The sequence below is a fragment of the Nocardioides sp. Arc9.136 genome (assembly GCF_030506255.1).
Lineage (GTDB): Bacteria > Actinomycetota > Actinomycetes > Propionibacteriales > Nocardioidaceae > Nocardioides.
This window is the reverse complement of sequence record NZ_CP113431.1, coordinates 338396-396066: the sequence shown is the minus strand read 5'-3', so window position 1 is coordinate 396066 and position 57671 is coordinate 338396. Positions and strand designations below refer to the sequence as shown.

The following is a 57671-nucleotide window of genomic DNA, read 5'->3' as shown; positions in this document are numbered from 1 at the left end:
AGCCCGGTGTACGTCGCCAGGTTGGACCGCGGGGTCCGCCCGATGGGCCGCTGGTCGACCAGCACCAGCCGGTCGATCGCGTCCAGGCCGGTGGCCTCGCGGACGTCGAGGTGGCCGGTGACCGCCGCCTGCTCGTCGCCGTCCTCCGGCGCGGGCGCGGCGACGCCGAGGTGCCGGCGGACGACCTCGGCGAGGACCTGGACCACCAGCGTGGACTTGCCCGACCCCGAGGGGCCCGTGACCGCGGTGAACGCACCGAGCGGCAGGTCGAGGGCGACGTCGTCGAGGTTGTGCCGCGTGACGCCGCCGAGGTGGATCCGGCCCGACGGCTCGCGGGGCTCGTGCTCGAGCCGCGGCACGCGGCCGAAGAGGTGGGCGCTGGTCAGGGACTCGCCGACGTCCTCGAGCCCGGCGACGGGGCCGGAGTAGAGCACCTGCCCGCCGCCCTCGCCCGCGGCCGGGCCGATGTCGACGACCCAGTCGGCGCGCCGTACGACGTCCATGTCGTGCTCGACGACGAAGAGCGTGTTGCCGGCAGCCTTGAGCCGGTCGAGCACGGTCAGCAGAGGCTCGGCGTCGGCGGGGTGCAGCCCGGCGGAGGGCTCGTCGAGGACGTAGACGACGCCGAACAGGCCCGACCGCAGCTGGGTGGCGATCCGCAGCCGCTGGGCCTCGCCGGGCGAGAGGGTGGTCGAGCCGCGACCCAGGGAGAGGTAGCCGAGCCCGAGGTCCAGCAGCACCTCGATCCGCGCGACCAGGTCCGCGCTGATCCGCACGGCGGCGTCGTCGGGGTCGCCGGTGGCCTGCGGGCGCAGCAGCGCCGCGAGCTCGGTGAACGGCAGCGCGTTCGCCTCCGCGATCGAGACGCCGGCGAAGGTGACCGCGAGGGCCTCCGGCCGCAGGCCGCTGCCGCCGCAGGTGGGGCAGGTGGTGCTGCGGACGAACTGCAGCATCTTCTCGCGCATCTTCTCGCTGGCCGACCCCGCGAGGGTCTGGCGCACGTGCCGCCGGGCGCTGCGGAAGGTCCCCATGTAGTCGCGCCCGCCGCCGCCGTCCTTGTCCTGGGGGCGGATGAGCACCGAGGGCTGCTCGTCGGTGAACAGCAGCCAGTGCCGGTCCTCGGCGGACAGGTCGCGCCAGGGGCGGTCGACGTCGATGCCGAGGTTCTTCACGATCCGGCGCAGGTTGTGCGCCTGCCAGGCGCCCGGCCACGCGGCGATCGCGCCGTCGCGGATGCTCAGCGACGGGTCCGGCACGAGCAGGTCCTCGGCCACGTCGTGGGTGACGCCGACGCCGTGGCACTCCGGGCAGGCGCCGGCGGCGGTGTTCGGGGAGAAGGCCTCCGCCGCGAGGTGCTCCGCGCCGTCGGGGTAGTTGCCGGCGCGCGAGTAGAGGATCCGCAGCAGGTTCGAGAGCGTCGTGATGGTCCCGACGGTCGAGCGCGAACTGGCGGCCCCGCGCCGCTGCTGGAGCGCGACGGCCGGCGGCAGTCCGGTGATCTCCTCGACGTGCGGCACGCCGACCTGCTGCAGCAGCCGGCGGGCGTACGGCGCCACCGACTCGAAGTAGCGGCGCTGCGCCTCGGCGTACAGCGTGCCGAAGGCCAGCGAGGACTTCCCCGACCCCGACACGCCCGTGAACGCCACGATCGCGTCCCGCGGGAGGTCGACGTCGATGTTCTTCAGGTTGTGCTCGCTGGCCCCCCGGACCCGGACGCAGCCGTCCAGCCCGCTCGCGTCGGCGCTCACCCGGCCAGCTCGTCGCGCAGGACCCGCTTGAGGATCTTGCCGCTGGGGTTCTTCGGCAGCGCCGGGCGCAGCTCGATCCGCTTGGGGCACTTGTACGGCGCGAGCCGGCCGCGGCAGTGCTCGACCAGGTCCGCGGCGGTCGCGGTCGCGCCCTCCTTGAGCACGACCGCGGCGACGACCGCCTCGATCCACTTCGGGTCCGCGACGCCGAAGACGGCGACCTCGGAGACGTCGGGGTGGAGATGGAGCGCCTCCTCGACCTCGCGGCTCGCGACGTTCTCCCCGCCGCTCTTGATCATGTCCTTCTTGCGGTCGACCACCGTGAGCCGCCCGTGCTCGTCGAGGACGCCGAGGTCGCCGGAGTGGAACCAGCCGCCGCGGAACGCCGCGGCCGTCCCCTCCGGGTTGCGCCAGTAGCCCAGCGTCGCCTGCGGGGTGCGGTGCACGATCTCGCCGACCTCGCCGGTCGCCACCGGCCGGCCCTCGTCGTCGACCACGCGGGTCTCGACGTTCAGCACCGGGCGCCCCGCCGAGCCGGCCGCCTCCAGCTGCTCGTGCGGGGGCAGGATCGTGGCGACCGGGGCGATCTCGGTCTGGCCGTAGAAGTTCCACAGGTCGACGTCCGGGAGCCGCTCGAGCAGCTCGCGGAGCACCTCGACCGGCATCGGCGAGGCGCCGTAGTAGCCCTTGCGCAGGGTCGAGGTGTCGGTGTCCTCGAAGGCCGGGCTGCGCAGCAGCGAGATCCACACCGTGGGCGGAGCGAAGTACTTGGTGACCGCGTGCTCGGCGATCGCGGCCAGCACCGCGGCCGGGTCGGGGGCGGGCAGGATGATGCTGGTCGCGCCGAGCATCAGGTCCGGGCCGAGGAAGCAGTCCAGCTGCGCGCAGTGGTAGAGCGGCAGCGTGTGCAGGTCGACGTCGTCGGCCGACATGCCGCCGTCGACGATGCAGCTGGTGTACTCCGCGACCAGCGAGCGGCTGGAGAGCATCGCGCCCTTCGGCCGGGACTCGGTGCCGGAGGTGTACATGATCCGCACCGGCGCGTCGTCGTCGACGTACGGCGCCTCCCAGCCGGCCGGTGCGTCCTCGAGCCACTGGTCGAACGTGCGCGAGCCGCCCGTGCCGATCGTCACCAGGGGTGCCGCGGCCAGCCCGGCGGACTCCAGCGCCTCGGTCATCACGCCGGCGAACGCGTCCTGGGCGAAGGCCAGCGAGACCTCGGCGTCGCCGAGCAGGTAGGCGACCTCCGGGGCGGTCAGCATGAAGTTGACCGGGACCAGCACGGCGCCGCGCCGCGCGGCGCCCCAGGCCAGCGCCGCGAACTCCCAGCTGTTGCGGCTCAGCAGCGCCACCCGGTCCCCGGCGCCGATGCCGTCGCGCTCCAGCGACCAGGCCACGGCGTCGACCACGGCGTCGAACCGGCGGTAGGTCAGCGCGGTGGCGCCGTCGACGATCGCCGGCTTGTCGGGGCGGCGGGCGGCGCTGCGCCGGAGCACGTCGCCGAGCCCGTTGCCCCGCGCGACCCGCACGTCGAGGTCCTGGTCGGCGGTCGGGGTGTCGGGCACGGGGCTCTCCTCCTGGTCGGGCTGCTGTCAGCCGGTGTAGCGCTCCGCGCGGCGCGGGACCAGCGTGGCCACGTCGGCGTGGAAGAGCCGGCTGAGCTCCTCCTCCAGCACCGTGCCCATCCGGCGGCAGAACTCAACGGGTTCCTCCGAGGCGTCGGGCAGCTCGGGGACGATCCGGTCGACCACGCCGAGGTCGCGCAGGTCCTGGGCACGCACGTGCTGGGCCCGCGCCATGTCGGCGGCGTGGTCGGTGTCGCGGTGGACGATCGCGCTGGCGCCCTCCGGCGGCAGCGGCGAGAGCCACGCGTGCTGGGCGGCCACGACCCGGTCGGCCGGCAGCAGCGCGAGCGCCGCGCCGCCGTTGCCCTCGCCGAGCATCAGGCACAGCGTCGGCGCCTCGAGGGTCACCAGGTCGGCGAGCGACCGGGCGATCTCGCCGGCCAGCCCGCCCTCCTCGGCGGCCTTGCTGAGCGCGGCGCCCGGGGTGTCGATGACGGTGACGAGCGGCAGGCCGAGCTCGACGGCCAGCCGCATTCCCCGGCGACCGGCGCGCAGCGCGCCCGGTCCGAGCGGGCGGTCGGGGGTCTGGCCGCGGCGGTCCTGGCCGAGCAGCACGCACGGCGCGTCGCCGAACCGCGCGAGCGCGAGCAGCAGCCCGGGGTCGGTCTCCCCCTGGCCGGTGCCGTTGAGGGGGACGACGTCGGTGGCGGCGTACTTCAGGAGCCGGCGGACGCCGGGGCGCTCGGGGCGGCGCGAGCGCACGATCGCGTCCCACGCGTCCTGCTCGGGCAGGTCGGGCTGCTCGGTCGCGGGCACGTCCGCGGCCGGGCGGGCCTGCAGCACCGTCAGCGCGCGGTCGAGGATGTCGGCGATCTCCTCGGGCTCGACGACGGCGTCGACGAGGCCGTGGGCGTGGAGGTTCTCCGAGGTCTGCACGCCCTCGGGGAACTTCTCGCCGTAGAGCGCCTCGTAGACCCGGGGGCCCAGGAAGCCGACGAGCGCGCCCGGCTCGGCCACCGTCACCTGGCCGAGCGACCCCCACGAGGCCATCACGCCGCCGGTCGTGGGGTGGCGGAGGTAGACGAGGTACGGCAGCCCCGCCGCGCGGTGCGCCGCGACGGCCGCGGAGATGCCGGCCATCCGGACGAACGCCGGCGTGCCCTCCTGCATCCGGGTGCCGCCGGAGGCCGGGGCGGCCAGCAGCGGGATGCCCTCGGCGGTCGCCCGCCGGACCGCCGCCACCACCCGGTCGGCGGCGTCGCGGCCGATCGACCCGGCGAGGAAGCGGAACTCCGAGACGATGACCGCCACCCGGCGGCCGCGCATCAGGCCCTCGCCGGTCAGCACGGACTCGTCGACCCCGCTCTTCTCCTCCGCGGCCGCGAGCTCCGCGGCGTACTCCGGTGAGATGCCCTCGCGCACGGGACGGCTGTCCCAGGAGGTCCAGGACCCCTCGTCCAGGACGAGCTCGATCAGCTGACGGGCGGACGGGCGGCGTACGGTCACGACCCCGACGCTATGTGCAACGGCGTGATCACCGCCGTAGCAAGAGTTGCCATTCAGCGGCCCCGGCAGTACCAGTAGCGTCACAGGCATGTCCGCACTGCTCGACGATGTCCTGGTCCTCGACCTCACCCGCGCCCTCGCCGGGCCGCACGCCGCGATGATGCTCGGCGACCTCGGCGCCCGGGTGATCAAGGTGGAGAGCCCCACCGGTGACGACACCCGCAGCTGGGGGCCGCCGTTCATGGACCCCGAGGACCCCGACGCGTCGCGGGAGTCGACGTACTTCCTCTCGGCGAACCGCAACAAGGAGTCGATCACCCTCGACCTCAAGGACCCCGCCGACCAGGACGTCCTCGCCCGGCTCGTCGAGCGCGCGGACGTGCTGATGGAGAACTTCCGCGTCGGCGTGCTCGACCGGCTCGGCTTCCCCGTCTCCCGGCTCCACGAGCTCAACCCGCGGCTGGTCGTCCTGCAGATCACCGGCTTCGGCCACGACGGTCCGGAGGCGACGCGCTCGGGGTTCGACCAGATCGCCCAGGGCGAGGGCGGCCTGATGTCGCTGACCGGCCTCACCGAGCCCACCAAGGTCGGCGTCCCGATCGCCGACCTGCTGGCCGGCATGAACGGCGCGTACGGCGTCGTCGCCGCCCTCTACGAGCGCGAGCGCACCGGCAAGGGCCGCGTCGTGCACACCTCGCTGCTCGCCGGGATGGTCGGCGTGCACGCCTTCCAGGGCACCAAGTGGACCGTCGCCAAGGAGGTCCCGGGCCTCGCCGGCGGGCACCACCCCTCGATCGCGCCGTACGGCATGTTCCGCTCGCGGACCGCGCCCGTGCAGATCGCGTGCGGCTCCGAGAAGCTGTGGCAGGCCTTCGCCCGCGAGTTCGACATCGACCCGGCCGGCGACGGGTTCGCGACCAACCCCGAGCGGGTCGCCAACCGCGACGCGCTCATCGAGGTGATCGAGGGGCTCCTCGCCGACCTCGACGCCGAGACCGTCCTCGCCCGCCTCGACGCCGCCGGCGTCCCCGCGGGCAAGGTGCGCTCGCTCGACGACGTCTACTCGTGGGACCAGACCCTCTCCCAGGGCCTGCTCCTCGACGTCGACCACCCCACCCTCGGCCCGGTCCAGCTGCCCGGCTCGCCGCTCCGCTTCGACGACAACGCCCACTCCGGCGGCCGCGAGACCCACCAGGCCCCGCCCACCCTCGGCCAGCACAACGACGCCGTGCGCGCCTGGCTCGACGAGGCCTGAGGCCCCGGGCCGGCTCGCCGCTGGCGCTGCCTCTGGCGTCGAGCCTCCGTGGCGGGATCGTCACGGACGTTCCTGCCCCTCACGGACCCACCGGAGGGCAGAAACGTCCGTGACTATCCCGATCCGCGCCACTGAGCCCGGCCCACCCGAACCCCGACCCAGACCCACGAGCACGACGAAGGGCCCGACCGGATCGGTCGGGCCCTTCGCGTACGCCGCGTGCGCGGGTCAGCCGGTCAGGAGCCGGCAGCAGCCGTCAGCCGAGGTCGACGATCGCGGCGACCGGGCCGCCGCCGTCGGGGCCCTGGTGGGCGGCGGAGACCGAGACGAACACGGCCGGGTCGCCGGTGACCGCGGCGGTCACGCCGCCGACGCAGGACTTGATCTGGCGGTGCCAGTGCACGTCGGAGTCGTCGAGCATGGCGTTGCGGCGGCCGCGGACCTGGCCGTCGCCGGAGACCTCGCACTTGAGGAAGACGTTGACGAGCTTGCCGTCGAGGTCGGTGTGGTGCGGGCGCTCGGGGAGGTCGAGGCCGGCGTCCTTGATGGCGGCCCAGATGCCGTCCTGGTCGAGGGCGTCGTTCATCACCGAGTGGCCGATGCGGTAGCGGCCGCCGACGCCGGTGGCGTTGCCGACGACGACGATCTGGGCCTGGTCGAGCTCGACGCCGGAGGAGCAGGAGGCGACCGAGGAGTAGAGGTCGCGGTTCTTCATGACGTCCTCGTCGGAGGGCATGTCGATCTCGCCGAGGGCGACCGCGATGCCGAGGCCGGTGACGCCGTTGGAGAGGTCCATGGACTCGTGGGTGTGCTCGGTCCACACCTCCTTGCCGCGGCTGTGGGCGTCGCGGATGGTGTGGATGGTCAGCAGCGGGGTCTTGGTCTGGACGTAGTGGACGTCCTTGGGGTCGCTGATGCCGGCGCGCTCCATGGCGACCTTCACGCCGTCGGCGACCTTCTTGATCATCGCGGTGTAGCCGATCTCCTCCGGGAGGATCGCCTCGCTCATCGCGAAGCCCACCGTGAGGCGCTGCTCCTGGCGGGTCGGGTCGTCCTCGGGGACGTCCACGGTCGCGAAGATGGTGGCGTGGGGGCTGATCACGCCGTCGGTGCCGCCGGACCACACGATCGGGACCTGCTTGACCTGGTCGGCCGGGGCGCCCTTCTCGACGAGCACCTCGCGGAACGCACGGTCGGCGATGATCCGGGTGTAGTCGTTCACACCGCCGTTGCCCTCGGTCTTGCCGATGATCGCGATGACGCGGTCGGCGGCGAAGACGCCCCCGTCGATGAGCTTGGCCAGCTCCGAGGCGTCGGCGACGGAGTGGATCGGGACCTTGCGGACCTCGATGGCAGAAGGCATGGGTCAGGCTTCCTTTCGGTCGGGGACGACGATCGTCCCAGCGGTGCGGTTGGCGGCTGCGACGATGGTGCCGAGGTCGGTGATGACACCGGGCCGGCCGGAGTGCTCGACGAACCGGCAGACGGCGTCGACCTTCGGGCCCATGGAGCCGCCGGCGAAGTGGCCGGCGGCGGCGTGCTCACGCATCTGGGACAGCGTGACCTCGCCGATGTCCTCGGCCTCGGGGGTGCCGAAGGCGAGGACGGCGTGCGCCACGTCGGTGGCGATCACGAGCATGTCGACCTCGATCGCGCGCGCCAGGAGCGCGGCGCCGAGGTCCTTGTCGATGACGGCCTCGACGCCGGCGAGCGAGCCGTCGTCGCGGCGTACCGTCGGGATGCCGCCGCCGCCGTTGGCGACGACGACGAAGCCGGCGTCGGAGAGGGCGACGACCGCGGGGGCGTCGATGACCTCGAGCGGCTCGGGCGAGGCCACGACCCGGCGCCAGCCGCGCTCGCCGCGGTCCTCCCAGGTCTCGCCGTGCTCCATCATCCGGCGCGCCTCGTCCTCGGGCAGGTAGCGCCCGACGGGCTTGCTCGGCTTCTGGAACGCCGGGTCGTCGGCGTCGACGCGGGTGCGGGTCACCAACGCGGCCGAGGGCCGGTCGATCCCCCGGCGGCCGAGGGCGCGGTCGAGGGCGTTGACCAGGATGTCGCCGATGGTGCCCTGCGTCTGCGCGCCGCACCAGTCCAGCGGGACCGGGGGCACCACGTGCGCGGCCACTTCGTTCTTGACGAGGAGGTTGCCCACCTGGGGTCCGTTGCCGTGGGTGACGATGACGTCGACACCTTCGGCGACCAGGTCGGCGACGGCCTCCATCGCCTTCTCGGCGGCGGCGATCTGGTCCTCCGGACGGGCGCTGCCGTCCGGGGAGGTCATCGCGTTGCCGCCCAGCGCGAGGAGAAGTCTCATGCGTCGAACCTAGTGAGTGGGCTCACCCTCGTTCATCGTGCGGATCCGCCGACGCGACCCGCGAGCGCTGTCAACTTGTGCCAGCGAGGTCGCGGGCCAGCGCGGCCCGCAGGGAGGTGGGCGCCCGGCCCTCCCGCCCGAGCAGCGCGGCCAGCGGCAGCGGCCCGGTCGGCAGGCCGTGCCGGTCGTAGTAGGCGAACATCGCCCGCAGCCACTCCTGCTCGCGGGCGTCGAGCCCCTCGCCCCGCCACGCCTCCGGATCGGTGCGGCGCGCCGCCACCGGCCGGCCGAGCACGTCGGCGGCAGCGGCGGCGACGTCGGCGACGCTCACCAGCGCCGGGCCGCCGAGCTCGTACGTCGCACCCGCGTGCCCGTCGGTCGTCAGCACCGCCGCGGTGGCCTCGGCGACGTCGTGCAGGTCGACCAGCCCGAACGGCGTGTCGACGGCGTACGGCACCTCGAGGTCCCCGCCCGACCGCAGCGCAGGCACGAAGTTCTGCACGTAGGCGCAGGGCTGCAGGATCGTCCAGCGCAGCCCGGAGCGCCGCACGAGGTCCTCGGCGACGGCCTTGCGGAGGTGGTGCGGCATGGCGGGGGCGTACGGCGAGGCGACCGAGTGGTGGACCACCCGGTCGACCCCCGCGGCGACCGCGGCGTCGAGCACGGTGGCGACGTACGCCGGCTCGTCGGGGTGGAGGTTCGGCGCGATGACGTGGACGGCGTCGGCCCCGGCGAGCGCCGCCGGGAGGTCGCCGGACGCGGCCCGGCCCAGGGGGTGCGCGGTGGCACCCGCCCGGGCCAGGGCCGCGCCCACGGCGCGACCGGTCTTGCCGTTCCCGCCGAGGACGGCGACGTGCATCGGGTCCTGCCTCAGAGGTGGTCGACCTCGGCCGAGGCGGCGCCACCGGCGAGGGTGCCGTAGCCCGGGCCCCGGTCGAAGAACGCGTCGACCGGCTCCGGCCGGCCCGCGCGCTCCGCGGTGGTCGCCTCGGCGTCGTACGACAGCGTGTCGTCGTCGACCGAGCCGGTCAGCACCACGCCGTAGTCGGCGAGCGCCGCGGCCGGGGAGACCTTGCGCCAGCGCACGTCGCGCACGACGAGCTCGGGGTCGCGGTCCAGCGGGTTGCCCCAGCCGCCACCACCGGTGGTGCGGATGCGGATGGTCTCCCCCGCCTTCACCGGCTCGGAGTCGGCGAGCGCGTCGACCTCGCGCTCGTTCGGGCCGTCGGGGTCGATGGTGACCTGGAACGGCGTGCCCGCCTTGCCGCCCTTGACGCCCCAGCAGGCCAGGATCGAGCGGTCCGCGATGGACATGAAGTGCGCGTCCTTGAGCATGCGGATGTGCTTCTCGTAGCCCAGGCCGCCGCGGAACTGGCCGGCGCCGCCGGAGTCGACGGCGAGGCTGAGCGACTCCACGAGGAACGGGAACCGCGACTCGGTGAACTCCGTCGGGAGGTTCCGGCTGTCGGGGACGACGTGGATGGTGTCCTCGCCGTCGGCGTAGTAGCGACCGCCCGAGCCGCCGCCGAGGACCTCGCGCATGAGGTACGGACGGCCCTCGAGGTCCTCGCCGTACACGCCGGTGTAGCGGATCGTCTCCTGGTCGGCCGGCATCTTGCCGTCGACCGCCTTGGCGATCACGCCGGCGAGCACGCCGAGCAGGCGCAGGATCACGAACGTGCGGGCGTTCGTCGGCGCCGGGAAGACCGGCGTCAGCAGCGTGCCCGGCTCCGGGAAGCGCATCTCGATGAGCGGCACGACGCCCTCGTTGACGTCGAGCTCGGCCATCCGCTCGGGGGTGTCGGCGAGGTTGCGCAGGATCGGCGCGAGCCACTTCTTGAGGAAGACGCCGTCGGAGTAGTCACCGCAGTGGTTGATCGGGCCCTTGGCCTGCGGGCCGGTGCCCGCAAAGTCGAGCACCAGGCGCTCGCCGTCGGGGTCGTCGGCCGCGGTGCGGGTCAGGGTGATCCGCTGGGTGTGCAGCTGCGGGTCGTCGACGCCGTCGTGCTCGGCGTAGTCCTCCCAGGTCCAGGTCCCGACCGGGATCTTGGAGAGGATCTCGCGCCGGTAGGTCTCGGTCGAGCGGTCGATGATCGCGTCGAAGCAGGCCTCGACGGTCTCCACGCCGTACCGGTCGAAGAGCTCGCCGAGCCGGCGGGCGCCCATCAGGCACGCCGAGCACTCGGCGTCGAGGTCGGCGGCCAGCGACTCCGGCATGCGGGAGTTGCGGGTCATGATCGCCAGGGCGGACCGGTTGGGGACGCCGGCGTCCCACAGCTTGATCGGGGGGACCGCGAGGCCCTCCTCGTAGACGCTGGTGGCGTGCGAGGGCATCGAGCCCGGCACCGCGCCGCCGATGTCGTCGTGGTGGCCGAAGGCCTGGACGAAGGCGACCACGCGACGCTCGCCCTCCGGGCCGGCGAAGACCGGCACGGTGACGCAGAGGTCGGGGAGGTGGCCGATCCCGCCCTCGGAGAGGTAGACGTCGTTGTGGAAGAAGACGTCACCCTCCTTCATGTCCTCGATCGGGAAGTCACGCGCGACCGGGTGCACCAGGGCGGAGTACGACCGGCCGGTGAGCTTGCGCAGCTTCCGGTCGTGGATGCCGGCGCGGAAGTCGTGCGCGTCGCGGATCATCGGGCTGCGGCTGGTCCGCGCGATGGCCGTCTCGACCTCGTGCTCGACCGCGGCGAGCGAGCCCTGCACGATCTCGACGAGGACCGGGTCCGCGCCGCGACCGGCGTCGTCGGTCAGCGGGCCGAAGGGGAACTGCGTCGGGGCCCGGCGGCTGCCGAGGTCCGGAGCACCGGCGAAGGTGCCCGGGTGGGTGTCGGTGGTCATGCGTCGCTCCTCGTCACCACGATGTTGGCGTAGTCGTCGACCCGGGCGGTGAAGCCGGGGTGGATGGGCACGGTCGAGCCGAACTCCTCGATGATCACCGGGCCGGCGAGCACCTGGCCGGCGGGCAGGTCGGGGCGCCAGTAGACCGGCGTCTCGACGTACCCGGCGTCGGCGTCGAAGCAGACCTGGCGGGTGCCGGTCTGCTCCGGGGTCGCCTTGTCGGTCGGGGCCTTGGGGATCTCCGGGCGGCGGATCGGGCCGACGCCGGAGACGCGCAGGTTGACGACCTCGACCTGCTGGGTCGGGTCCTGCGCGAAGTCGTAGCCGTAGAGCGTGTGGTGCTCGGCGTGGAACCGCTCGGCCACCGCGGCCAGCGTCTCCGCGGTCACCGGGCCCTCGGGCACCGTGACCCGGACCTCGAAGGCCTGGCCGAAGTAGCGCACGTCGGCGGTGCGCACGAACACGTGCTGCTCGGGGTCGAAGCCCTCCTTGGCGAGCGCCGCGGCGGCGCGCTCGGTGAGCACGTCGTACTCGCGCTGGAGGACGGCCGGGTCGAGGTCGTCCTGGAGCGCGACGTGGGTCTGCACGTAGTCGTTCTTGACGTCCACGGTGAGCAGGCCGAACGCCGAGACGTTGCCCGGGTTCGGCGGGACGAGGACGGTCGGGACGCCGAGGATGTCCATCAGGCGGCACAGCAGCAGCGAGCCGGAGCCGCCGAACGTCGTGAGCGTGAAGTCGCGGACGTCGAGGCCGCGCTTGACGGTGACCTGGCGCAGGGCGTTCGCCTGGTTCCACGCCGAGATCTCCAGGATGCCGGTGGCGCAGGCCTCCGGCGTGATGCCGAGCTTGCCGGCCAGCTCCTGGATCGCCGAGGAGGCGGAGTCGACGTCGAGCGGGATCTCGCCGCCGAGCAGGTGCGGGGGGATCCGGCCGAGGAAGACGTGCGCGTCGGTGATCGTGACCTCGCTGCCGCCCTTGCGGTAGCAGATCGGGCCCGGGTCGGCGCCGGCCGAGTGCGGACCGACCTTGAGGGTGCCCTCGGGGGAGAGCCAGGCGATCGAGCCGCCGCCGGCACCGACGGTGACGACGTCGATCATCGGGATCTTGGAGGGGTAGACGCCGACGCTGCCCTCGGTGGTCAGCGTGGGCTCGCCGTCGATCACGACGGAGACGTCGGTCGAGGTGCCGCCGCCGTCGGAGGTCAGCACGCGGTCGAAGCCGGCGACCTTCGCGATCAGGGCCGCGCCGAGCGCGCCCGCGGCCGGGCCGGAGAGCACGGTGGTGATCGGCTGGTGCACGACCTCGTCGGCCGAGAGCACACCGCCGTTGGACTTCATCACGTAGAACGGGATGGTGCGGCCGCTCTGGCCGGCCAGGCGGTCCTTGATGTTGTTGACGTAGCGGGAGAGCTTCGGCTTCACCGCGGCGTCGACGAGGGTGGTCATCGAGCGCTCGTACTCGCGGTACTCGCGCAGCACCTCGCTGGAGATCGACACGACCGCGTCGGGGTGCTCCTCGGCGAGGATCTCGCGCATCCGCTCCTCGTGCGCCGGGTTGGCGTAGGCGTGCAGGAAGCACACGCCGAGGGTGTCGATGCCCTGGTCCTTGAACCAGCGGGCGACGCGGCGGGCGCCGTCCTCGTCGAAGGGGCGGATCTCCGCGCCGGTGTGGTCGAGGCGACCGCCGACCCCCTTGACCATGTCGCGGGGGACGATCCGGTCGGGCTTGACCCAGAAGTAGGAGTTGCCGTAGCCGTCGGGCACCGACTGGCGGGCGATCTCGAGCATCGCCTCGTAGCCCTCGGTGGTCACGAAGCCGAGCGCGTCGACCTTGCCCTCGAGCAGCTGGTTGGTCGCGACCGTCGTGCCGTGGCTGACCGCGACGACGTCGTCGAAGCTCGCCCCGGCAAGGTCCAGCACCTTGTCGATGCCGGCCAGGAACCCGTCGGCCGGGTTCGCCGGCGTGCTCGGGGTCTTGGTGGTGACCACCGCACCGCTGTCCTCGTCGAAGGCCACGACGTCGGTGAACGTGCCGCCGGTGTCGATGCCGATCCTCATCCGCCTTGCTGTCATGACGGACATTCAACTCACCGGGAGGGACCCCGGACGACGTCATCTTCTGCCGACAGATCGGCGGATCGTCGGCAGACCCTGCCGACGGCGTACCGCTGGTCGAGCAGGCGAGCCCCGGCGAGCCGTCGTCGAGACCCGGCGACCGTCGTCCGGCGTACCGCTGGTCGAGCAGGCGAGCCCTGGCGAGCCGTCGTCGAGACCCCGCGACCGTCCCCAGCACCGTGGGCACCTCACCGGATCTCGACGACGCTCGGCGCTGGCGCGCCTCCCTGCTCGACCAACAGAGCCGCCCGCTGGTCGAGCAGGCGAGCCCTAGCGAGCCGTCGTCGAGACCCGGCGACCGTCTTCCGGCGTACCGCTGGTCGAGCAGGCGAGCGCCAGCGAGCCGTCGTCGAGACCCCGTGAGCGTCCCCAGCGCCGTGGGCACCTCACCGGGTCTCGACGACGCTCGGCGCTGGCGCGCCTCCCTGCTCGACCAACGGAGCCCGCCCGCTGGTCAGGGGGCGACGAGCTCCTCGACGGCGCGGGCGACCTCGAGCAGCCGCAGGTCGGCGCCGTGGGGGGCGACGAGCTGGACGCCGACGGGGAGGCCGTCGCGGGTGGTGCCGGCGGGGACCGAGATGGCCGGGCAGCCGGTGACGGTGATGAAGTACGCCGACCGCATCCAGTCCAGGTAGGTCTCCATCGGCCGGCCGTTGATGTCGGAGGGGAACTCCTGGTCCGCCGGGAACGGCGGCACCTGCGAGACCGGCAGCACCAGCACGTCGTAGGAGCCGAAGAACTCCCGCATCGTCTCCGACAGCGCGGTGCGCTGGGCGTAGGCCCGGGCGACGTCCGCGCCGGTGAGCGACTCCCCCGCCCGGATGTTGTCGGCCAGCGACGGCTTGAACGCCTCCGGGTGCTCGGCGAGCAGCGGGCCGAGCTTGGCCTGGAAGTGCCAGGCACGCAGCGTGCGGAAGGTGTCCTCGGCCAGGCCGAGGTCGGGGTGGGCGCCCGAGACCGCGGCGCCCGCCGAGGCGAGCGAGCGGCCGGCGGCCTCGACGACCGCCGCGACCTCGTGGTCGACCTCGAACGCGCCGCCGAGGTCGGTGCTGAGCGCCACCCGCAGGCCGCCCAGCGACGCCGGCCGGGGGTCGGCGAACGTCGCGCCCGGGTCCCCCAGCGCCTGCGGGGCCCGGGCGTCCGGGCCGGCCAACACCGAGAGCAGCAGCGCCAGGTCCGCGACGTTGCGGGCCATCGGGCCGCCGACCGAGGTGGTCTCCCACTGGTTGTACAGCGGCCACTCCGGCACCCGGCCCAGGCTCGGGCGCATGCCGACGACCCCGCAGAACGACGCCGGGTTGCGCAGCGAGCCGCCCATGTCCGAGCCGTCGGCGAGCGGCACCATGCCCGAGGCCAGCGCGCACGCCGCGCCACCGCTCGACCCGCCGGCGGACCGGCTCGGGTCGACCGGGTTCAGCGTGGTGCCGAAGACCTTGTTGAACGTGTGCGACCCGGCCGCGAACTCCGGCACGTTGGTCTTGCCGATCGTCACCGCACCGGCCCCGCGCACCCGCTCCACGAGCAGCTCGTCGCGGTCGGGCACGTGGTCCGCGCGCAGCGTCGAGCCGTACGTCGTGCGCCACCCGCCCACGGCGTGGGTGTCCTTGAAGGCGAACGGCAGCCCGTGCAGCGGGCCGACCTCCGCGCCGCCGGCCAGCGCCTCGTCGGCCGCGGCGGCGCCCTGGCGGGCCCGTTCCTCGTCGAGCGAGACGATCGCGTTGAGCTCGGGGTTGCGCTCGGCGATCCGGTCCAGGTGCAGGTCGAGCAGCTCGCGCGCGGAGATCTCGCGCCGGCGCACCGCCGCGGCCATCTCCCGGGCGGTCGAGGCGACCGAGGTCATCGGCGACGGCCCAGCAGCCCGCCCACGACCACGCCGGCGAGCACCAGCGCGCCGCCGAGGGCGACCCCGGCGAGGAACGACTGGTCGCCGCCGGCGGCGGGGACCCGGCTCGCCTTCGGCGCGGGCGCGAAGACCGCCTGCTCGGCGGGGGCTCCGCCGGCCGCAGCCACGGCGGGGGCCTCGCCGGCGGCCGCAGGAGCGGCAGCGGCGGGCGCCTCGCTCGGGAGGCCCTCGGCGATGACCTTCTCGACGTTGCCGAAGAACTCCGCGGCCATCCGGCGCGAGACGCTGGTCAGCATCCGCTGGCCGACGCCGCCGATCATGCCGCCGACCACCGCGTCGGCCTCGTAGCTCAGGACGGTCTGGTCGCCCTCGCCGGCGAAGGTCACGCCGACGGTGGCGTCGATCGTGCCCGGCGCACCGGCGCCCTTGAGGCCCATGGTGAGCGACTCGTGCTGCTGCAGGTCCGAGAGCGTGCAGGCACCGTTGTAGGTGCCCTTGATCGCGGCGACGCCCGCGCTGACGGTCATCGCGTACGCGTTCTCACCGGTGGTCTGCAGCTGCTCGCACCCGGGGATGGTGGCGACGAGGACGCGGGGGTCCAGCAGCGCCTCCCACACCTTCTCGACGGGGGCGGCGATGGTGTTCTGGCCGGCGATCTTCATCGGTTCTCCTCAGGAGTCGTGGTGGCCGAGGCGTGCCTCGCCCGGAGCTCGAAGAGCTCCGAGGGCGAGATCGGCATGGCGGTGATGGGGAGCCCCTCGGCGTCCTCGATGGCGGCCGCGATGGCGGCCGACCCGGGGATGACGCCGGCCTCGCCGGCGCCCTTGATGCCCAGGGGGTTGAGCGGGGACGGGGTCTCGAGGTGGTCGATCTCGATCGAGTCCGGGACCTCGGTGACGTAGGGCATCAGGAAGTCCATGAAGGACGCGTTGAGCAGCTGGCCGGACTCGTCGTAGGCCATCTTCTCGTAGAGCGCCCCGCCGACTCCCTGGGCGACGCCGCCGTGGATCTGGCCCTCGACGATCATCGGGTTGATGACCGTGCCGCAGTCGTGGACGACGGCGTACTTGAGGATCGTGATCTCGGCGGTGTCGGGGTCGGTCTCGACGATCACGGCGTGCATGCCGGAGGCGAAGGTCGAGCGGATCGGCGAGTAGAAGTCCTTGCCCTCCAGGCCCGGCTCGTCGTCCTCGGCGACCGGCGGCTTGGTGGCGTCGCCGACCGAGAACTGCGTCGCGGCCTTCGACGCCTCGTCGAAGGCGTAGCGCAGCGGGTTGGACAGCACCGCGACCGTGCCCAGGCTGATCGAGGTGCCCGGGGAGCCCTTGACCGAGACGACGCCGTCGACGATCTGCAGGTCCTCGGGGTCCGCCTCGAGGGCGTCGGAGGCCAGGCGCAGCACCTTCTCCTTGGCGCGCTTGGCGGCGAGGTGGATCGCCGACCCGCTCATCACCGCGGCGCGCGAGGCGAAGGTGCCGACGGCGTACGCCATCCGGCGCGTGTCGCCGGTGGTGATCTCGACGTCCTCGAACGGCACGCCGAGCTCGTCGGCCACGATCTGCGCGAAGGCGGTCTGGTGCCCCTGGCCCTGGCTGGTCAGGCCGGTGGCGACCTTGACCTTGCCCGAGCTCTCGATGTTGACGTGCGCGCCCTCGTAGGGGCCGGCGCCGGTGCCCTCGACGTACGCCGCCAGGCCGATGCCGACGCGGCGGCCCTGCGCGGCCATCTCCGAGCGGTAGGCCTCGAAGTCGTCCCAGCCGACCAGCGTCTTGATCTTCTCCAGCATCGCCGGGAAGTCGCCGGAGTCGTAGATCGTCTCGCGACCGTCCTGGAAGACCAGGCCGTGGTCGTAGGGGAACTCGTCGGGCTGGATCAGGTTGACCTCGCGGACGTCGGCGCGGTCCTTGCCGAGGTACGCCGCGATCGCGTCCATCGTCCGCTCCATGACGAAGCAGCCCTGCGGACGGCCCGCCCCGCGGTACGGCGTGACGATCACGGTGTTGGTGTAGAGCGAGTCGAACGTGACCCGGTAGGGGCCGGTCTTGTAGGGCCCGACCAGCTGGGTCGAGGCGTTGATCGGGACGATCAGGCCGTACGGCGTGTAGGCGCCGTGGTCGTGCCAGAACCGCACGTCGAGCCCGAGCAGGCGGCCCTCGTCGTCGAAGCCGACGTCGACGTGGTGCAGCTGGGCGCGCTCGTGGGCCGAGGAGATGAAGTGCTCGCGGCGGTCCTCGGTGAACTTCACCGGACGGCCGAGGCGCTGCGCGGCCAGGGAGACCAGCAGCTCCTCGGGCCACGGGTGGTTGATCTTGACGCCGAAGCCGCCACCCACGTCCGGGGTGATGACGTCGACCTGGAGCAGGTCGAGGCCGAGCTTGGCGGCGACCGCGGCACGGACGCCGGTCGAGGTCTGCGTGGAGGTCCACACCTGCAGCCGGCCGTTGGCGGTGTCCCAGCGCGCGGTGACGCCGCGGCCCTCCATCGGCATGCAGGCGCTGCGCTCGATGTCGAAGTCCAGCGAGAGCGTGTGCGGGGCGGCCTTGATCCCGGCCTCCGCGTCGCCGTTCTGCTGCACCGAGCGGGCGGCGATGTTGCCGGGGACGTCGTCGTGGACGAGGTTCTCCGCGGCGCGCGCGGCCTCGACGCCGACGACGGCGGGGAGCAGCTCGAAGTCGACGACGACCCGGCCGACGGCGTCCTCGGCGACGTAGCGGTCGTCGGCGACGACGATCGCGATCGCCTCGCCGACGTAGTTGACCTCGTCGCGGGCCAGGGCGTACTGCGTGCGCCCGTGGGTCAGCGTCGGGTGCGGGATGAGCAGCGGCAGCGGCTCGGCCATCGCGCCGTCGAGGTCGTCGTAGGTCCACACGGCGTGGACGCCCTCGATGTCCAGCACGGCGTCGACGTCGACGGAGCGGATGCGGGCGTGCGCGTGGGGGCTGCGGACGACGGCGAGGTGGAGCGCGCCGAGGTCGATGTCGTCGACGTACTGCCCGCCGCCGCGGACCAGCCGGTCGTCCTCGACCCGCTGGACGGCCTCACCCATCAGCTTCGTGGTCATGCGCCCAGTCCCGTCGTCGATGCGTCGTCGTCGCGGGCGACCTCGGTCTCACCGGTCGCCGCCTCGAGGCCGCCGTCGTCGCCCTCCGGCGGGGCGGCCGCGGGCGCGTCGCCGCGCGCGATCTCCGCCGCACGCTCGACCGCCTTGACGATGTTCTGGTAGCCGGTGCAGCGGCAGAGGTTGCCGGCGATCATCTCGCGGGCCTCGTCGTGGGTCGGGCAGGGGTTCTCCTTGATCCCGGCCGTGACCGTGGTCAGGAAGCCCGGGGTGCAGAAGCCGCACTGCAGGCCGTGGCACTCGCGGAAGGCCTGCTGGGCGGGGTTGAGCGACCCGTCCGGCTCGGCCAGCCCCTCGACGGTGGTGATCTCGCTGCCCACCGCGGAGACGGCGAACATCAGGCAGCTGCGCACCGGCCGCCCGTCGACCAGCACGGTGCAGGCGCCGCAGACGCCGTGCTCGCAGCCGACGTGCGTGCCGGTCAGGCCGCACTCCTGGCGCAGGGCGTCGGACAGCAGGCGTCGGGCCGGCACGGCGACCGCGTGGGTCACGCCGTTCACCTCCAGCCGGACTTCGTGGATCTTCTCAGCGGTGTTCTCAGCCACGGTCACTCCTCCCGAGCGTGGTCGTGGGCCGCGGTCAGCACGCGCGCGGTGAGCACCTTGGCCAGGTGCGCGCGGTACGCCGCGGAGGCATGGATGTCGGTCTCCGGCTCGAGCTGCGCCAGGGCGGCCTCGGCGGCCCGGGCCAGCGCGGCGTCGTCGACGGAGCCGGCGAGCGCGTCGGTCAGGTCGACCACGGTCGGCACGTCGGAGACCGAGAGGTAGCCGGCGCGGGCCGAGGTGACGCGGTCGCCCTCGACGGCGACGACGGCGGCCACGCCGCACATCGCGTAGTCGCCGTGGCGGCGGGAGATCTCCTCGAAGGCCACGCCGGAGCCGGCGGGCAGCGCGGGGAAGAACGCCTCGACGGCGACCTCGTCGTGGGCCAGGCTCGACTCGAGCGGCCCGACGTAGAGCTCGTCGGCGGCGATGGTGCGGCGACCGGCGGACCCGACGACGTCGACCGAGCCGCCGAGCAGCTGCAGGACCATCGGCATCTCGGCGGCGGCGTCGGCGTGGACGATCGAGCCGACGGTGGTGCCGCGGTTGCGGATCGTCGGGTGCGCCACGTTGGCCAGCGCGAGCGAGACGAGGGGCTGCACGCGACGTACGTCGGCGGAGGCGAGGACGTCCGCGTGCCGGGCGAGGGCGCCGATGCGGACCCCCGTCTCGTCGGCGGTGACGTGGTCGAGGCCCGGGAGCCCGTTGATGTCGACGAGCAGCGCGGGCGCGGCCAGGCGCATCGACATCAGCGGCACGAGGCTCTGGCCCCCCGCGAGCACCTTGGAGTCGGGGTGGCCGCCCAGTGCCTGGACCGCCTCCTCCAACGTCTCCGGACGGGCGTAGTCGAACGCCGTTGGCTTCACCGTGGAGGACCGGCCTTTCCCATCAGTATTCCGAGAAAATGAATGATGCGGGCCGGCCCGGGCGTGCGCCCGGGCCGGCCCGCCGCCGTGCTAGTGCGCGTGCGTCACGTCAGAGGTGCGCACCTGCTCGCCGCGAGGACGGCCGATGTTCACCAGGTGGTAGAAGACGATGACCATGATCGTGCCGAGCGCGATGCCGCTCAGCTCGAAGTCGTCGCCGATCTTCAGGGTCACGTTGCCGATGCCGGCGATGAGGCCGGCGGCCAGCGGGACCATGTTGAGCGGGTTGCCGAAGTCGATGCGGTTGTCCACCCAGATCTTCGCGCCGATGAGACCGATCATGCCGTACAGCACGACGGTGATGCCGCCCAGGACCCCGCCGGGGATGGCGTTGAGGAGCACGCCGAACTTCGGGCAGAGGCCCAGGATGATCGCGACCAGGGCGGCCACGTAGTAGGCCGCGGTCGAGTAGACCCGGGTGGCCGACATGACGCCGATGTTCTCGGCGTACGTCGTGGTCGGGGACGCACCGAAGGCGCTGGCGAACGCCGTGGCGACACCGTCGGCGCCGAGGGCGCGGCCCATGTAGGGGTCGAGGTCGTCGCCGGTCATCTCGGCGACGGCACGGACGTGGCCGGTGTTCTCCGCGATCAGCGCGATGACGGCCGGGATCACCAGCAGCGCGAAGGTGAGGGAGAAGTCGGGGGCGTGGACCTTGCTGACGCCGTCGGCGAGGTCGCCGGTCGGCAGGCCGAACCACTTCGCGTCGCCGAGGCCGGTCAGGTTGATCCGGTCGCGGGTGACGACCTCGCCGGTGCCGTCGGGCGAGGTGATCTGGCCGAAGACCGTGTCGGCCAGGAACGACAGCACGTAGCCGAAGATCAGCGCGAGGAAGATCGAGATCCGCGACCAGAAGCCGGGGAACCGCACCGTGGCGACCACGACGAACGCGGCGGTCGCCAGGGCGATCCACTGGTCCTGGGGCCAGTAGGTGTTGGCCACGACCGGCGCGAGGTTGAAGCCGATCAGCATGACCACGGCGCCGGTGACGGCCGGCGGCAGGAGGCGCTTCAGGGCACCCGAGCCGAGGAAGTGCACGGCCACGCCGACGAGCGCCAGGATCAGACCGGCGATGAGGATCGCGCCGGTGACGTCGGCGGAGTCGCCGCCCTGCGCCCGGATGGCGAAGACACCGGAGACGAACGAGCCGCTGGTGCCCAGGTAGCTGGGGACCTTGTTGTTGACGACCAGCAGGAACAGGATCGTGCAGATGCCGGAGAACAGGATCGCGAGGTTCGCGTCCAGTCCCATGATCAGCGGGAACACGAACGTGGCACCGAACATCGCCACGACGTGCTGGGCGCCCAGACCGATCGTCTTGCCCCAGCTCAGCCGCTGGAGCGGTCCTACAGCTTCACCGGGCGCAGGATCGACCTGCGTCCACTTGAACATCGACATGCGAGCGTTCCCTTCGCCAACGGTGGAACCGAGAGGACAGCGAGCCTATTGAGGCCCACGTCACGCTCTGTATGGCCACTTCCGCCGAAAGGACCCCAGGAACGTCGACACATGTCGCCCACCGTCCGCGGACGAGCCTCTGCTGCGGGTCAGCCGCCGACGACCTCGAGCACCTTCAGGGCCACCGCGACGTCGAGGCGCAGGTTGTGGTCGGAGGTGATCGGGCCGAGCAGCCGCTCGAGCTTGGTGACGCGGTAGCGGATGGTGTTGTAGTGGAAGAACTGCACGCGCGCGGCCTCCGCGACGTTGAAGTTCGTGGAGAGCAGCACCTGCAGCGTCTCGCGCAGCGCGGCCGCCTCCTCGGTCTGCCCGGCCAGCTCGCCGAGCACGTCGCTGGCGAAGGCCCGCAGCTCGGCGTCGTCGGGCACCATCGCGATCAGCCGGTGCAGGCCGAGCTCGTCGAACCAGGTCGTCGTGCCGCCCCCGCGCACGCGCCGGCCGACGGCCACGGCGCGGTAGGCCTGGGCGTAGCTCTCGGGCAGCCCGCGCACGTCGGATGTCACCCGGCCGACCCCGACCGAGAACGGACGCCGGCCGCCGCCCTTGTCGCCGGCGACCGCGCGCACCAGGCGCATGACCAGGTCCGAGCCCGGCTCGTTGCCCGCCTGGGCGCCCGCCTGGATCCCCGGGGACCGGAGCACCGTCACCACCTCGGAGCCGAAGTCGGCGACCGGGACGGACTTGGAGACCGCGCCGACCACCTGGCGCCAGGCGTCGGCGAAGCGCTCCTGCCACTGGCGCTGCTCCTCCACGGTGCCCGCGGGCTCGCCGGCCGGCTGCGGGTCCAGCTGGGCGACCAGCACGATCGAGGGCCCGCCGAGCTCCCACCCGAAGCCCACGACGTGCTCGCGGACGAACTCCTCCGAGCCCGCCCGGCCGAGCAGCACGTCGCGCAGGAAGTCGCCGCGGTACTTGTTCTCCACCGCCGAGACCGCCTGCTCCCGGCTGATCGAGAGGGCGACGGCGGTGGCGGCCCGCCGCAGGGCGACCGTCTCGGAGTCGTCCAGCTCGCGGCCGGCGACGACCACCAGGTGGCCGAGCGGCTGGGACGGGGTCGCCACGGGGAGCCGGTGCACCCGCGAGCCGTCGAGCAGCACGGTATCCTCCGCGCCGATCCGCTCCACGCGCAGGCGCCCCGTCGGGTCGACGAGGTCGCCCTTGACGAGGCTGGCCTGGGTCATCTCCGAGAGCCGGGTGACCCGCTCGCGGCCGTCGGTCGTGGTGACGGCGACGTCCGCGCGGAGCGCGGCGCGGATGGCGTCGACGACCGCGCCGAGGTCGGCGTTGGCGAGCACCTGCTGGGCCAGCGCCTCGGCCAGGTCGTCCACGTCGAGGGGCTCGTCGCGGGGCACGTCGCCGGGCAGGTCGCCGGGCACGTCGGACGCAGCCTCGCCCGCCGTCGTTATCAACTCTTGCGTCGGCTCGGGGCCGGAGTTGGCAATGCTCACCATTCGGCGCACCCTAGTTGATCCGTTAGCGTCCGATGGGTGCCACTGCCCGCCTCGTCCCCCACCCGCGTCGCGGGCGCCGGGACCGCCGCGCTGCGGCGTCGGCTGCAGGACTCGCCGGGCCGGGGCCAGGTGGTGCACGCCGGGGCGCAGGCGGTCTACGTGCTCCTCGGCGACCGGGTCGTCGGCGTCGCCGCGCGCGGCGCCGTGCACGTCCCGGCCACCATCGCCACCGCGCTGACCCACCTGCCCGCCGTCGAGGTGGGCGCCCCCGCCGAGGTGGCCGAGGGCGTGCTGCACGTGGCGGGACTGGCGGTCTCGGTCGACCGGCTGGTCGCCGGCGACGTGCCCCACCTGCCGGCCGACGCCGGTGCCCGGCTGGCCGCGACCCTCCCCGACCTCTCGCCCGCTCGCGACCAGCTGCCCGCCGCGGCGCTGGCCGCGCTCGCCGCCGGTGACGGCGCGGCGGTCCTGGACCTGCTCGGTCGCGGCGACGGGCTCACCCCCGTCGGGGACGACGTGGTCGCGGGCTGGCTGGTGGCCGCACGCGGCCTGGAGCGCGACCGCGACGCGGTCGCCGACGCCGTACGCCGGCACGCCCACCGCACCACCGCTCTGTCGGCCACGCTGCTGGTCGACGCGATCGAGGGCGGGTGCATCCCGGAGTTCCGGGCGCTGCTGCTCGCGCTCGCCGCCCGCGGCGACGCGGCCTCCCCGTCGGGGGTGGCCGCCGCAGCCTCGCGGCTGGCCGCCGTCGGTCACACCTCCGGCGCCGGGATGCTCCTGGGCGCCACCCTCGCGCTCGGCACCTGAGCCACCCCGGCCCTGCGCCCCCCACTCCCGTCCCGCCCGTCCCCGACCCCGAAGGAACCACTCGATGACAGTCGAGCACGTCGAGATCCGCCCCGGCGCGTACGCCGACAGCGTGGCCCTGCTGCAGGTCAGCCGCGACGTCGCCGCCACGCCCGGGGTCGCCGCGGCCCAGGTCGCGATGGCGACCGACCTCAACCTGGAGGTGCTCGCCGGCATGGGCTTCACGCTCCCGCCGGCCTCCCTTAACGACATGGTCGTCGCGCTCCGGCTCGACGACGAGGCCGCGCTGCCCGCGGCGCTGGCCGCGGTCGACGCCGCGCTGGCCGCCGCCCGGAAGGGCTCGACCTCGGGCGACACCACCGTCGCGGCGCCGCGCACCACCGGCTCGGCGCTGCGCCGCGCCGGCGGCGGCCTCGCGCTGGTCTCGGTGCCCGGCGCCTCCGCGCTGGTCGAGGCGATGGACGCCCTGGACGCCGGCTCCGACGTCATGGTCTTCAGCGACAACGTCCCGGTCGAGCAGGAGCTCGCCATGAAGCAGATCGCGCGCAGCCGCGGCCTGCTCGTGATGGGTCCCGACTGCGGCACGGCCGTCGTTGGCGGCGTCGGCCTCGGCTTCGCCAACACCACCGAGCCCGGTCGCGTCGGCATCGTGGCCGCCTCCGGCACCGGCTGCCAGCAGGTCCTCGCGCTCCTCGACCGCGCGGGGGTCGGCGTCTCCGCCGCGCTCGGCGTCGGCGGCCGCGACCTGTCCACCGCGATCGGCGGCATCTCCACGATGACCGCGCTCGACCGTCTCGACGCCGATCCCTCGATCGAGCAGGTCATCGTCGTCTCCAAGCCGCCGGCCCCCGAGGTCGCCGCCGCGGTGGAGGAGTACGCCGCGGGGCTGGGCACGCCGGTCCGGTTCGCGCTGCTCGGCGGCGACCAGCCCGACATCACCACCCAGGTCGAGGGCCTGCTCGCCGACCTCGGCGTGGCCGTCCCCGAGTGGCCGACCTGGGGCACGCCCGCCACCGCCACCGGCGGGTCCGCCCTGCGCGGCCTGTTCGTCGGCGGCACCCTGTGCGACGAGGCGATGCTCCTCGCCGCCCAGTCGCTCGGGCCGGTCCGCAGCAACATCCCGCTCTCCCCCGAGCTGGCCCTCGGGTCCGACCTCACCGCCGACGGTCACCTGATGATCGACTTCGGCGACGACGGGCTCACCCGCGGCCGCGCGCACCCGATGATCGACCCGACCCTGCGGCTCGACCACCTGGCGAAGGTCGCCCAGGACCCCGAGACCGCCGTGATCCTGCTCGACGTGGTCCTCGGCCACGGCGCCCAGGCCGACCCCGCCGCCGACCTGGCCCCCGCCATCGCCGCCGCGCGCGGCGTCCGCGAGGTGCCGGTGGTCGTCGCCTGCGTCGGCACGTCCGCCGACCCCCAGGGCCTCGAGCGCCAGGCCGAGGCACTCGCCGCCGCCGGCGCGGAGGTCCACCTGTCCAACGCCGCAGCCACCCGCCGGGCGGTTGCTCTCGTCTCCGGAGGGACGCTGTGAACCAGCCCGCGAACGCCACCATCCCCAACCAGGCTCCCGCCGCCGTCGCGGCCGTGGGCGCCGACATGTTCGCCGCTGCCGTCGAGGCCCAGGCCGTACCGGTCGAGCGCGTCGACTGGAAGCCGCCGATGGAGGGCACGGTCGACGACCTCGCCACCGTGGCCGCCGACCCGCTGCGCCGCGACGCCAACGCCCTCGCCGTCTCCCGGATGCTCGACGTCCAGGCGATGCTCGTCGGCGTCGCCCCGGCCTCGGAGCTCCTCGGCCTGGAGAAGGGCCAGTTCCTGCACGCCGGCCCGCCGATCGAGTGGGCCCGCACCGCCGGGCCGCTGCGCGGCGCGCTCATGGGCGCGGCCGCGTTCGAGGGCCTGGTCGAGGACCCCGAGGACGCCGTCGCGCTCTTCGAGTCCGGCACCGAGGTGACCCTCGAGCCGTGCCACCACCGCAGCGCGGTGGGCCCGATGGCCGGCGTCGTCTCCCCGTCGATGTGGATGTTCGTCCTCGAGGACCCGGCCACCGGCCGGCGCACCTACTGCTCGCTCAACGAGGGCCTGGGCAAGGTGCTGCGGTACGGCGCCTACTCGGCCGAGGTGCTCGAGCGGCTGCGCTGGATGCGCGACTCGCTGGGCCCGCTGCTCGCCGAGGCCGTCGAGGCGGCCGGCCCGATCGACGCCACCGCGATCCTCGGCCAGATGCTGCAGATGGGCGACGAGGCGCACAACCGCAACCGCGCCGGCACCCTGATGCTGCTCCGCGACCTCGCGCCGCACCTGGTCCGCTCCTCGCGGCCGGCCGAGGACGTCGCCCAGGCGCTGGCCTTCGTCGGCGGCAACGACCACTTCTTCCTCAACGTCGCGATGCCGGCGTGCAAGCTCGCGCTCGACGCCGGCCGCGACATCGAGGGCAGCACGATGGTCGTGGCGATGGCCCGCAACGGCACCGACTTCGGCATCCAGGTCTCCGGCACCGGCGACCAGTGGTTCACCGGCCCCGCACAGCTCGCCGACGGCCTCTTCCTCGGCGACTACGGGCCGGAGGACGCCAACCCCGACATCGGCGACTCCGCGATCACCGAGACCGCCGGCATCGGCGGCTTCGCGATGGCGGCCGCGCCGGCGATCGTCCGGTTCGTCGGCGGCACCGTCCCCGACGCGCTGGCCACCAGCCGCCGGATGCGCGAGATCACCATCGGCGAGAACAACCGCTGGCCGATCCCCGTGCTCGACTTCGCGGGCGCCGCCACCGGCATCGACGTCTCCGCCGTGTGCCGCACCGGCATCCTGCCGCAGATCAACACCGGCATGGCCGGCCGCGTCGCCGGCGTCGGACAGGTCGGCGCCGGCCTGGTCACCCCGCCCGCGTCCATCTTCCCCGCCGCCCTCGCCGCCCTCGCCGAGCGCACCCGCTCCCGCGGCGCCGGCGCCTGACGGCCGCCACGCGACGTACGACGGCGCCCGCCACCTCGCCGGTGGCGGGCGCCGTTCGCGTCTCCCGCCCCTGATGCTTGTGTGACTGCTGGGGCTGGGGTGACGCGCAACATCTCAAGTTAACTTGGGATTCTGAAGGTTCCCTGCTGTTGCAACGGCAGGGAAGCGTCAACATCCCAAGTGAACCTGGGATGTCGCAAGGCACGCCGAGAGGCTCCCGGCTCAGCCGGCGCGGCAGGCGACCAGCACGCCGACCACCAGCTCGCGGCCGATCAGGTCGGCGATCTCCTCCTGCTGCGCCTGGGCGCGGGCCCAGCGGGGGTCGTCGCGGTGGGCCCGCTCGACCGTCGCGTCGACGGCGTCGGCGGCGGCCTGCCAGTCCTCCGGCGCGCCGGGGAGGTCGGCGAGCCGGGCCTCGTCGACGAGCACGAGGCCGGCGGCGGCGACCGCGGCGAGCAGCTCGTCGTGGTCGGGGAAGTGGTTGCCCTCGGGCTGGGTCGGCAGGACGTCGACGGTCCGCATGTAGACCAGCAGCCCCACGCCGCCCCCGGGCACGACGGCCCGCCGCAGCTCGGCGAGGTGGGCCGGCTTGTCCTCGACGGTGCACAGCACGCCGAGCGACCAGGCGCAGTCGAACGACGCGTCGGGGAACGGCAGCGCCAGCCCGTCGGCCGCGACGACCGGCGCGTCGAAGAGCTGCCGGGCCGCCCAGCAGGCACCGGTCATCGGCTCGGCCAGCACCGGCACGGCGTCCCGCTCGCGCGCGACGTACGCCGCCGGGCCGCCGACCCCCGCGCCGGAGTCGAGCAGCCGCGAGCCGGCACCCACCCCGATCGCGTCGGCGAGCCAGTCGAGCGCGGCGGGGCTGCCGCTGCCCCGGCACGCGGCCGGGAGGGCGTGGTCCGCGCCGAGCTCCTCGACCGCGGCGACCGTCCACGCCGCCACCGTGTCGAACTCGTCGACCATGGGGTCCTGCTCGCTCATCACGCCTCCCGGATCCGTGTGCCGACCTCGGCCTTCACCCGGGCGCCGGCCAGCTCGCCCTGGCTCGAGCCGAGACCGGACAGGTTGACGCCCACGACGCCGTCGATCGCGAGCAGCGACCTCGCCTCGCGCACTGCCGCCTCGATACCCGCCTCCCGCACGTCCGAAGCACCTAGCACCGCCTCCACCTGCGTGCCGTCGAGGTGCAGGCCGGGGAACCGCTGCAGCACGCGCGCCGACCGCTCGTCGGTGTAGACGGCGACCGCGGCGACCACGGGGATCGCGAGCCCCAGCCCCCGGGCCGCCCCGACGAACGACCCCACGTCGGCCGGCGACGCCACGTGGTTCAGCACGGCCAGGTGCGCGCCCGCCCGCTGCTTCTCCACCAGGCGCCCCGGCCGGACGTGCCGGGGCGCGGCGGACGGCGCCTCGGGCACCGCGACCGCGTGCCCGGCCTCCCGGGCGAGGGCCGCCAGCTGCGTGCCGTCGAGGTCGAAGACCTGGGTCACCCCCGGTCGGATCCCGGGCGCCCGCACGTCGCCGGTGACGCAGAGGACGCCGTCGACCCCGGCGACGGCGAGCCCGGTGAGCTCCTGCTCCAGCACGACCCGGTTGCGGTCGCGGCAGGCGAGCGTCACCCACGGCGCGCCCCCGGCCCCGGCGACCAGGTCCGCCATCATCACCGGCGGGAGGTCCGGCCGATTCTGGTGCTCGCCGACGAGCAGCCCGTCGCAGGACCCGGCGAGCAGCCCGGCGATCCGCGACACCGCGGCGGGGTCGTACGCCGGCACCGTCAGGTCGGTCAGCACCACCGGGCCGCGTCGCGCCGCCGCCAGCAGCCGGCTCCGGTCGGCACCCGGCGTAGCCGGGTGGGCCGGGTGGGCCGGCGCGCCGTCCCACGGCACCACCGCCGCCGGCTCCTGGGCGAAGGGGCAGGGCCGGGCATCGAGCTCGCAGGACGCGTCGTCGCGCACGCCGCCGCACGGACCGAAGCGCATCCGCTTCGGGCAGGTCTCGACCGGGGACGTCACGGGGCCGTCCCCAGCTCGGAGTCGATGTCGAACCGCGGACGCCCCTGCGCGACGACCCGGAGGTGCTCCTCGTCGCGGCCCGTGTCGTAGAGCTGGACCACCACGGCCTGCTCGACGCCGCCCTGGAACCGACCGATCCCGCGGCACGCCAGCACCAGGCGCAGCCCGTCGTCGTCGGGGTCCTGGTCCGCCCAGTCGGAGCGGTGGTCGGTCGCCAGCTCGAACCGGTCGACGCGCAGCAGCCGGGCACCGGGCCGCTCGTTCGTCGCCGCCACGGCCTGGTCCCGCAGGCCCGCGCAGTCGACGTCGTCGTACGACGCGGACCCGCCCAGCAACCCGGCCGCCGCCAGGCCGAGCACGACCACACCGGCCCCGACCCCGCCCGCGACCGCCGCCCGCCGACGCCTCCGACGGCGCTCGGTCGTGCCGGGCCGGACGTCGTCCGCCTGCCCGCCGGCCGGCGCACCGAAGGCCGGGCCGTACGGCGGCGGGCCGGAGCGGTGGTCGTCGATCACGGCACCTCCGACGGCTGCGAGCGGCTGGTCCGGGTGGGACCTGCCTCGCACGGTACGCAGACCGCCCCCGACGCGTCGCGTCGGGGGCGGTCCTGCGGTACGGCGCGCGGTCAGTGCTGACCGTGGCCCGTCGTCCGGCCGCGGTCGTCGTCGTAGAAGTCGCGGCTGCCCGACTTGGCGAGCCCGCGGCTGACCATGTAGCCGATGGTCAGCAGGGTGACGTAGAACCACGCCTCCTGGGCGCCGAAGTCCGAGGCGTCGACGACCGCCGAGGCGATGAGGACCCCGACGACGGCGGCCACGTAGGCGATCAGCTCGGTGGTCTTGAACGACGCCTTGGTCTCGGTGCTGATCCGGCGGGGTGCGGCACCCGGGGGATGGCTCGTCGGGCGAGCGTGCTCCGCCTGTGTCCAGGCCGGCTGCGGCTGCACCCGACCCGGTCGGGGGAACGGCTGTGCTCCGGGACGTCGCACGTGCCGGCACCGCCGTGCCCACCGCGGTCACGCACCTGCCGCGTGGCCGCTCGCACGCGCTCGCGCCGTGCTCGGCGCGACGCCCCGCGCCGCGACCGTGACGGCGACCGCGACGGCGACCCCCGCGGCCGCGAGCGCCATCGCCGCGAGCACCCAGGGGACCGCGTGCTCGCTCGTCGCCCCCACCGCCAGCCCGATGAGGGGACCACCGACCAGCGGGCCGGCCAAGCCCGCCGCGAAGACACCGGTGATCCCGCGGCCGTCCGGCACGAGGGAGGCGTGCCACGCGATGACGGCGGGGAAGACCGGTCCGATGAGCAGGCCGGTCACGGCGTAGGCGACGACCGCGGACGGCGCGTGCGCCGCCGCGGCCGCGCTGGCGGCACCGGCGACCAGGCAGGTGATGACGAGGCGGCCCGGCGGCTGGCGCAGCAGGACGGGCGCCGCGCCCAGCCGGCCGAGGATGAGCCCGATCCAGAACAGGGACACCGCGGAGGCCGAGCCGCTCTCCGACAGGGAGGTCGTCGCACGGAGGTGGGTCGTCTCCCAGCCGGCCACGCCGCTCTCGACCGCGACGTACCCGAGCAGCACCGCGGCGAGCAGGAGCACCGCACCGCGGTGGCCGTGCCGCCTCCCCGCCGGGCCGGTCGCGCCGGGGTGCGGGAGGCGGAGCGTGGCGGTGAGGGCGGTCAGGACCAGCGCCGTGGCGCCGCAGACCAGGTACGGCGCGTGGAGGTCGTCGGGGCGCCTGCCCACGAGGAAGGGGAGCAGCACGGCACTGACCCCGAAGGCGGCGCTCAGGGCCATCAGCACGGCGCCGCTGCCCTCGCCGAAGGACCGGGCCAGCACCGTGTTGAGCGGGAGGTCGACGAGCCCGAACCCGATGCCGGCCACCAGGACGCCGGCGAGGGCGAGCGAGCCCGTCGGGGCGACGGGCAGCGCGAGGCAGCCCAGGGCCAGGAGGGCTGCTCCCCCGGTCAGCAGCGACGACGGCGCGACCCTGGTGCGCAGCCAGCCGGCGCCCACCACACCGGCCGCGGAGCCCGCGGCGTAGGCGGCGAAGAGCAGCGAGGAACCGAACGCGTCGAGCCGGTGACGCTCCTGCAGCAGCGGCAGTGTCGGCCCGAGGACGCTGGCGAGCATGCCGAGGGCGGCGAACCCCACCAGGCCCGTGACCGCGAGACGAGCCGACGAGGAACGGCGGGCGGGGGCGAGCGGGGCGCGTGACACCCGGGCAGTCAATCCTGCATACTTCGGCACAGTCAAGTAGACCTCGGCACAAGGAGCGGCGGACGTGCGGGTTTTCGCGAGCGAACGACAGGCGCGCGTGCTGCAGGAGCTGCACCGCCGGGGCAAGGTCGAGGTGACCGGCCTGTCGGCGCTCCTCGGCGTCTCGGAGGACACGGTCCGCCGCGACCTGCGCACCCTCGCGGAGGCCGGCCACCTGCAGAAGACCCACGGCGGGGCGGTAGCCCTGGACCCGGCCCGGATGCCCTTCCGGACGCGTGCCGACGTCGCCGGCGCCGCCAAGACGGCGATCGCGACCGTCGCGGCACGCCTGGTCGAGCCCGGCCAGACACTGTTCCTCGACGCCGGCTCGTCGGTGCTCGCGCTCGCCGCCGCGCTCGAGGTGCGCCCACTGCAGGTGGTCACCAACTCCCTCGACGTCGCGGCGCTGCTCGAGGCCGACGAGCAGGTCACGCTCGTCCTGGCGGGCGGCCGGTGGGACCCCCACTCGCGCTTCTTCGCGGGGCCCACGGCCGTCGCCACGCTCGCCGCGCACCGCGCCGACTGGGCGTTCCTGGGCGCCTGCGCCCTGCACCCCGGGGTGGGAGCCACCTCGGTGGACCCGCTGGACGCCGAGATGAAGCAGACGATGGCAGGAGCTGCTCTCCGCACCGTCGTCCTCGCCGACGCCACCAAGCACGGATCGGTCGCCCCGCACGCCGTCCTGGGCACCGACGCCATCGACGTGCTGGTCACCGAGGAGGTCGGCGACCTCGAACCCTGGCGCCTGCGGGGCGTCGACGTGCTGGTGGCCGGCGGCGCGGGCTGAGCAGCGGCGGGGACGCGACACGGCCCCCACCCGGTGGGGTGGGGGCCGTGTCGAGGGGAGCCGCCTGTCGGAATCGAACCGACGACCTTCTCATTACGAGTGAGACGCTCTACCGACTGAGCTAAGGCGGCGCGCTGCCCGGCGCGGTCGAGACCTGCCGGGCAACCCGGGAGAGTATACGGACGCCGCCTGCCGGGGCGAAACCGGCACACGCCCGGTGGTGGAGCGGTGGGTCAGGCCGCGAGGACGACCGTCGAGCCCTTGGCCGGGGCGAGGCCGTAGAGCGCCGACTGCTCGGCGCCGCACCAGCAGGTGAAGGTCGCCACCGGGCCGCGCTCGCTGTCGGCGACCGCCGTGACCTGGGAGGGGAAGATGAGCTGGCGCTTGGCGCAGGCGGTGCAGACGTGGGTGAACACGGCGGATCCTTTCTCGACTCGGGTGGAGTGGTGCTGAGTCCATTCTGGAGCAAGTCCAGCCATAGGGGTAGCCTGACTTTCCTGCGGTTGACATAGGCTGGACCTATGCTTTCTGTGCACCAGCTCACATGCTTCCTCGCGACGTACGAGCAGGGCTCGCTCACTCGTGCCGCGGAGGAGCTCGGGTACGCCCAGCCGTCGGTGTCCGAGCAGATCCGGGCGCTGGAGAAGTCCCTCGACGTGCAGCTGTTCCGCCGGGTCGGGCGCGGCGTCGTCCCGACCACCGTGGCCGACACGCTCCGGCCGTACGCCGAGCGGGTGCTGGCCTCGATCGTCGAGGCCGAGCGGGCGGTGCAGGGCGCCCGCTCGCTGGAGACGGGGACGATCCGGTTCGGCATGTTCGGCACCGCCCGGCTGTACGCCGGCGCCGGGCTCGTCGCGGACGTGCTCGAGCGCTACCCCGGCGTCCGGGTCGAGCTGATCGGCCAGAACTCGACCGACGTGCAGGAGGACCTGCGGCGCGGTCGGCTCGAGGCGGCGATGATCGCCGTGGCGGCCGCCTCGAGCGAGGGCATGACCATCACGCCGGTCGCCCGCGACGAGCTGGTCTACATCTCCGCCGACCCCGAGCGGGTGGCCTCGCCGGTCACCGCCCACCGGCTCTCCCAGGCGTCGCTGGTGCTTCCCGAGACGACCTGGCGGGCGAACGACTCCACGCGGATCGTGCTGCGGCAGATGCTGCACGAGACCGGCCGCAACCCGACCACCCGGATCGAGGTCGAGGACGTCGAGACCGCCGTCGAGCTGGTCGGCCTGGGGCTGGCCGACAGCGTCGTCCCGCGCGGCGTCGTCGACGAGCTGCTCCCGCGCCTCGCACCCCGCGCCGGCTGGGCCCCGCTGCGCCCCCGCCAGCACGACATCCTCGCGATCGTCCACCGCTCCGACGCCACCCTCTCCCCCGCCGCCCGGCTGATGATCGAGCTGGCCACGCGCCGCATCCAGGCGATCGCCGACCCCATCCACCCGAGGTGATCGCCCGAAGGCTGCGACCCTGTTATTGTCTAGTTACTCACTCGACTTAGCAGGAGGAAGCATGACCAGCACCCTGGACCGCCCCACCCGCGCCACGTCCGACCTCCCCACCGTCCGCAAGGTCGGTGGCCGCATCGGCGCCGTGATCGAGGGGGTCCGCCTCGGCGCGGACCTCGACCCCGAGGCCGTCGCCACCATCCGCGCCGCGCTGCTCGCCCACAAGGTGGTCTTCTTCCGCGGCCAGGACCACCTCGACGACGCCGGGCAGCTGGCCTTCGCCGAGCAGCTGGGCACGCTCACCACGGCCCACCCGACCGTCAACACCGGCAGCGCGCACGTCCTCAGCCTCAACGCGACCAAGGGGATGGCGGCCAACAGCTGGCACACCGACGTCACCTTCGTCGACCGTGTCCCGGCGATCAGCGTGCTGCGCGGCGTCACCATCCCGCCGTACGGCGGCAACACCGTCTGGGCCAACACCGTCGCGGCGTACGACGCCCTCACCCCGCCGCTGCGGGCCCTGGTGGACGGGCTCTGGGCGGTGCACACCAACGAGTACGACTACGTCGCCACCTCCGAGGACCCCGAGGGCGACTCCCCCGACCGCGACGCGCTCGACCGCGGCCAGTTCCGGGCGACGTACTACGAGACCGAGCACCCGGTGGTGCGCGTGCACCCCGAGACCGGCGAGCGCTCGCTCGTCCTGGGGCACTTCGTCAAGCGCTTCGTGGGGCTGAACACCGCCGAGTCCAGCGCGCTGTTCAAGCTCCTCCAGGACCGGGTGACCCGGCTGGAGAACACCGTCCGCTGGCAGTGGCAGGAGGGCGACGTCGCGATGTGGGACAACCGGGCGACCCAGCACTACGCCGTGGCCGACTTCGACAACCACCGCCGCGAGGTACGGCGCGTGACGGTCGTCGGCGACGTGCCGGTCTCGGTCGACGGCCGCTCCAGCCGGGTCGTGGCCGGCAGCTCGGACGCCTACGCCCGGATCGACGAGCTGATCAGCTGACCCGACCGGTCAGCAGCGCAGCCCGTCCTCGGGGACTGTCCCGTCGACGAGGTAGTCCTCGACCGCCTCGTCGACGCACGCGTTGCCGACGTTGTAGCCGGTGTGCCCGTCGCCGACGCGGGTGATCAGCACACCGGACTCCAGCTCGCCGGCCAGCGCCTCCGCCCAGGCGTACGGCGTCGCCGGGTCGCGCGTCGTGCCGATCACCAGGATCGGCGGCGCCCCGGCGGCGTCGATCTCCGGCGTCTCCACGGTGGCCTCCGCCCGCACCCCGAGGCAGCCGGCCTGCCCCCACGCGAAGACCTCGCCGAAGGTCGGCGAGGCCTCCTCGAACGCCGCCACCTGCCCGGGGATGTCGTCGGGGTCGACCGCCGACGGGTCGTCGAGGCAGTTGATCGCGAGGATCGCCTCGGAGCTGTTGTCCTGGTAGCCCTCCGGTCCGCGCGAGGAGTAGAGGTCCGAGAGCTGCATGAGCTGCGACCCGTCGCCCTCGAACGCCGCGGTCAGCGCTCGGGTGAGCAGGAACCAGTAGTCGCGGTTGTAGAGCGGCGCGATGATCCCCGTGATCGCGTTGCCGACGGCCAGCTCGCGCTCGCCGCCGGTGGGCAGCGGCTCGGCGTCGACCTCGTCGATGAAGTCGGTCAGCCGCTGGAGGCCGGCCTCGACGGAGTCGCCGAGCGGGCAGTCACCGCTGTCGACGCAGTCCTCGGCGTAGGCGCGGATCGCCGTCTCGAAGCCGCGCGCCTGGCCAAGGGTCTGCTCGCGCGCGGTGAGCGTGGGGTCCACCGCCCCGTCGAGCACGAACCGGCCGACGCGGTCGGGGTGGAGCTCGGCGTAGGTCGCGCCGAGCTTCGTGCCGTACGACGCGCCGAGGTAGGTCAGCGTCGACTCCCCCAGCGCGGAGCGCAGGACGTCCATGTCCTGGGCCGCCTCGACGGTGGTGACGTGGTCGGCGAGGGCTCCGGACTCCGCGGCGCAGCCGGCGTTGAAGGCGCGCTGCGCCTGCTCGAGGGCGTCGGCCTCCTCGCGGTCGTCCGGGGCGGGGTCGGCGGCGAGGAATACGTCGAGCTGCTCGTCGGAGACGCAGTCGACGGCGGTCGAGAAGCCGGTGCCACGCGGGTCGAAGCCGACGACGTCGTAGCGCTCGCGCAGCGGCTCGCGGAAGGCGAGGCCGGCCTGCGCGGCGTACGTCGTGCCGGGCGCGCCGGGCCCGCCGGGGTTGACCACCAGCGAGCCGATCCGCCGGTCCGGGTCGCCGGCCGGCACCCTCAGCACCGCGATCTGAATCGTCTCGCCCGCCGGCTCGGCGTAGTCCAGCGGCACCGTCAGCCGGGCGCACTCGTTGTCCCCGCAGGCCGCCCAGGCGATCTCCTGCTCGTAGTACTTCCGCAGGGCCGGCCGGGGCGGGTCCTGCGCACCGGGCGCGGGGGTGGTGGTCGGTGCGGGCACGGACCGGCCCGCACCGCCCGAGGAGGACCCCGAGCCGTCACCGCCGGTGAGCCCGGCGACGGCGAGCCCGACGCCGCTGAGGACGAGCGCCGCGACCAGCACCAGCACGACGATCCGGACGGTCCTCGTGCTCATCAGGCGGCTCCTCGGCTCGGCACGCGCAGCGCGACCATCATCGACTCCAGGGCGAGGGCGACCGGGACGTTGAACTCCAGCATCTGCTCGCGTGCCTCGAAGATCCACCCGATCCGGCGCAGGTTCAGCTCCGGTGTCGAGGTCCGGACGACGACGTCGAGGTCGGCCCGGATCTCGGCGTTGACCAGCTCGCCGGGCGCGCCGGTCTGGATCGCGATCGCGTCGCGGTAGACCGACACCAGGTCCATCAGCGCGCGGTCGACCACGTCGAGGACGCGCCGCTTGGCGCGCCGCTTCTGGTCCTCCTGCAGCGCCTTGGCCGCCGCGGCGTACTCGCGCGGGCGTCGACCGCGGTCCTCGTAGCCGAAGGCCTGGTCGAGCTCGGCCTTCTCCCGCGCCTCCCGCTCGGAGGTGATGGCCTCCGCCTCCTCCTTGGCGACCTCGGCGAGCCGGGCCGCCGCCCGCATGCACCTGCCGAGGTCGGTGACCGAGGCGGGGATGCCGACGACCTCGTTGCGGCGCTGCCGGGCGCCCTCGTCGCGCACCAGCGCGCGGGCGCGCCCGATGTGTCCCTGGCTGGCGCGGGCGGCGTACGACGCGAGCGCGGGATCGACCGCGTCGGTGCGGGCGAGGAACGCCGCGACGTCGGCGGTGGCCGGCGTGGCCAGGGTGACCAGGCGGCACCGCGAGCGGATCGTCGGCAGCACGTCCTCGACGGTCGGTGCGCAGAGCAGCCACACGGTCCGCGCGTTCGGCTCCTCGATCGCCTTGAGCATGGCGTTGCCGGAGTGCTCGTTGAACCGGTCGGCGTCCTCGACCACGATGATCTGCCAGCGGCCGCCGACCGGGCTGAGCGCCGAGCGGCGCACCAGCTCCCGGGCCTCCTTGACGACGAACTGCACCGACTCGGTCCGCGCGACCGCGACGTCGGCGTGGGAGCCGGCGAGCACCGTGCGGCACGAGTGGCAGGTGCCGCAGCCGGCGTCCTCGCACTGCAGGGCGGCGGCGAAGGCGATGGCGGCGTTGGAGCGGCCCGAGCCCGGGGGTCCGGTGAACAGCCAGGCGTGGCTCATCCCCTGTCCGCGGGCGGCGGCGGCGAGTGCCTCGACCGGCCGGGCCTGCCCGACCAGGGAGTCCCAGACCGTCATCGTGCGGCCTGCCCGAGCAGCGGCTCGACGCGGGCGCGCACCGCGGCGGCGACCTCGTCGACGGGAGCGCGGGCGTCGAGCACGAGGTAGTGCTCGGGGTCGGCCGCGGCCATCCGCAGGAACGCCTCGCGGACCCGGCGGTGGAACTCCAGCCCCTCCCCCTCGATCTTGTCCCGCTCGGCGAACCGGCCCAGGCCCTGCTCGGGCTCCAGGTCGAGCACCACGGTCAGGTGGGGTCGCAGGTCGTCGGTCGCCCAGCGCGAGATCCGCTCCACCATGGCGAGGTCGAGGTCGCGCCCGGCGCCCTGGTAGGCCAGCGAGGAGTCGACGTACCGGTCCATCACCACGACCTCCCCGCGCTCGAGGGCGGGCCGGACGAGGCGCGCGACGTGCTCGGCGCGGTCGGCGGCGTACAGCAGCGCCTCGGTGTGCGGGTCGAGGTCGCCGGTCGTCGGGTCGAGGACCAGCCGGCGCAGGACCTTGCCGACCTCGGTGTCGCCGGGCTCGAAGGTCAGCACGACGGCGTACCCCTCGGCCTCCAGCCACTCGCGAAGCCGCCGGGACTGGGTGGACTTGCCCGACCCCTCGCCACCCTCGAAGCAGACGAGGACGCCGGTGGGTGGGTGCACGGCCCCGAACCTACGTGGGACGACCGACACCGGCCAACGCGGCGTGCAGGAATCCCCGGGGCCCCGGGGATTCCGGCACTCCTCGGCGGAAGCTTCCCCTGAGGAGTGCCGGTTTCCCCTGAGGAGCACCCGGGCGACGTCGGCCGCCGCGCGCGCCGCGGACCGCGGCTGCCAGACTCCCGCGCCATGACCACCGCGCGCACCGTCCCGGTCACCACGGAGATGGACGGCGACGAGCTCGACGCCGAGGACGCCTGGCACCTCGCCCGCCACCACGGGCTGCGGCGGGTGGCGGTCGACTCCTTCGTGCGGTTCCGGTACGGCGACGGGTTCACCAACAGCCGCGCGCTCGCCCTGCAGGCCTGCCTCGCGGTCGTGCCGTTCCTGCTGGCGCTCACCGGGCTGACCGCCGACCTCGACCAGCAGCGGCTGGCCGAGGTCGTCGCGCTGACCGTCCAGCAGGTCTCGCCCGGGCAGGGCGGTGGCGACGCGCTCGCCGGGGCGGTCGCCGGCGGCGACAGCAGCGAGGACGCCGGCGAGGTCGCGCTCGTCCTGGGCCTGGTGCTGTCGCTGGTGTCGATGACGACCGCCATGGGCCAGGTCGAGCGCGGGACGAACCGGATCTACGGCATCCGCCGCGACCGGCCCGCCCTGCACAAGTACGGCCGCGCGGCGGTGCTGACCGCGCTGCTGGCGGTGCCGGTGGGGCTCGGGTTCCTGCTGCTCGTCGCGGGCGGGGCGTTCGGGGACGCGATGGTCGAGGTCTACGGCTGGTCCGCCTGCACCGACCGGGCCTGGGACGTCGCCCGCTGGCCCCTGGGCCTGCTGCTGCTCGTCGTGACGATCGCGGTGCTGCTCGACCACGCCCCGCGGAGACGCCAGCCGGCGCTGTCGTGGCTCGCGCTCGGCTCGGCCACCGCGGTGGCGGTCAGCCTGCTCGCGGCGGCCGGCCTGGCGGCGTACGTGCGGCTCAGCGGGTCCTTCGGCGACACCTACGGGCCGCTGGCGGGGATCATGGCCCTGCTGCTGTGGTCCTGGCTGAGCGCGACCGGGCTGTTCTACGGCACGGCCGTGTGCGCGCAGCTGGAGGCCTACCGCGCCGGCGAGCCGGAGCCGGCGTACGACGACCCCGGCCGCCCGCACGGGCGGGCGGTCCGGGACTCCTGAGAGCGGCGCCGGTCAGGCCTTCTTGGCCGCGGCCCCCGTCGCCTTCTTCGCCGTGGTCTTCTTGGTCGCCGCCTTCTTCGCCGTGGTCTTCTTGGCCGCCGCCTTCTTGGCCGGCGCCTTCGTCGTCTTCTTAGCGCCCTTCTTGGCCGGGCCGCGCTCGCGCCGCTCGGCGAGCAGCTCGGCGGCGCGCTCGATGGTGATCGACTCGACGGTGTCGTCCTTGCGGAGGGTCGCGTTGTACTCCCCGTCGGTGACGTACTCCCCGAACCGGCCGGACTTCACGACCACCGGCTGCCCGGAGACCGGGTCGTTGCCGAGCTCCTTGAGCGGCGGCGCGGCCGCGGCACGACCGCGCTGCTTGGGCTGGGCGTAGATCCGCAGCGCCTCGTCGAGGGTGATCGTGAGCAGCTGGTCCTCGGAGGCCAGCGACCGCGAGTCGGTGCCCTTCTTCAGGTACGGCCCGTACCGGCCGTTCTGCGCGGTGATCTCCTCGCCGTCCTCGGCGGTGCCGACCACCCGCGGCAGCGACAGCAGCTTGACGGCGTCCTCGAGGGAGATCGTGTCGAGCGACATCGACTTGAACAGCGAGCCGGTGCGCGGCTTGGCCGACTTCGGCGCGTCCTCGGGGAGCACCTCGGTGACGTACGGGCCGAAGCGGCCGTTCTTCGCCACGACCTCGAGGCCGGACTCGGGGTGGCGGCCGAGCTGGATCTCCTCCCCGGCGGGGTTGGCGAAGAGCTCGGTGGCCTTCTCCAGCGTCAGCTCGTCGGGCGGCAGGTCGTCGGGCACGTTGGCCCGCTTGCCGATCGGGTTGCCCTCGTCGTCGGGCCCCTCGAGGTAGGGGCCGTAGCGGCCCACGCGCAGGTTGATCCCGGAGTCGGGGCCGCCGACGGGGAACGTCGCGAGCTCGCGCGCGTCGATGTCGCCGAGCCCGTCGACCAGCTTCTTGAGGCCCTCGACGTCACCGGTGCCGAAGTAGAACTCCGCCAGCTCGGTGCCGCGGTCCTTGCGGCCGGCGGCGATCTCGTCGAGCGCGTCCTCCATCTGGGCGGTGAACTCGTAGGAGATCTGCCGGGGGAAGTGCTCCTCCATCAGGCGGATCACCGAGAACGCCAGCCAGGCCGGCACCAGGGCCGTGCCCTTCTTGTAGACGTAGCCGCGGTCGATGATCGTCTTGATGATCGAGGCGTACGTCGACGGGCGGCCGATCTCGCGGTCCTCGAGCTCCTTGACCAGCGTGGCCTCGGTGTAGCGGGCCGGCGGCTTGGTCTCGTGGCCGGCGGCGGCGAGCGAGGCCGCGGAGAGGGCGTCGCCCTCGGCCAGGACGGGGAGCCGGGTCTCGGCGTCGTCCTTCTGGCCGCCGTCGTCGGTGCCCTCGACGTAGGCCTTGAGGAAGCCGTGGAAGGTGATGGTGCGACCGCTGGCGGAGAACACCACGTCCTCGCCGGTCGCGGCGGTGCCGCCGATGCGGACCGAGACCGACTGGCCGGTGGCGTCCTTCATCTGCGAGGCGACGGTGCGCATCCAGATCAGCTCGTAGAGCCGGAACTGCTCACCGGTCAGGCCGGTCTGGCCGGGGGTGCGGAAGGTGTCGCCCGCGGGGCGGATCGCCTCGTGCGCCTCCTGGGCGTTCTTGACCTTGCCGGCGTAGGTGCGGGGGGCGTCGGGGAGGTACTCGGCGCCGTACAGCTCGCGCACCTGCGACCGTGCCGCGTCGATCGCGGCCCCCGACAGCGTCGAGGAGTCGGTACGCATGTAGGTGATGAAGCCGTTCTCGTACAGGCGCTGGGCGACCGACATCGTCACGCTCGCGCTCATGCCAAGCTTGCGGCTGGCCTCCTGCTGCAGCGTCGTGGTGCGGAACGGCGCGTACGGCGAGCGGCGGTAGGGCTTGGACTCCACCGAGCGCACCTCGAAGGTGCTCTCCTGCAGCGCCTGCGACAGCGCCTCCGCGCGGGTCCGGTCCACGTGCAGTGGTAGCGGTCGCTTGGGGTCACCATCGGTGGTGGCGGCTTTGAGGTTCCCGTCCGGACCGAAGTCCGAGCCGCGCGCGACCCGGACCGCGTCGACGGAGTGCAGCTTGGCCGGGAACATCCGCTGGTCGTGCTCGGAGCCGGCGTCGAAGGTCGCGTCGAGGTCCCAGTACGACGCCACGCGGAAGCGCATCCGCTCGCGCTCGCGGTCGACGACCAGGCGGGTGGCCACGGACTGCACGCGGCCCGCGGAGAGGCCGGACATGACCTTCTTCCACAGCACCGGGCTGACCTCGTAGCCGTAGAGGCGGTCGAGGATGCGTCGGGCCTCCTGGGCCTCGACGAGGTCCATGTCGAGCTCGCGGGGGTTCTCGGCCGCGGCGAGGATCGCCGGCTCGGTGATCTCGTGGAAGACCATCCGGCGCACCGGGATGCCCTTGGGCTTCAGCTCGTCGAGGAGGTGCCAGGCGATCGCCTCGCCCTCGCGGTCCTCATCGGTGGCGAGGAAGAGCTCGTCGGCGTCCTTGAGCAGCGACTTGAGCTTCTTGACCTGGTCCTTGGAGCGCTTCGGGACCACGTAGTAGGGCTCGAAGCCGTTGTCGATGTCGACACCGAACCGGCCCCACCACTTGTCCTTGATCTTGGCCGGGATGTCGGCGGCGGACTGTGGCAGGTCACGGATGTGCCCGATCGAGGACTCGACGACGTACCCCTGACCGAGGTAGCCCCCGATCTTCTGGGCCTTCGCCGGGGACTCGACGATCACCAACTTGTGTGCCACGGACCTGTCATTCCTCACGTTGCCTGGGACGGAGCCACGATCACCGGGGCTCACGGCCGCTCACGGTAGCGCGTGCTGTCGACCCGGCCGCCCCGACGGGGGCCGGGGACCAGCGCCCCGAGACCGATCTCTCCCTCAACGTTCCGGGCCCGGTCACCGTCAGAAGGGGGACAGTGGACACCGGACGGACGGGAGAGGGCACATGGCTGGAGGCGGACCGGGGACCGAACCCGGCCTCGGCGGGTTCGCCGACTTCATGGCCGTGCACCAGGCCGCGCTCCTGCGGCTGGCGCACGCGCTCACCGGCGACCCGCACGACGCCTGGGACCTGACCCAGGAGACCTTCGCGCGCCTCGGCGAGCGGTGGGACGGCCGCCGGCCGGACGTGCCCGAGGCGTGGGTGCGGACGGTCATGGTGCGCCTCAACATCGATCGGGTGCGCCGGCTGAGGCGCGAGCTGCCGCTGCTCGGCGGGGCCGACCGCGGCCAGCCGGTGCAGCAGGTCGGCGCGGTCGACGTGTGGCTGGTCGAGGCGCTCGCCACGCTCACCCCGCGGCAGCGCACCGCCCTCGCGCTGCGGTACGTCGAGGACCTCGACGTCCGTGGCATCGCGGAGCGGATGGGCTGCTCGGAGGGGACCGTGAAGAGCCAGCTCTCCCGCGGCACCCAGCGCCTGCGCGAGCACGCCCGCTACCACGCGGACCACCACGCAGGCCACCTCCCGGCCGTCCCGGGTCCGGCCCGACGAGAGGAAGCGAACCGATGAACGACGACACCGGGCACGACCGCACGATCGCCGCCGCCTACGACCGGCTGGGCGCCGCGGTGCACCCGCCGGGCGACGCCCCGCAGCGGGTCGCCCGCCGGATCGCCGTACGCCGCCGCCGGCGCCGCGCCGCCGGGGGCGTCGCCGCCCTCGCCGTGGCGGCCGTCGTCGGCACCGCCGCGGTCAGCACCGGCGGCGAGCCGGACCGGGCGGTCGACCCGGCCACGGAGCGCGAGCCCGGACCGGTGAGCACGCTGAGCACCACGATGCCGGACGGGACGACGCACACCTTCGACGAGGTCGAGGTGACCTGCGAGGGCGGCACCATCACCGCACAGTCGCCCTTCCGCACCATCGGCGAGACCGCGGACGGCGGCCTGTCAGAGCCGTACCTCTTCATCGAGGGCGAGGTCGACAAGCTGCCCGCGGGCCGGGTCCTGCACCTGCCGGTCGACGGGCCGGGTGGCTCGGACACCTACCCGGTCGTCCTCTTCTTCGCCCTCGCCGGGGACCGCGAGGCCAACGAGCTGTCCAGCGCCGTGGGCGGCGCCTCCGGCACCGTCGAGGTGATGGAGGCGACGTGCTCGCCCGAGCCGCACCTCGAGCTCCGCGCCGACGCCGTCCTCGGCAGCGAGGTCGAGCAGGAGGCGATGCCGCTCACGGGCGAGCTGCGGTGAGGAAGCCCTCCTCGACCAGCTCGGCCACGACGGGCAGGTAGGTCGCCCGGGTCTGCTCGGCGTCGCGGTCGGTGAGCTGGGCGACGGCGTCGAGGATCTGGCCGACGCTCAGCTCACCGTCGCAGGCACCGACCAGCGCCGCCTCGACGGTGTCGGCCTGCCGGGCCCGCCGCAGGCCGCGCTGCTGGCGCAGCACGATCGTCTCCGGGTCCTCGGCGCCCACCGGGCCGACGGTCTCCTGGCGCACGTCCTCGCGGACCACGAGCCGCACGTCCGCGCCGACCTCCACCGAGCCCGCGTCGCCCCAGGCGCGGATCGCGGGGCCGATCGGCTGCTCGACGTCGTAGGGCCAGTCAAGGAAGGTGCGCCGGCTCGCGCCCGGCCCGGTCCGGTGCAGGTTGATCCACCCGAACCCGATCGCCTCCACGCCCTGCTCCTCGAACCACGAGAGCCAGGTGTCGTAGCGGACCAGGTAGTCCGGCGCGCCGTGCTGCCCGGCGTCCTTGAGCCACAGCTCGACGTACGCCGAGGGGTCGAGCAGCTCGCGCTGCACGACGAGCGCGTCGCAGTCGTCGGCGATCCACGGTGCCAGCCGCTCGTCCCAGGGGCGGCCGTCGAGCACGGCCCAGTTGGCCAGGACCTGGCACCAGCCGCCGTCGGCGAGGTGCGAGGGCGCCGCACGGACGATGTCCTCCACGACGCGGTCCCCCGGCAGCCCGGAGTCGCGGTAGACCAGGCGCTCGCCCGTCGCCGGCGAGATGACGAACGGCGGGTTGGTGGCGATCAGGTCGAAGCGCTCGTCCGCGACCGGCTCGAAGAAGGACCCCTCGCGCACGTCGATGCTGCCGGCGACCTCGTTGAGCGCGGCGTTGAAGCGGGTCACCCACAGCGCACGCCGGTTGACGTCGGTGGCGACGACCTGGCCCACGTGGGTGGCGAGGTGCAGCGCCTGCACGCCGCACCCGGTGCCGAGGTCGAGCGCCCGGCCGAACGGCTCGCGGATCGTCAGCTGGGCCAGCGAGGTCGAGGCCGGGCTGATCCCGAGCACGTGGTCGGTGCCGACCACCTGCGGCCCGCCGTCGAGGCCGGGGGTCAGGTCGCTGACGACCCACAGGTCGCGGCCGTCGGCGGCGTACGGCCGCACGTCGAGGCGCGCGGCGACCTCGCCGACGGTCTGCTCGAGCAGGCCCTCGGCGGCCATCCGGTCCACCAGGTCCGGGAGCGCGCGCTGGGCCTCCGCGAGGCCGACCGGCGTCTGGAGCAGGAAGAGGCGGACGAGCGTCTCCAGCGGCGAGCCGCCCTGGGTGCGCCGCAGCCCCGGGGTCGTCTCGTTGCGGGCCAGGGCGTCGTGGGCGCTGGGACCGAGCAGCTCGGCGACGGCGTCGTAGGTGAAGCCGGCCACGGTCAGCGCCGCGCGCAGGCGGGCCGGGAGGTCGGAGGCAGAGGTGCTCACCGGCTCGACTCTAGGGCCATCCACGTCCGGGCGGACCTCCCACATGGCTCGTCCGGATGACTACCGAGCACCTGCCGCATGGCCCGGATGGACTAGTCCGTTCGGGCCATCCCGAGGCAAAGACCTGTCTTAAGACCCGTCCTTGGCCCTAGGTTCCGTCCAGGGGAAGAACGTGACGTGCGTGACACGTCGCGACACAGCTGTGCGTCCGGCCGGGAGCCCGGGCGTCCGATGGGGAGGGACCTGCATGCCCACGCACCACCGCGCCCTGAGCGCGCTCGCCACCACCGCCCTGCTGTCCTCGGGCCTCGCGCTCGGCACCGCCGGCTCGGCCGCGGCGGCGCCGGCGCAGCCGGCGCCGGTCTCCCGGCCGCAGACCGGCGACGGCATCCTGGACCCGATCCTCGACCCGATCCTGGGCGGCCTCTCCGTCGTCACCCAGCCGCTGCTGTCGACCCTCGGCGGCGCGCCCGGCGTGGGCCAGCTGCTGACCGCCACCGCGCCAGTCTGGAACATTCTGAACAGCCTCGTCGCCACCGACGTCGAGTGGCTGTGCGACGGCGTCCCGATCCCGGGGACGCAGGGACAGCTCACCTTCGTGCCGACCCAGGCCCAGGCCGGCTGCCAGGTCGCCGCGAAGTTCGTCGGACGGGTCCTGGGCATCCTGCCGGTCGAAGCCGTCACCGCCTCCGTGCTGGTGCCGCTGGGCGTGGCGCCGCAGACGCCGGTCGCCACCAAGCCGGTCGCCGTCGCCGGCACCCCGAAGGTCGGCGCACCGCTCACCGCGACCGCACCGGCCTGGGACACCGACGCCACCGACGTCGCCACCACCTACCAGTGGCTGCGCGGCGGCACGGCGATCACGGGCGCCACGGCCGCGTCGTACACCCCGACCGCCGAGGACCTCGGCAAGGCGGTCACCGTCCGCGCGACCGGCACCCGGGACGGTGCCCCCGAGCCCGCCACCTCGACCAGCTCCGCCGTCACGGTCCTCCTCGGCGACGCCCCGACCGCGGCTGCACCGGCCGTCTCGGGCGACCCCAGGCCCGGCAGCACGCTCACCGTCGCGGCGCCCGCCTGGTCGGGCACCGGGCCGGTCGTCACGACCTACCAGTGGCTCCGCGACGGCCAGCCGGTCACCGGCGCGACGACCGCGTCGTACGCCGTCACCGAGGCCGACGCCGGCCACAGCCTCGCCGCGCGGGCCACCGGCACGCGGGCCGGCCACGCCCCCGGCACCGCGACGTCCCAGGCCGTCACCGTCGGCGCCGCCGAGCCGCTGACCGCGACGGTCCCGCCCTCGATCACGCGGCCCGCGGGCGGCGTCACGGTCGGGCGGACGCTCACCGCCACCCCCGGCACCTGGAGCGCCCCGGCCACCGCGGTCGCCTACACGTGGCGGCGCGACGGGAGCACGATCCCCGGCGCCACCGGCCCGACGTACGTCGTCCGGCCCGCCGACGTCGGACGCGCGCTCTCGGTCGCCGTCACGGCGAGGGCGACCGGCTTCGCGGAGGGCACGTCCAGCTCGCCCACCGTCACGGTCGCCCGGTCGTCCTCCACCACCGTCGCGCGACTCAGCCGCACGGAGGTCCGCAAGGGCGCGAAGGTCACGCTCCGGGTCGCCGTCCGCTCGGCCGCCGGCGCCCCGACCGGCACCGTGCGCGTCCTCGACGGCACGCGGGTGCTGACCAAGGTCGTCGTGCGTGGCACCCGCACGGTCAAGCTGCGGGGGCTGGCCGTCGGCAGGCACCGCATCCGGGTCCAGTACGTCGGCTCGACCACCACGGCACCGTCGACCTCGAAGGTCGTCGTGCTCACGGTCCGGAAGCGGGCGTGACCACCTCCGGACCGGTCCAGACCAGCAGGGGCGCGCGGCCGATCCGTGTGTCCCACGTCACGCTCCGCCGTACCGTCGCGAGCGGAGAGAGCAGTTCCGGCGCCCCGTCCCGGGCGCCGTCATGGGAGGGAAACATGCATTCCTTGAAGCGCGCCCTGGGCGCCGTCGCCACCACGTCCCTGATCAGCACCGGCCTGGTCGCGGGAGCAGCACTCACGCCCGCCGAGGCGGCACCGGCCCAGCCGGCCCGCCCGGCGTCGGCCGAGGTCCCGGGCCTGCCTGGGCTGCCCGGACTGCCGGGCCTGCCGGGCCTGCCGCTGCCCGGGCTGCCCCTGCCGGGCCTCGAGGGCCTGCCGCTGCCGAGCGCGCCGCCGTCGCTGTCGCTCGACACCATCCCGGGCGTGGGCCAGGTGCTCACGCTCACCAAGCCGCTGTTCGAGGCCCTGCCGCTCGACCTGCAGAAGCTGCTGTCCTTCGACGTCTCCTGGCTCTGCGACGGCTCCCTGATCGAGCTGCCCGCGCAGGCCGACCCCTGGCAGTTCGTCCCGACCGAGGCCCAGGCCGGCTGCCAGGTCGCGGCCAAGGTGACCACCACGCTCCTCGGCTTCCTGCCGCTGGACACCATCACCTCCGCGCTCCAGCTCCCGGGCGCCAGCGCCACGGCCCCGAAGGCGACCACGCCGGTCTCCATCCGGTCGAGCGCCGCGCAGGTCGGGTCCACGCTCGAGGCGGTCGCACCCGCCTGGGACGTCGCCGACGCCACCACGACGTACCAGTGGCTGCGCAGCGGCGTCGCCATCCCGGGCGCCACCAAGCAGACCTACACCGTCGCCCCGGAGGACGCCCTCAAGGCGCTCACGGTCCGCGCCACGGGCACCAAGGGCGACCAGTCCGGCACCTCCACCAGCGCCGCGGTCACCCCCTCGCTCGGGGCTGCCCCGACCGCGGTCAGCGCCCCGGCCGTCACGGGCCAGCCGAAGGTCGGTGGCCGCCTCTCGATCAACCCGGGCACGTGGAGCGGCACCGGCACCACGCAGTTCGCCTACCAGTGGATGCGGGGGAACCAGCCGATCGCCGGCCAGACCGGCTCGACGTACATCGCCGGCGCCGCCGACGCCGGCAAGCAGGTCTGGGCCGTCGTGGCCGCCAGCCGGACCGGCTACCAGCCCGGCCGCGCCAGCACCGACCCCGTCACGGTCGCCAAGGCCGCCAGCACGGTGAAGCTCGGCCTGGCGAAGAAGAAGGTCGCGAAGGGCACCAAGAGCGTCCTGCGGATCACCCTGAGGGCCGCCGGCGCCTCGCCCGCAGGCACCGTCACGGTGCTCGACGGCCGCACGAGGGTGAAGAAGTACGTCGTGCGCGCCGCGGACAACGGCAGCAAGCTGGTCAAGCTGCCCAAGCTCGCCCCCGGCAAGCACAAGCTGCGCGCCGTGTACGCCGGCAACGGCTCGACCAAGGGCGCCACGTCCAAGGTGGTCACGCTGACCGTGCTGAAGTAGCAGCCCGCTCCACGTGCAGAGCCCCCCGGCGCCTCGGCGCCGGGGGGCTCTCGTGCTGCTGGTGCCGCTCCGGGACTACGGCGTCGGCGACTGGTAGGGCTGCGTCGGCGCCGGGTCGGCCACGGGCTCACCGGGAGGTCGGCCGACGGGGTGGCCCGGGGCGGTGACCGGGTGACCGGTGGCCGGGTCGACCGCTCCGGCCGGGGGCAGCGGCGGGGGCGCCGGCGGGGTGGGGTTGCCGTCGTCGTCGCCGATGACCACCGACCGGCGCTTGGAGATGACCACCGCGACCAGGATGCCGGCGGCGGCGACCAGCGCGATCACCACCGACAGCGGCCGGTTGGCGTCCTCGCCCATGGTCAGCGAGACGACCGCGCCCACGATGAGCAGCGAGACCAGGTTCATCACCTTGATGAGTGGGTTGATCGCCGGACCGGCGGTGTCCTTGAACGGGTCGCCGACCGTGTCGCCGATGATCGTCGCCTCGTGGGCCGGCGACCCCTTGCCACCGTGGTGCCCGTCCTCGACGAGCTTCTTGGCGTTGTCCCAGGCGCCACCGGCGTTCGCGAGGAACACCGCCATCAGGGTGCCGGCACCGATCGCGCCGGCGAGGAAGCCCGCCAGCGGCCCGACGCCGAGGCCGAAGCCGACCGCGATCGGCGCGAGGATCGCCAGGATGCCGGGGGTCGCGAGCTCCCGCAGCGAGTCGCGGGTGACGATGTCGACGACCTTGCCGTACTCCGGCCGGCCGGTGCCCTCCATGATCCCGGGGATCTCCCGGAACTGGCGGCGCACCTCGTAGACCACCGCACCGGCCGCACGGCCGACCGCGTTGATCGCCAGGCCGGAGAAGAGGAAGACCACCGCCACACCGATGAGCAGCCCGACCAGGACGTCGGGGCTGAAGACGAAGAAGCCGAGGATCAGGTCCGCGGTCCCCTCCTGGTCGAGGTCCGCGTCGCGGGCGGAGTCGATCGCCGAGCCGATGTAGGAGCCGAACAGCGCGCTCGCGGCGAGGACGGCGGTCGCGATCGCGATGCCCTTGGTGATGGCCTTGGTCGTGTTGCCGACCGCGTCGAGCTCGGTGAGGATCTGCGCGCCGGCCGGGCTGACGTCGCCCGACATCTCCGCGATGCCCTGGGCGTTGTCCGAGACCGGTCCGAAGGTGTCCATCGCGACGATGACGCCCACGGTCGTGAGCAGGCCGCAGCCGGCCAGCGCGACCGCGAACAGCGCGATGGACAGCGAGCCGCCGCCGAGCAGGAACGCCCCGAAGACGGCGGCCCCGATGACCAGCGTCGTGTAGACCGCCGACTCGAACCCGACCGACAGGCCGGACAGGATGACCGTCGCGGGACCGGTGAGCGAGGTGCGGCCGACGTCCTTGACCGGCTTGAAGTCGGTGCCGGTGAAGTAGCCGGTCAGCGCCAGGATCACCGCGGCCAGCACGATGCCGATCGTCACGGCGACCGCACCGATCAGCGCGGGGTTGCCGTCCGCGGCGTTGCCCAGCAGGAGGTCCAGCGAGCTGTCGCCGGCGTTCTCGAGGTCCGCGAAGTCGGTGGGCAGGTAGAGGAAGGACAGCGCGATGCAGGCCAGTGCGGCGATGCCGGCGGAGAGGTAGAACGCCCGGTTGATGGTGGTCAGGCCGTTCTCGCCCACCCGCGGCTTGCACAGGTAGACACCGGCCACCGCCGTCAGCGCGCCGATGGCGGGGATGAGCAGCGGGTAGACCAGGCCCTTGTCGCCGAACGCCTGGGAGCCGAGGATCAGCGCGGCCACGAGCGTGACCGCGTAGGACTCGAACAGGTCCGCGGCCATGCCCGCGCAGTCGCCGACGTTGTCACCGACGTTGTCGGCGATGGTGGCGGCGTTGCGCGGGTCGTCCTCGGGGATGTTGTTCTCGACCTTGCCGACGAGGTCCGCGCCGACGTCGGCGGCCTTGGTGAAGATGCCGCCGCCGACCCGCATGAACATCGCCAGCAGGGCCGCGCCGAACCCGAAGCCCTCGAGCACGTCGGGCGCGTCGTCCTGGAAGATCATCACCACCAGGCTCGCGCCGAGCAGCCCGAGCCCGACCGTGGCCATGCCGACCACGGCGCCGGTGCGGAAGCCGATGTTCATCGCCGGCTCGCGCCCGGTGGTCTCCGCCGCGGCCGCCACCCGGAGGTTGGCCCGCACCGCGAGCGACATGCCCAGGTAGCCGATCGCCGCGGAGAAGCCCGCGCCGAGCAGGAAGAAGACCGACCGGAAGACCCGCACGACCGTGTCGTCGGCGGGGAGCACGAGCAGCAGGAAGAAGGCCACGACCGCGAAGACGGCCAGCGTGCGGAACTGCCGCTGGAGGTAGGCGTTGGCCCCCTCCTGGACCGCGGTGGCGATCTCCTTCATCTTCGGCGAGCCCTCGGGGGCGGCGAGGACCTCCTGACGGAACATCACGGCCATCGCGATGGCGCCGAGCGCGATCAGCGCCACGACGATGACGAGGACGAGGTTCCCTCCTTCCACGGCGACGGCGGGATGGATCCCGGTCATGCGCTACCTCCTGAGGTGAGGGGTGCGATCGCGCCGGCAGCGACGTCGACGTGATCCAGGTCACGATCGAGCCGGAGTCTACGCACGGCGTGCTGCCGGCATGCAGCACAACGTGACCTGGGTCACAGGCGCGTCGTCACGACCTCGGGTCCGGACGCACGACGACCGTGCCCCGAGCGGGACACGGTCGTGAGGGCCAGCGGTGCGCGGCGTGGAACGCCGCGGCCGGCGGGATCAGCTGCCGGCGAGGGCGGCGTCCGCGGAGTCGTGGATGACGAAGACCTTCGCCAGGCCGGTGATCCGGAAGATCTTGAGCAGGCGGTCCTGGGTGCACACCAGCTGCAGCGAGCCCTCGTGGGCGCGGACCTTCTTCAGGCCGCCGACCAGCACGCCGAGACCGGTGGAGTCGAGGAACTCGACGGCCTCCATGTCGATGACCAGGTCGTACACGCCGGCCGCGACCAGCTCGGTGATCTTGTCGCGCAGCTTGGGTGCCGTGTACACGTCGATCTCGCCACCGACGGCAACGATGGTCGTCCCATCGACGTCGCGCGTCGCAAGAGTCAGGTCCACGTGTTCTCCCTGGAGGCACTGTCCGGTCGGTGCCGAGAGTACGGGGTGGGCATGCGGTCCCGACACTCGGCCTGCACTATGAAACCACGCCGACCCGCACGGTGCACAAAGACAGTAAAGAAGGCTGTGGGGTGCCGCCCGGGGTGCTGCCTCGTCGGCACTGTCCCCGGTCCCTGGGACACTGGACCAGTGACGTCGACCGCCCAGCAGCACCGGCCCGCCGTGGCCGACCTGGTCGCGCGACTCTCCTCCGTGCCCGGCCGCGAGGGCCGGCTGACCCACCTCGAGACCCTCCCGTCGCGACCGGCCGTGACCGCCGAGTGGCCGGAGTGGGCCGAGCCGGCCGTCGTCGACGCCTTCCGCGCCTGCGGCGTCGACCTGCCCTGGCAGCACCAGGCCGTCGCGGCGGACGCCGCACACGCCGGGCAGCACGTCGTGCTGGCCACCAGCACCGCCTCCGGCAAGTCGCTGGCCTACCAGCTGCCGGCGCTCTCCGCGGTGCTGTCCGGCCGGGGTCGCCGTGGCCAGCGGGGGGCGACGGTGCTCTACCTCGCCCCGACCAAGGCCCTCGCCCAGGACCAGCTCGCCGGGATCTCGGGGCTCGGGCTCGACGTCCGGGTGACCACCCACGACGGCGACAGCGGCCGCGACCAGCGCGACTGGGCGCGCGACCACGCCGAGTACGTCCTGACCAACCCCGACATGCTGCACCGCTCGCTGCTGCCCGGGCACCAGCGGTGGGCGCAGTTCCTCGGCTCCCTGCAGTACGTCGTCGTCGACGAGTGCCACCACTACCGCGGGGTCTTCGGGGCGCACGTCTCCCACGTGCTGCGCCGGCTGCGGCGGATCTGTGCGTCGTACGGCGCGACGCCGACGTTCGTGCTGGCCTCGGCCACCGTCGCCGACCCGGAGGTCGCCGCCGGCCGGCTCACCGGCCTCGACGTGCTGGCCGTGACCGGCGACGCCTCGCCACGGGGCCGGCTGTCCCTGGCGCTGTGGGAGCCGCCCTTCACCTCCTACACCGGGGAGAACGGCGCCCCGGTCCGCCGCGCGGCCTCCTCGGAGACCGCGGACCTGCTCGCCGACCTGGTCGTCGAGGACGTCCGGACCCTGGCCTTCGTCCGGTCCCGGCGGGGGGCCGAGCAGGTGGCGATGACCGCGGCCGACCTCCTGGCCGACGTGGACCCCTCGCTGCCGGGCCGCGTCGCGTCGTACCGCGGCGGCTACCTGCCCGAGGAGCGCCGCGCCCTCGAGGAGTCGCTGCGGCGCGGCGACATCACCGGGATGGCGGCCACCAACGCCCTCGAGCTCGGCATCGACGTGAGCGGTCTGGACGCGGTCCTCATGGCCGGCTTCCCCGGGACGCGGGCGGCGCTGTGGCAGCAGGTCGGCCGGGCCGGCCGCGGGGCGCAGGACGCGCTCGGCGTGCTCGTCGCCCGTGACGACCCGCTGGACACCTACCTCGTCCACCACCCCGAGGCGCTGCTCGGTCGGCCGGTGGAGGCCACCGTGTTCGACCCGGGCAACCCCTACGTGCTCGGCCCCCACCTGTGCGCCGCCGCGCAGGAGATCCCGCTGACGGCCGAGGAGCTGGAGCACTTCGGCCCGACCGCACCGGCCGTGGTCGACCAGCTCACCGCCGCGGGGCTGCTGCGCAGGCGCCCGCGCGGATGGTTCTGGACCGACCGGCGGCGCGCGGCCGACCTCGCCGACATCCGCTCCGCCGGCGGTCGGCCGGTGCAGCTGGTGGAGGGCGGCACCGGCCGCGTGGTCGGCACCGTCGACGCCTCGAGCGCCCACGGCACGGCCCACGCGGGCGCCGTCTACGTCCACCGCGGCGAGACCTACCTCGTCGCGGACCTCGACCTCGAGGAGCACGTGGCCGTCGTCGACCGGACGGAGGTGCCGTACTCCACCACCGCCCGGGAGGTCACCGAGATCACCGTCGTCGGGGAGCGCGAGTCCCGCACCTGGGGCGACTGCCGGCTCTCGTTCGGCGAGGTCGACGTCTCCCACCAGGTCGTGTCGTTCCTCAAGCGGCGCCAGCCGAGCGGGGAGGTCATGAGCGAGGAGCCGCTCGACCTGCCGGTCCGCTCCCTGCGCACGGCCGCCGTCTGGTGGACCGTCCCGGACCACGCCCTCGAGGAGGCCGGCCTCACCCGGCAGGACCTGCCCGGGGCCGCCCACGCGGCCGAGCACTGCTCGATCGGCCTGCTGCCGCTGTTCGCGACCTGCGACCGCTGGGACATCGGCGGCGTCTCGACCGCGCTGCACGCCGACACCGGCATGCTCACCGTGTTCGTGTACGACGGGCACCCCGGCGGCGCGGGGTTCGCCGAGCGCGGCTTCGGTGCAGCCCGGGAGTGGCTGACCGCCACCCGCGACGCCATCCGCTCCTGCGCCTGCGACGTGGGCTGCCCCTCCTGCATCCAGTCGCCGAAGTGCGGCAACCAGAACAACCCCCTCGACAAGCTCGGCGCCGCGGCGCTCCTCGACGTGCTCCTCGGCGGGCACTGACCCGCGGACCGCGCGCTCAGCCGGGGCCGGCGCGGGCCTCCGCGCTGAGGTCGGCCACCTGTCCCAGCCAGCGCGGCCCGGGAGCCTCGGAGACCACGCGGACCTCCCGGCCCCGGACCGCGCAGTCCAGGATCCTCGCCCCGTTGCGCTCCGCGATCCCCGCGGCCGCCGCGCACGGGTCGCCGTCCCCGACGGTGGTCGCGCCGGCCAGGGCGGCGAGGTCGGCCGCGGCCTGGGCCGTCCGGTGGGCGCGGACCATCGCGGCGACGACGCCGAGGGCCGAGCCGAGGAGGAGCAGCAGCGCGAGGCAGCCCACGGCGAAGAGCGTGGCCGAGCCGCGCTCCCCCGGTCCGCGCGTCACGGGCCGGCCGCCTCGTCGAGGGCGTGGGCCGTCGCGCTGACCTGGACGGCGGGCAGGAAGTCGAAGAGCCCGCCCGGGCCCCGGACGCGGCCGGACGCCTCGGCCACGACCTCGCCCCCGGACCGGCCGAGAGTGACGCTGCTGCCGGGCGGCGCGACCCGCTGCCCGCGGGCGACCGCGCTCGCGTCGTCGTCACCGCGCGCCGCGGCGCGGGCCGTCTCACGGGCCGCGTCGACGACGCGGACCTGGGCCGCACCGACCGCGAGCAGCCAGACCAGGCCGGCGGTCACCGCGACGAGGAGCGGCAGCACCATCGCGAGCTCGGCGGTGGCCATGCCGCGCTCACCCCGTCGCCCGCGTCCCCTACGTCCCTCGCGTCCCTCGCGGTCGGTGCGGCGCATCAGCCGATGCCGAGCAGGCCGAGCACGTGGTCGAACAGGGTGGTCAGCAGCTGGTTGCCGAAGCCACCGCTGAGCATCTTGTAGAGCAGGCCCGCCAGGCCGGCGCCGGCCGCGGTGCCGACGGCGTACTCCGCGGTCGTGATGCCGTCCTCCCGCCGCCGCCGGGACCGGGCGGGACGGGTGCGGGGCGTGGCGGGCGTGGTGGTCGTGCGGGTCCTGCGGGTCGTGGTCGTGCGGGTCACGGGTTGCTCCTCGGGAACGGGCCACGGTCGTGGCCGGGTGCGGACGAGCCTGGTCGTCGGGACGGTCGGTGCGCGGCCCGCCGGGCGGCGGGTGTGGAGCGGCCGGCCGGGGCCGCCGCTGTGGAGAGCAACCGGCTGCTCACCGGGTGAGCTCGGTGAGCAGGCCGGCGACGAGCGGGACGATCCCGACGAGCAGGAACGCCGGGAGCAGGCAGATGCCGAGCGGCACGGCCGCCCGCACCCCCACCGTGCGTGCCCGGTCCTCGACCTGCGCCCGGGCGCGGGCCGCCAGCTCGTCGGCGAGCCGCTCGACGGTCGCCACGACCGGGGCGCCCGTGGTGTGGGCGCGGGCCAGCGCCCGTCCGAGGGGCGCCAGCTCGGGGTCGCCGCCGAGCCCGGCCCAGACCGTGCCGGGGTCGACGCCGAGCGCGAGCCGGCTGACCGCCGGGGCGAGCCGGTCGGCGGCGGGTCCGGGCAGGGCTCGGCACACGAGCTCGACCGCCTCGGCCGGCGCCGCCCCGGCCCGCACCGCTGCCCCGAGGAGCGTCACCACGTGGGGCAGGTCCCTGCGGACGGCGGCCCGGCGGCGGCGAACCTCCGGCGGCTCGGACCGGCCGAGCACCCCCCACGCCACGACCGCGACCACCAGGCCGGCCAGGGGCCCGGCCGGCCCGCCGAGGAAGAGGTGGGCGCCCACGCCGGCGAGCACCGCGAGGGGCAGCCGCCGGCGCCGCATCCAGCCGACGTCGGCGACCGGCGCGGAGGGGACCTCGGCAGCGGCGGGGAGCCGTTCGCGTCCGGGCAGCAGCACCGCCGCGGCGAGGGCGGCGGCCAGCACGGCGAGCGCGACCGTGGGCGTCATGTCGAGGCATCCACGTCACGCGCGATGGCCTCGATCCAGGCCAGGCCCGCCCAGCCCAGCGCGAGCCCGGCGGCGAGGCAGGCCAGGCCGACGGGGTGCCCGAGGAGGAAGCCCCACGGGTCTCCCCCGGCGCCCGAGCCCATCAGCAGCGCGAGCACCGGCAGGCAGCCGACGAGCCGCGCGGTGGCCCGGGCCGAGGCCAGCTCGCCGCGGACGATCCGCCGGGTGGACTGCGCGGCCCGCAGGTCGGCGGCGACCCGGTCGACCGCGTCGGCGAGCCCCTGCCCGGTCCGCGAGGCCACCTGCCAGGCGGCGGCGACGAGCCGGAGGTCGGCCGCGCCCGGCCGGTCCCCGGCGGCCCGCAGCGCCGACGGCACGTCGGCGCCCATCCGGAACGCCGAGGCGACCGGGCCCAGCGGAGGCCAGGTGACCGCCGCCCGGTCGAGGGCCGCGCCCGGGGGCTGCCCGGCCGCCAGCTCCGAGGCCAGCTGCTCACAGGTCTCCAACACGTGCTCGCCCGTCGCGAGCACCTCCCGCCGCCGGCGTCGCGCGGTCAGCAGCGAGCGCCCGGCCAGGACGGCGAGGACGGCGACCACGGCCAGCGCGGTGGTCGCCGGCCCGGCGCCCAGGAGCAGCAGCCCCGCCGCGAGCGGCGCGGTCAGGCCGAGCGGCAGGGCCCGGTGGGCCGCGGTGCCGGCACCGGTGGCGGCACTGGTGGCGGCGGGGTCGAGCCGGGGCACGGGCGGCACGAGGAGGAGGACCGCCGACCCGGCGGCGAGAGCCGCGACCGCGGCGACCACCGCGCCGTCGAGCCCGACGGCGGCACCGGTCACGACCCGCTCCGGCGGTCGAGCAGGTCCTCGAGCCGGTCGGCGCCGGGACCCGCCCGCACCGCTCCCTCGGAGGTGACCTCGACCGCCGGCACCAGGTCGACCGTGCCGTCGGCCAGCCGCCGCGTGACCGCGACCTGGGCCAGCCGGCGCCGGCCGTCCCTCGGCCGGACCAGGTGCAGCACCACGTCGAGGGCGGAGGCCAGCTGGCTGTGCGCGGCGGCCCGGTCGAGCCCGCCGGCGAGCGCGAGCGCCTCGACCCGCGCGGCGACGTCGACGGCGGAGTTGGCGTGCAGCGTGCCGCAGCCGCCGTCGTGACCGGTGTTCATCGCCGCCAGGAGCTCGACGACCTCGGCCCCTGGTCAACTGGGTAACCACCGGTCCCGGTCGGTCCGCCAACGCCGGGCGAGGCGAACAGCCCGCCGCCGCCCGGCACCACACCCTCGATTCGTAACGACGGGTTGGAATTCCCGTCGAGGACAGCGACATTGATGCGCAGCAGGCTCAGCACCTCGCCCTGCTCGTGAAGATCCATCAGCGGGAGCCGCTCAGCCGCTCGTCGAGCCAACTCAGCGAGTGCAGATGCTCGGCTCTGCTCCGCCTGTGCGTCAGCCCTGTACGCCTCCAGTTGAGCCAGGTAGGCACGAGCCGCCGCAATCTCTCCGTCGATTCGCAAAGCCGCCTCAGCGACCACATCCGCAGCAACTCCCGCCCGGAGGTACTCCGCAACCTTCTCAACCCGGGAGCGCTCCAACTTGTCGATGCGGTGCTGCACTTGAGTGATCGTGTCGGCTTCCGGCCTCTCCGCCTCTCGGCGCAAGCCGATGTAGTCAGCGGCCAGCGTCAGCAGACGGTCCGGGTCAGACAGGACTTCGGTGACTGCCTGCCACACCCGGCCGTCCAGCCAGTCGGCATTGATCCGAGCGCAATCGCACAGCGGCGGGTTTCCGGCGATCCACTTGCTGCGGTTGCACCGGTACTGCCGAAGGTCGCGGTCGCGCCGCCAGACACCGCCGAGGCGTCCGCCGCAGTCAGTCACTGAACCGGAGTTCGGGTACGGCTTGGCGTCAGCCTTCACGCCATACCCCCGACCCTTGAGGACGCGCTGCAAGGCGAGCCACCTCTCGCGATCCATCGGCGGATCCTCAAGGTCGATGCGGATCGGTTCGCCGTACTTGGGTTTGCCGTCCGCCCCCAACTTCGTGTTGTGCCCGTAGCGACGGTTGGCCTTGCCCCAGTAGACGACGCCAACCAGCGCCTCGCTCTCCAACATCCGGTGGACCATCTGGTGACTCCACGCGGAGCCTCGGCGACCCCGGAAGCCCAGGCTGTTGAGCAGCGCCGCTGCGTCACCGGTCGTCCTGCCGTTATCGAGGATGGCCTCAGTGGCGACCCTGACCACCTCGCGCTCGTTCGGGTTCGGGACGATCCGAACATCGCGCCCCCGGCCCTCACGCTGGTAGCCGTAGGGGGCTTCGCCACCCGGCCACCGACCAGCCGCTGCCTTTGCCCGCTGCCCGTCGACGCCGCGTTGCGCGATGGTGGCTCGCTCGAATTCCGCCACCCCCGCCAGCACCGTCAGTTGCAACTTGCCCGCCGGGTTGGTGAGGTCGATGGACTCACTCAGGGAAACGAACTGCACGCCCAATGACGTCAGCGCGTCGATCTCGGTGAGCGCGTGGCTCGCCGAACGGGAGAACCGGTCGAGTTTCGTCACCACGACCACGTCGATCTCGCCCGCTTCGGCGGCCCGCAGCATGGCTCGCCACGCGGGGCGGTCTGCCTTGGTCCCGCTGATGCCCTGGTCCACGAACGGGGCCGCCGCGAGCGTCCAGTCCTTCAACTCGACGTACCGCTTG

The 57671-nt window shown here is 74.1% G+C and carries 48 protein-coding genes and 1 tRNA gene (2 of these 49 running past the window's edge); 13 read left to right on the top strand and 36 right to left on the bottom strand.

Annotation, left to right across the window (positions count from 1 at the left end; genetic code table 11):
* The 3 genes in view from uvrA to OSR43_RS01855 are tightly spaced (at most 27 nt apart) and all read right to left on the bottom strand, a layout consistent with a single transcriptional unit that may run on beyond the window.
* A protein-coding gene (gene uvrA / locus OSR43_RS01865) for an excinuclease ABC subunit UvrA (protein ID WP_302269257.1) crosses the window boundary here: on the bottom strand, positions 1-1748 show its 5' portion. It extends 727 nt beyond the left edge of the window; 1748 of the gene's 2475 nt are visible here — the first part of the coding sequence; the start codon lies at positions 1746-1748; its stop codon lies off the left edge, out of view.
* Entirely contained in the window at positions 1745-3313 is a 1569-nt protein-coding gene (locus OSR43_RS01860; protein ID WP_302269255.1) for a fatty acyl-CoA synthetase, read from the bottom strand. The genes uvrA and OSR43_RS01860 overlap by 4 nt, the downstream gene beginning before the upstream one ends.
* A gap of 27 nt (positions 3314-3340) precedes the next feature.
* Positions 3341-4819, bottom strand: a complete 1479-nt coding sequence (locus OSR43_RS01855) for a carboxyl transferase domain-containing protein (RefSeq protein WP_302269254.1) — start codon at positions 4817-4819, stop codon at positions 3341-3343.
* An 88-nt stretch (positions 4820-4907) separates the two neighbouring features.
* On the opposite strand from OSR43_RS01855, the gene OSR43_RS01850 reads away from it, so the two are divergent.
* Positions 4908-6074, top strand: a complete 1167-nt coding sequence (locus tag OSR43_RS01850) for a CaiB/BaiF CoA-transferase family protein (protein WP_302269253.1) — start codon at positions 4908-4910, stop codon at positions 6072-6074.
* A gap of 256 nt (positions 6075-6330) precedes the next feature.
* Here the strand turns inward: OSR43_RS01850 and OSR43_RS01845 are convergent, their stop codons facing one another.
* The 12 genes from OSR43_RS01845 to OSR43_RS01790 form a co-directional block, all read right to left on the bottom strand.
* Positions 6331-7437, bottom strand: a complete 1107-nt coding sequence (locus OSR43_RS01845) for a ring-opening amidohydrolase (protein WP_302269252.1) — start codon at positions 7435-7437, stop codon at positions 6331-6333.
* Positions 7438-7440: 3 nt separating this feature from the next.
* Positions 7441-8388 carry a carbamate kinase gene (locus OSR43_RS01840; protein ID WP_302269251.1) on the bottom strand — a complete coding sequence of 316 codons (948 nt, stop codon included), beginning with the start codon at positions 8386-8388 and terminating at the stop codon, positions 7441-7443.
* A gap of 70 nt (positions 8389-8458) precedes the next feature.
* Positions 8459-9247, bottom strand: a complete 789-nt coding sequence (locus OSR43_RS01835; protein WP_302269250.1) for an SDR family oxidoreductase — start codon at positions 9245-9247, stop codon at positions 8459-8461.
* 11 nt (positions 9248-9258) lie between these two features.
* Positions 9259-11229 (bottom strand): hydantoinase B/oxoprolinase family protein, encoded by a 1971-nt coding sequence (locus tag OSR43_RS01830; protein ID WP_302269249.1) that lies wholly within the window; start codon positions 11227-11229, stop codon positions 9259-9261.
* The gene (locus OSR43_RS01825) at positions 11226-13286 is read right to left on the bottom strand and encodes a hydantoinase/oxoprolinase family protein (RefSeq protein ID WP_302269248.1); all 2061 of its coding nucleotides are present in this window, start codon (positions 13284-13286) and stop codon (positions 11226-11228) included. The genes OSR43_RS01830 and OSR43_RS01825 overlap by 4 nt, the downstream gene beginning before the upstream one ends.
* Positions 13287-13797: 511 nt before the next feature.
* Positions 13798-15183 (bottom strand): amidase, encoded by a 1386-nt coding sequence (locus OSR43_RS01820; protein ID WP_302269247.1) that lies wholly within the window; start codon positions 15181-15183, stop codon positions 13798-13800.
* Complete coding sequence (locus OSR43_RS01815; protein ID WP_302269246.1) at positions 15180-15848, bottom strand: carbon monoxide dehydrogenase subunit G; 669 nt, start codon at positions 15846-15848, stop codon at positions 15180-15182. The genes OSR43_RS01820 and OSR43_RS01815 overlap by 4 nt, the downstream gene beginning before the upstream one ends.
* Positions 15845-18247: an aerobic carbon-monoxide dehydrogenase large subunit gene (gene cutA / locus OSR43_RS01810; RefSeq protein ID WP_302269244.1), complete on the bottom strand. Its 2403-nt coding sequence runs from the start codon at positions 18245-18247 to the stop codon at positions 15845-15847. Before cutA ends, OSR43_RS01815 begins: the two co-directional genes overlap by 4 nt.
* Positions 18244-18849, bottom strand: a complete 606-nt coding sequence (locus OSR43_RS01805; RefSeq protein ID WP_367891510.1) for a (2Fe-2S)-binding protein — start codon at positions 18847-18849, stop codon at positions 18244-18246. The genes cutA and OSR43_RS01805 overlap by 4 nt, the downstream gene beginning before the upstream one ends.
* Before the next feature lie 2 nt (positions 18850-18851).
* Entirely contained in the window at positions 18852-19712 is an 861-nt protein-coding gene (locus tag OSR43_RS01800) for a xanthine dehydrogenase family protein subunit M (RefSeq protein WP_302269243.1), read from the bottom strand.
* Positions 19713-19802: 90 nt separating this feature from the next.
* The gene (locus OSR43_RS01795) at positions 19803-21170 is read right to left on the bottom strand and encodes a uracil-xanthine permease family protein (RefSeq protein ID WP_302269241.1); all 1368 of its coding nucleotides are present in this window, start codon (positions 21168-21170) and stop codon (positions 19803-19805) included.
* Between the two features lie 149 nt (positions 21171-21319).
* A complete protein-coding gene (locus OSR43_RS01790; RefSeq protein ID WP_302269240.1) occupies positions 21320-22681 on the bottom strand; it encodes a CdaR family transcriptional regulator in 1362 nt (453 codons plus the stop codon).
* 36 nt (positions 22682-22717) lie between these two features.
* Here OSR43_RS01790 and OSR43_RS01785 point away from each other — a divergent pair, with 36 nt between their 5' ends.
* The 3 genes from OSR43_RS01785 to OSR43_RS01775 all read left to right on the top strand — a co-directional run bounded on the left by OSR43_RS01785 (position 22718) and on the right by OSR43_RS01775 (position 26455).
* Positions 22718-23491, top strand: a complete 774-nt coding sequence (locus OSR43_RS01785; protein WP_302269239.1) for a DUF2877 domain-containing protein — start codon at positions 22718-22720, stop codon at positions 23489-23491.
* Positions 23492-23555: 64 nt separating this feature from the next.
* Positions 23556-25028, top strand: coding sequence for an FdrA family protein (locus OSR43_RS01780; protein WP_302269238.1), 1473 nt, complete (start codon positions 23556-23558; stop codon positions 25026-25028).
* Positions 25025-26455, top strand: coding sequence for a DUF1116 domain-containing protein (locus tag OSR43_RS01775; protein ID WP_302269237.1), 1431 nt, complete (start codon positions 25025-25027; stop codon positions 26453-26455). The genes OSR43_RS01780 and OSR43_RS01775 overlap by 4 nt, the downstream gene beginning before the upstream one ends.
* A 222-nt stretch (positions 26456-26677) precedes the next feature.
* On the opposite strand, the gene OSR43_RS01770 is transcribed toward OSR43_RS01775, so the two are convergent.
* From OSR43_RS01770 to OSR43_RS01750, 5 genes are all read right to left on the bottom strand, one after another.
* Positions 26678-27439, bottom strand: a complete 762-nt coding sequence (locus OSR43_RS01770) for a class I SAM-dependent methyltransferase (protein ID WP_302269236.1) — start codon at positions 27437-27439, stop codon at positions 26678-26680.
* On the bottom strand, positions 27439-28470 hold the full coding sequence (locus OSR43_RS01765) for a methylenetetrahydrofolate reductase C-terminal domain-containing protein (protein ID WP_302269235.1): 1032 nt from the start codon (positions 28468-28470) through the stop codon (positions 27439-27441). The genes OSR43_RS01770 and OSR43_RS01765 overlap by 1 nt, the downstream gene beginning before the upstream one ends.
* Positions 28467-28985 (bottom strand): hypothetical protein, encoded by a 519-nt coding sequence (locus tag OSR43_RS01760; protein ID WP_302269234.1) that lies wholly within the window; start codon positions 28983-28985, stop codon positions 28467-28469. Before OSR43_RS01760 ends, OSR43_RS01765 begins: the two co-directional genes overlap by 4 nt.
* A gap of 110 nt (positions 28986-29095) precedes the next feature.
* Positions 29096-29416 carry a hypothetical protein gene (locus OSR43_RS01755; RefSeq protein WP_302269233.1) on the bottom strand — a complete coding sequence of 107 codons (321 nt, stop codon included), beginning with the start codon at positions 29414-29416 and terminating at the stop codon, positions 29096-29098.
* Between the two features lie 69 nt (positions 29417-29485).
* Positions 29486-30688 (bottom strand): sugar MFS transporter, encoded by a 1203-nt coding sequence (locus OSR43_RS01750; protein WP_302269231.1) that lies wholly within the window; start codon positions 30686-30688, stop codon positions 29486-29488.
* A 64-nt stretch (positions 30689-30752) separates the two neighbouring features.
* On the opposite strand from OSR43_RS01750, the gene OSR43_RS01745 reads away from it, so the two are divergent.
* Positions 30753-31514, top strand: a complete 762-nt coding sequence (locus OSR43_RS01745) for a DeoR/GlpR family DNA-binding transcription regulator (RefSeq protein ID WP_302269230.1) — start codon at positions 30753-30755, stop codon at positions 31512-31514.
* A 58-nt stretch (positions 31515-31572) separates the two neighbouring features.
* On the opposite strand, the gene OSR43_RS01740 is transcribed toward OSR43_RS01745, so the two are convergent.
* Positions 31573-31645 (bottom strand) — tRNA-Thr (locus tag OSR43_RS01740).
* A 102-nt stretch (positions 31646-31747) separates the two neighbouring features.
* Complete coding sequence (locus OSR43_RS01735; RefSeq protein ID WP_302269229.1) at positions 31748-31930, bottom strand: hypothetical protein; 183 nt, start codon at positions 31928-31930, stop codon at positions 31748-31750.
* Positions 31931-32035: 105 nt separating this feature from the next.
* Between OSR43_RS01735 and OSR43_RS01730 the strand changes: the two genes are divergently transcribed.
* Together OSR43_RS01730 and OSR43_RS01725 are read left to right on the top strand one after the other, a co-directional pair.
* A complete protein-coding gene (locus tag OSR43_RS01730; RefSeq protein WP_302269228.1) occupies positions 32036-32962 on the top strand; it encodes a LysR family transcriptional regulator in 927 nt (308 codons plus the stop codon).
* A 61-nt stretch (positions 32963-33023) separates the two neighbouring features.
* Positions 33024-33974, top strand: a complete 951-nt coding sequence (locus OSR43_RS01725) for a TauD/TfdA family dioxygenase (protein ID WP_302269227.1) — start codon at positions 33024-33026, stop codon at positions 33972-33974.
* A gap of 9 nt (positions 33975-33983) precedes the next feature.
* On the opposite strand, the gene OSR43_RS01720 is transcribed toward OSR43_RS01725, so the two are convergent.
* From OSR43_RS01720 to tmk, 3 genes are read right to left on the bottom strand one after another with little or no spacing between them, the layout of a single operon-like run.
* Positions 33984-35558: an alpha/beta hydrolase gene (locus tag OSR43_RS01720; RefSeq protein ID WP_302269225.1), complete on the bottom strand. Its 1575-nt coding sequence runs from the start codon at positions 35556-35558 to the stop codon at positions 33984-33986.
* Positions 35558-36706: a DNA polymerase III subunit delta' gene (locus OSR43_RS01715; protein ID WP_302269223.1), complete on the bottom strand. Its 1149-nt coding sequence runs from the start codon at positions 36704-36706 to the stop codon at positions 35558-35560. The genes OSR43_RS01720 and OSR43_RS01715 overlap by 1 nt, the downstream gene beginning before the upstream one ends.
* Complete coding sequence (gene tmk, locus OSR43_RS01710; RefSeq protein WP_302269222.1) at positions 36703-37335, bottom strand: dTMP kinase; 633 nt, start codon at positions 37333-37335, stop codon at positions 36703-36705. Before tmk ends, OSR43_RS01715 begins: the two co-directional genes overlap by 4 nt.
* Positions 37336-37521: 186 nt before the next feature.
* Between tmk and OSR43_RS01705 the strand changes: the two genes are divergently transcribed.
* Positions 37522-38502 carry a YihY/virulence factor BrkB family protein gene (locus OSR43_RS01705; protein ID WP_302269221.1) on the top strand — a complete coding sequence of 327 codons (981 nt, stop codon included), beginning with the start codon at positions 37522-37524 and terminating at the stop codon, positions 38500-38502.
* A 12-nt stretch (positions 38503-38514) separates the two neighbouring features.
* Here the strand turns inward: OSR43_RS01705 and topA are convergent, their stop codons facing one another.
* Positions 38515-41256 carry a type I DNA topoisomerase gene (gene topA / locus OSR43_RS01700; protein ID WP_302269219.1) on the bottom strand — a complete coding sequence of 914 codons (2742 nt, stop codon included), beginning with the start codon at positions 41254-41256 and terminating at the stop codon, positions 38515-38517.
* Positions 41257-41458: 202 nt separating this feature from the next.
* Between topA and OSR43_RS01695 the strand changes: the two genes are divergently transcribed.
* Together OSR43_RS01695 and OSR43_RS01690 are read left to right on the top strand one after the other, a co-directional pair.
* Entirely contained in the window at positions 41459-42022 is a 564-nt protein-coding gene (locus OSR43_RS01695; protein ID WP_302269218.1) for an RNA polymerase sigma factor, read from the top strand.
* Positions 42019-42699, top strand: coding sequence for a hypothetical protein (locus OSR43_RS01690; RefSeq protein WP_302269217.1), 681 nt, complete (start codon positions 42019-42021; stop codon positions 42697-42699). Before OSR43_RS01695 ends, OSR43_RS01690 begins: the two co-directional genes overlap by 4 nt.
* Here OSR43_RS01690 and OSR43_RS01685 read toward each other — a convergent pair.
* Positions 42680-44152: a methyltransferase gene (locus OSR43_RS01685; RefSeq protein WP_302269216.1), complete on the bottom strand. Its 1473-nt coding sequence runs from the start codon at positions 44150-44152 to the stop codon at positions 42680-42682. The genes OSR43_RS01690 and OSR43_RS01685 overlap by 20 nt on opposite strands.
* 247 nt (positions 44153-44399) lie before the next feature.
* Here OSR43_RS01685 and OSR43_RS01680 point away from each other — a divergent pair, with 247 nt between their 5' ends.
* Both OSR43_RS01680 and OSR43_RS01675 read left to right on the top strand, forming a co-directional pair.
* Positions 44400-45992, top strand: a complete 1593-nt coding sequence (locus tag OSR43_RS01680; RefSeq protein WP_302269215.1) for an Ig-like domain repeat protein — start codon at positions 44400-44402, stop codon at positions 45990-45992.
* 134 nt (positions 45993-46126) lie between these two features.
* Positions 46127-47491 carry an Ig-like domain repeat protein gene (locus tag OSR43_RS01675; RefSeq protein WP_302269213.1) on the top strand — a complete coding sequence of 455 codons (1365 nt, stop codon included), beginning with the start codon at positions 46127-46129 and terminating at the stop codon, positions 47489-47491.
* Positions 47492-47566: 75 nt separating this feature from the next.
* On the opposite strand, the gene OSR43_RS01670 is transcribed toward OSR43_RS01675, so the two are convergent.
* On the bottom strand, positions 47567-50026 hold the full coding sequence (locus tag OSR43_RS01670; RefSeq protein WP_302269212.1) for a sodium-translocating pyrophosphatase: 2460 nt from the start codon (positions 50024-50026) through the stop codon (positions 47567-47569).
* Positions 50027-50260: 234 nt separating this feature from the next.
* Positions 50261-50599: an anti-sigma factor antagonist gene (locus OSR43_RS01665; RefSeq protein WP_302269211.1), complete on the bottom strand. Its 339-nt coding sequence runs from the start codon at positions 50597-50599 to the stop codon at positions 50261-50263.
* Positions 50600-50788: 189 nt separating this feature from the next.
* Here OSR43_RS01665 and OSR43_RS01660 point away from each other — a divergent pair, with 189 nt between their 5' ends.
* Positions 50789-53116, top strand: coding sequence for a DEAD/DEAH box helicase (locus tag OSR43_RS01660; protein WP_302269210.1), 2328 nt, complete (start codon positions 50789-50791; stop codon positions 53114-53116).
* Positions 53117-53132: 16 nt separating this feature from the next.
* On the opposite strand, the gene OSR43_RS01655 is transcribed toward OSR43_RS01660, so the two are convergent.
* From OSR43_RS01655 to OSR43_RS01625, 7 genes are all read right to left on the bottom strand, one after another.
* Positions 53133-53477, bottom strand: a complete 345-nt coding sequence (locus OSR43_RS01655) for an Rv3654c family TadE-like protein (RefSeq protein WP_302269209.1) — start codon at positions 53475-53477, stop codon at positions 53133-53135.
* Positions 53474-53812, bottom strand: a complete 339-nt coding sequence (locus tag OSR43_RS01650) for a TadE family type IV pilus minor pilin (protein ID WP_302269208.1) — start codon at positions 53810-53812, stop codon at positions 53474-53476. Before OSR43_RS01650 ends, OSR43_RS01655 begins: the two co-directional genes overlap by 4 nt.
* 65 nt (positions 53813-53877) lie before the next feature.
* Positions 53878-54120 carry a DUF4244 domain-containing protein gene (locus OSR43_RS01645; RefSeq protein ID WP_302269207.1) on the bottom strand — a complete coding sequence of 81 codons (243 nt, stop codon included), beginning with the start codon at positions 54118-54120 and terminating at the stop codon, positions 53878-53880.
* 139 nt (positions 54121-54259) lie between these two features.
* Complete coding sequence (locus OSR43_RS01640) at positions 54260-54982, bottom strand: type II secretion system F family protein (RefSeq protein ID WP_302269206.1); 723 nt, start codon at positions 54980-54982, stop codon at positions 54260-54262.
* Complete coding sequence (locus tag OSR43_RS01635; protein WP_302269205.1) at positions 54979-55815, bottom strand: type II secretion system F family protein; 837 nt, start codon at positions 55813-55815, stop codon at positions 54979-54981. Before OSR43_RS01635 ends, OSR43_RS01640 begins: the two co-directional genes overlap by 4 nt.
* Positions 55812-56141 (bottom strand): ATPase, T2SS/T4P/T4SS family, encoded by a 330-nt coding sequence (locus OSR43_RS01630; protein ID WP_367891509.1) that lies wholly within the window; start codon positions 56139-56141, stop codon positions 55812-55814. Before OSR43_RS01630 ends, OSR43_RS01635 begins: the two co-directional genes overlap by 4 nt.
* Positions 56138-57671, bottom strand: partial view of a recombinase family protein gene (locus OSR43_RS01625; protein WP_302269204.1) — the 3' portion only. Its footprint extends 80 nt past the window's final position; only the last 1534 of its 1614 coding nucleotides appear in the window; the start codon falls outside the window, past its right edge; the stop codon is at positions 56138-56140. The genes OSR43_RS01630 and OSR43_RS01625 overlap by 4 nt, the downstream gene beginning before the upstream one ends.

Excerpts from the sequence above, each read along its gene's own strand:
- OSR43_RS01695 (WP_302269218.1), top strand. The coding sequence starts at position 41,459 with ATGGCTGGAGGCGGACCGGGGACCGAACCCGGCCTCGGCGGGTTCGCC.
- OSR43_RS01675 (WP_302269213.1), top strand. The coding sequence starts at position 46,127 with ATGCATTCCTTGAAGCGCGCCCTGGGCGCCGTCGCCACCACGTCCCTG.
- OSR43_RS01650 (WP_302269208.1), bottom strand. The coding sequence starts at position 53,812 with ATGGCCACCGCCGAGCTCGCGATGGTGCTGCCGCTCCTCGTCGCGGTG.
- OSR43_RS01815 (WP_302269246.1), bottom strand. The coding sequence starts at position 15,848 with ATGAAGATCGCCGGCCAGAACACCATCGCCGCCCCCGTCGAGAAGGTG.
- OSR43_RS01730 (WP_302269228.1), top strand. The coding sequence starts at position 32,036 with ATGCTTTCTGTGCACCAGCTCACATGCTTCCTCGCGACGTACGAGCAG.
- OSR43_RS01770 (WP_302269236.1), bottom strand. The coding sequence starts at position 27,439 with ATGAGCGAGCAGGACCCCATGGTCGACGAGTTCGACACGGTGGCGGCG.
- OSR43_RS01720 (WP_302269225.1), bottom strand. The coding sequence starts at position 35,558 with ATGAGCACGAGGACCGTCCGGATCGTCGTGCTGGTGCTGGTCGCGGCG.
- OSR43_RS01680 (WP_302269215.1), top strand. The coding sequence starts at position 44,400 with ATGCCCACGCACCACCGCGCCCTGAGCGCGCTCGCCACCACCGCCCTG.
- OSR43_RS01825 (WP_302269248.1), bottom strand. The coding sequence starts at position 13,286 with ATGAGGATCGGCATCGACACCGGCGGCACGTTCACCGACGTCGTGGCC.
- OSR43_RS01690 (WP_302269217.1), top strand. The coding sequence starts at position 42,019 with ATGAACGACGACACCGGGCACGACCGCACGATCGCCGCCGCCTACGAC.
- OSR43_RS01845 (WP_302269252.1), bottom strand. The coding sequence starts at position 7,437 with ATGCCTTCTGCCATCGAGGTCCGCAAGGTCCCGATCCACTCCGTCGCC.
- OSR43_RS01795 (WP_302269241.1), bottom strand. The coding sequence starts at position 21,170 with ATGTCGATGTTCAAGTGGACGCAGGTCGATCCTGCGCCCGGTGAAGCT.
- OSR43_RS01840 (WP_302269251.1), bottom strand. The coding sequence starts at position 8,388 with ATGAGACTTCTCCTCGCGCTGGGCGGCAACGCGATGACCTCCCCGGAC.
- OSR43_RS01835 (WP_302269250.1), bottom strand. The coding sequence starts at position 9,247 with ATGCACGTCGCCGTCCTCGGCGGGAACGGCAAGACCGGTCGCGCCGTG.
- OSR43_RS01820 (WP_302269247.1), bottom strand. The coding sequence starts at position 15,183 with ATGACCTCGGTCGCCTCGACCGCCCGGGAGATGGCCGCGGCGGTGCGC.
- OSR43_RS01715 (WP_302269223.1), bottom strand. The coding sequence starts at position 36,706 with ATGACGGTCTGGGACTCCCTGGTCGGGCAGGCCCGGCCGGTCGAGGCA.
- OSR43_RS01790 (WP_302269240.1), bottom strand. The coding sequence starts at position 22,681 with ATGGTGAGCATTGCCAACTCCGGCCCCGAGCCGACGCAAGAGTTGATA.
- OSR43_RS01630 (WP_367891509.1), bottom strand. The coding sequence starts at position 56,141 with ATGAACACCGGTCACGACGGCGGCTGCGGCACGCTGCACGCCAACTCC.
- OSR43_RS01830 (WP_302269249.1), bottom strand. The coding sequence starts at position 11,229 with ATGACCACCGACACCCACCCGGGCACCTTCGCCGGTGCTCCGGACCTC.
- cutA (WP_302269244.1), bottom strand. The coding sequence starts at position 18,247 with ATGACCACGAAGCTGATGGGTGAGGCCGTCCAGCGGGTCGAGGACGAC.
- OSR43_RS01725 (WP_302269227.1), top strand. The coding sequence starts at position 33,024 with ATGACCAGCACCCTGGACCGCCCCACCCGCGCCACGTCCGACCTCCCC.
- OSR43_RS01670 (WP_302269212.1), bottom strand. The coding sequence starts at position 50,026 with ATGACCGGGATCCATCCCGCCGTCGCCGTGGAAGGAGGGAACCTCGTC.
- OSR43_RS01780 (WP_302269238.1), top strand. The coding sequence starts at position 23,556 with ATGACAGTCGAGCACGTCGAGATCCGCCCCGGCGCGTACGCCGACAGC.
- OSR43_RS01705 (WP_302269221.1), top strand. The coding sequence starts at position 37,522 with ATGACCACCGCGCGCACCGTCCCGGTCACCACGGAGATGGACGGCGAC.
- OSR43_RS01640 (WP_302269206.1), bottom strand. The coding sequence starts at position 54,982 with ATGACGCCCACGGTCGCGCTCGCCGTGCTGGCCGCCGCCCTCGCCGCG.
- OSR43_RS01850 (WP_302269253.1), top strand. The coding sequence starts at position 4,908 with ATGTCCGCACTGCTCGACGATGTCCTGGTCCTCGACCTCACCCGCGCC.